This window comes from Enterobacter sp. SLBN-59, from assembly GCF_024807915.1.
GTDB classification, from domain to species: Bacteria; Pseudomonadota; Gammaproteobacteria; order Enterobacterales; family Enterobacteriaceae; genus Enterobacter; species Enterobacter asburiae_B.
This window is the reverse complement of sequence record NZ_JANUFI010000003.1, coordinates 55,721-100,711: the sequence shown is the minus strand read 5'-3', so window position 1 is coordinate 100,711 and position 44,991 is coordinate 55,721. Positions and strand designations below refer to the sequence as shown.

The following is a 44,991-nucleotide window of genomic DNA, read 5'->3' as shown; positions in this document are numbered from 1 at the left end:
GTACGTTTGAAAAAGTAGACTCTCTGCGCTACGCTGTGGCGGTATCCTTCACCCCGATTTTTCACGCAGCGCGCCGGACGCTTTCCGGCCGGACCGGAGCCCGACATGATCCTGATACCCGACGATGAACCGGAACGGAGTCTGTCTGCAGGCGTCATTCCGCCGGATGAGGATTTTCTGCCGGCCCTGGCCGGGAATCATGCGCAGGTCAGTCCCGCCCGGGCCTACCTGCTGTCCCTGAATTCCGTCCGCAGCCGGCAGACCATGGCCTCGTTCCTGAACATTGTCGCCGGTATGCTGGGTGCCGCCTCGCTGGATACCTGCAGCTGGGGCAGCCTGCGGCGCCATCACGTGATGGCCATTACCGAATTACTCCGGGATACCGGCCGGGCCACGGCAACCGTTAACACCTATCTTTCGGCGCTGAAGGGAGTGGCGAAGGAAGCCTGGATGCTGAAGCTGATGGACGTCGAGAGTTTTCAGCACATCAGGGCGGTGCGCAACCTGCGCGGCAGCCGTCTCCCGCGCGGTCGGGCCCTGCCGCCGGAAGAGATCCGGGCGCTGTTTGTAACCTGTGAAGCCGACAGAAGCAGCCTGGGTCCCCGCGATGCAGCGATGCTGGCGGTCATTCTCGGCTGCGGCCTGCGTCGTTCGGAGGCCGTGGGGCTGGATTTTAGTGACGTTGTCACGCAGTATCGGGCGCTACGGGTGCTGGGCAAGGGCAACAAGGAGCGGCTGGCTTATATGCCGGCCGGGACCTGGCAACGCCTGCAGATGTGGATTGATCAGGTACGGGGTGAAAATGACGGGCCGCTGTTTAGCCGAATCCGTCGTTTCGATACCCTGACGAATGACAGGCTGACCGACCAGGCGGTATACCATATCCTGCAGGTACGTCAGTGCCAGGCCGGGATTCCAAAATGCGCGCCACACGATTTAAGGAGAACCTTTGCCACGGCCATGCTGGATAATGGCGAGGATCTGATTACGGTCAGGGATGCCATGGGCCACGCCAGCGTCACCACCACCCAGCAGTACGATCGCCGCGGCGAAACACGCCTGCGCACGGCCCGCGACCGTCTGAACCTGACCTGAATTCAGCATCCTATTAAGTAATTAAGTTAACAAGATAATAACCATGTTGGTTCTGACCGCGCACATAGCAGGATATGGTTACTCAGTCAAAATTCCTCTAAAGTGAACCAGCTGGTTACCCCCTTCTGAATCAGGGGGGTGGTTTGGAGTTTAGCGGGGTACCGGCATTTTACATTGAGGTAATTTTTGTCCCACTCCGTCATTAAGATGAATAGATCTCATCCCCCTCTTCGATTATTCACGGGTGCCGCAGTTCCGTTAAGGCCCCTTCAGACAGATAAAGAACCCTGTCTGCAGATGCTATGGTTTCCGGACGATGGGCAATAAGAAGAACAGGCAGACCCAGCTTGCGTAGCGTCTGACTTATCTGTATTTCACACTCAACATCAAGATGACTCGTCGCTTCATCCAGTAACAAAAATCCCGGTTTCTTGTACAGTGCTCTTGCCAGCAGAATACGCTGTTTCTGGCCTCCGGAAAGTCCTCCGCCGGTTTCACCTATTAATGTCTGATATCCCATTGGCATTGCCATGACAGCACTGTCAATCTGGGCAAGGCGGGCACACTGAATCATTCGTTCAGTGTTTCGGTCATCACTGAAAAAGATGATGTTATCGGCAATGGAACCACGGAAAAGATGATCATCCTGCAAGACGGTACCAATGCGCCGGCGCATCCGGTAGTAATCCGGGTGTGAATGTGGAATGCCAAATGTTCTGATCGTTCCTTCATCTGGAATATAAATCCCCAGAATAAGCTTTACCAGCGTCGATTTACCGCATCCGGATTTGCCAGTGATGGCGACGACTTCGCCAGGATGAAGCGTCAGCGATATCCCGTGGAGCAATGGCTTATTACTGCCTTTATGGCTAAAAATGATATGCGTTAGTGACAGCGGGTGGGCTGAATTTTCGGTGGCACTGTCTCGAAAAGCCGATTGCATGGTTAATGGGCTGCCATATTCCTGAGCGGGTGGTGGCTGATGGCCTTCTGTCGGGGTGAGCACAATGTCAGCCAGACGCTCGTTATAAACAACGAGCATACGCCAGGCAAAAAACTTGTCTGTCAGGCTGCTGATACTGGAAGAAAAACGCATCTGGTAAGACAAATTAGATACCGGCCGTTAGTACCTCAGAGCTAACAGCCTGCGGAAAGACTGTAATACTGTCAGGTGTTAGTCGGTTTACTGATAACCAGGTCCAGCCTGGTCACAATGAGCTAAGCGGGCGAGGACATCACTTAGCCCCTGTTTAAGGAGCTCACGCGGACCGTCAGACCCATCTATAGGCAACAGTGTGCGTTTGGCCACTTTCCAGCGTCCATTTTGCCGTTCCAGCATCCATCGGTTGGCGACTACACGATGAATCCGGTACCCGTTAGAAGTACCATGGTTAGCCAGTTCCCGCGGTGCGCCTTCGTGATCCAGATGAATGATCATGAGATAAGTTGTCACAATCGCATGATCCCCCCGTAGGTCTATAAGAGGTAACCCCGTAAAATGAGCAAGCCCTCCTCGGATGGCTTCTTCATGTTGTGGCCTCTGGATAAATTCAGCAATTGCTTTCACTCCATGGGCGCCATCGAGAACGGGGCCACGATCAAAGACACCATTTTCGAGATAAACCGAAGCCGTATATTCGGCAAGGCCAGTATCAGCACTTGGTGGATGTGATGCAATCAACTCGTAGATGGCAAGCTTATCCTCAATAACACGGAGGCGTTTTTCGATACTGGTTTCTTGAATGGACTCAGTCATTTTAATCTCCAGTTAATTAAGTTCAGATCCCGGGACCGTCACTTTGTAAAATTCAGCATCAACTCCGCCTCAGTACAGACTAGGGGCAGTTAAAGCTGGTTTAGCACATTTATGGCCCTTCGCGTTCGTTTTTAAAAATACATCATGAAAGCGTACAGGGCGTCAGCCCTGTAGAAGACCTGAAGCGAGTTGGGATCCTCATTAACGTGTGTGATTTAGCCCCAGGTTCGAGAGCGCATCGAATAAGCTCATCGCTAAGCCAACGTGGCTTTCTGGATCGCAGCCTGCAGTTTTTCAGCGGTCACCGCCTCCGGGAACACTGTGATGGTTTCGGGTGTCGCTCCGTTAACGGGCATCACGATTATCCCAGGTGTTCCGGTGAGTCCCAGCGCCTCCGCCAGATTGCTGTTTTTCTCAAGGAACGCCGTATTATCGCCCTGCGCTGGAATAGTCAGTCCGGCTTTTGACGCTGCCACCCGGATGTCTCCAGCCGTGAGTTTGCCCTCATTGTGGCCGGTTGCGTAGACAGCATTGTGGTACGTGACATAGGCCTGCGGCCCTTTTTGTTTCCAGACGGCCAGCCCCTGCTGCGCCGCCTGGAGTGAGGCCTCCCAGCGGCCGCCAAAGATTGGCCACTCCTTGAATACGTAGCGGATGTCCGGCTGCGCTTTCATCACCTTTTCCAGCTCTGGCGCGAAGCGGCTGCAGAACACACACTGGTAATCAAAGAATTCAATCACCGCAACTTTCGCCTTTTCCGGCCCGAAGGCCGGAGTATCCGGATCATGCAGAAGCGCTGCCTGATTCTCCATTACACTGAGCGCAAATATCTTCTGCTTACGCAGTTGCTGCTGTTCCTGCAGTTTATTACTGACCGTCACCAGAATCTCCGGGTGGGACACCAGATAGTCGCCAGCGATTTCGCCGATACGAGCCTCCTGCTCCGGGCTGAATAATGGCTGAGGAGTTGAAGCGTGTGCAGTTGAAAAAAAGCCAATGTATGTTGTAACTATTAATGCTGCTAATTTGTTTGCTTTCATTGCCTGATTCTCGTTGTCAAATGGGGGATTAACGTTCTTTCTGAATGGTACGGGTGAGGGTCTGCTCTTCGCGCTCCGGCATGCGACCGCGCTCAGTATTTTCTGCAGCCCTGAGCATGTCGCGCTCAGCGTTTGCCAGGTCTGCAATAACACGCGAAGCGCGTGACAGTTCAGCGGCAGTCTTATCAGTGCCTGACATTTCCTTCATGACCTCTGCAGCGGCCTTCATTTCCTGTCCACCGGTGTTTTCTTCATTTCTCACTCTGGCGATCACTTCAGCATCCGGAATGAGTGGTTCCGGCTTACGCGGGTTAATGTCTTCCGGTTTCAGTCTGATCACCTCTTCCTGCGGAACGTCTGCCGGCAACGGTTCCGGGTCTCTGCTCCGCCCGGCTTCTTCATTGCGAACCAGGTCCGCCAGCTTCAGCTCGCGCAGTTGCTGAACGCTCAGCCCGTCCGTCAGCGTGGAGACAATACCCGGTGACACATCCTGTTTTGTCCCACTGCTAACCTTAAGCAGCCATGCTGAAGGGGGTTCATCACCGGTCTGCCAGACCACGCCATCCTTTGGGTTGCTGCGCACGGCATCGAGCGCTGCTGTCAGGTCACTGACCACAATCGTGTTACCGGACTGGCTTCGCTGCAGCACCGCGCCCCGGGCTCGCTCTGTCTTCACCATACGGATATCCCCCTGCGTCATTCGCCCTTCCGGACTGGCGACCAGGGAAACAAGCGCCAGCCCCGCGCTCCTGCCATTGTTGTCATACACCGGAAGCGCCAGCGCCGGTTCGGGAAAGCGCCGGGTGGCTGGGATGATTTTTGCCGTCAGTGACGCATCCTGCATGCCCTGATGGCGCACCCAGGCACGGCCAATGGCCGTTTTATTCACCGGCTGCCCCATTGCCCAGATGGCTTTCGCCTGTTTGCGCTGCGTTTCAGGTGCCAGCGCATCGTGTGCGGTTTTGATATCACGCTCCGGCGTTTTTATCGCCTTAACCCACTCCGCCTTCCCGTCGGTGTAAATCTGGACATGCTCCTTCACGCGCGAGGCGGAAATGTAGAAGGCACGACGTGTGGCCAGCGCCTTACGCCCGCCTTCCGTGCCCTCAAGCGCAATGACGTAATCGGTACTGGCTCCCTGTGCACCGTACCCGGTGACGGCCCAGCCGTAGTCAATATGCTGCTGCGACCGGACTTGCTGCGGATTGATGGTGACGCGACCGTTCTCACCCTTGAGCCGGATAGTACCCGCCTCGCTGACCGACTCCACCGTATATCGCTGGTTGGCCATCTGGCCCTGTTCCTTGTCAGTCGCCGTGAACTTGAGCAGATCGCCGCTGCGGACTTCCATTTCGCTGCGGCGAAACAGCTGCACGTCGCCGGTGATCAATTGTTTCGGGGAATAGAGGCCAATCTTCCCCTCTTCATCACGTACCGTCACCGTGCTGCCGTTGCGGTCTACGGCCAGCACATCCTGGTAGCGGTCACCACGTTTCACCACCATGCCCGGCTGCCAGGCCTCTGTTTTGTTAAACTCATGGCGGGTATGGGTGATTTTATCCAGCACAGGCACTGTAATGGCTTTCTCCCCCAGTTCTCCCCGCGCGGCCAGCGCAGCATGAATGCCGGCATTTATCGCCTTACGGTCGGCGTTCAGCTGCGCAATGATTAGCGTGCGGGACCGGGCCTCCGGTGTGCGGTCTGTCCAGTCGGCCACGATGTCGGTAACGGGCGTCTCCGTTTCCTGAATGGCACTCACGGGGAGCGTGGCTGACGCGCTACGCGCCACACGGTCCGCCGGCTGGGTTTCAAGACGCTGCAGGGCCGCATCGATCCGGTTATCGATGATGTCGTGAACCGCGCCGCGCAGCTGCACGTCCTTCTGGCGGACGATTTCCTTCATGATGGCCACATCCATCGGGCTGCGCTCCTGCATCAGCTTAAAGGGTGCGCCTACATCAACCGCTTCAAACTGGTCGATATCCCCCATCGAGACCGCGCGGCCGCCGCCGCTGGCAATGGCCTGGAAGAGGGCTGCCGTGTCCTGGTTGCCCGCCATCGAGGACTCATCGATAAGAAACACCTGCCCTTTATAATCGGGCTTCCCGCCGGCTGCCGTGGCCTGGTCATGCTCAACGATAAAGGACTTGATGGTCTGCGCCCGGATACCGACGTCGCTCATCTCCTTCACCGCCTGGTGCGTTGGTGCAAGCCCCGTCATCACCGGGCGAACGTCCGCCGGTAAGGTCTCCAGTGCAGCTGTCACCGCCTTCAGCTGCGTGGTTTTCCCCACGCCTGCATAGCCCTGAATCCCGATAAACTGGTCCGTGGTACCCAGCACCAGGGCGGTCGATTTTTTCTGACCATCGGTAAGGCCATTCAGCACGGCCTCCGGTACCTGTTCCAGCAACGGCTGCTGCGTCCCTTTTCCTTCCTCCACCACGCGCAGAATGGCTTTCTCCATCTCCCAGGTGGCACGGGAAACCAGCAACGGTTCACCGCCTGCCGATACCGTCATCAGCTCGCCGTTTTTCACCATTGCCCCGATTTCAGCCCCGATCGCTTCCAGGTCCGGATGATATTTCTCAGCTTCACTGGCCAGTTTCAGCTCGCTGAACACCACGGTGCGCTGATCGTTGATGGCACGCCAGACGGCCAGCCCGGCGTCCGTCCTGACGCGGTCATGCAGTGAATCAACCGCCTGACTGACATCGTCCTGGCCACTCAGTTTTCTGACCAGCTGCACGGGGGAGACATTGGTCTTCATACGCTGCAGTCTGGCTTCAGCCCGGTCCTGCACTTCGGCGGTAAACACTTCCGCCCGGTGGCCACTCTGTGCCAGCGAGTTCATGGTCTGGGTCGAAATGTCGCGGCTGTTCAGTGCGGCCAGCACCACGCCGGTGTCGTTATCCCGCCCGCCCGGCGCGGTCACGTAAGCATGTGACAGATAGAGCGGCTGGTCTTTTGGCAGCGTCAGGGTGTCTTCCCCCCGCTTCACCTCAATCCCTTTTTCACTTATCCCGGTCACCTCCAGACGATCTTTGGCCTTCAGGCTGTGTTCGCGGTCACCCGCCACGGCCAGCAGTTTTTCACCGGTGGCCACGCTGAGGGTTTCACGGCTGAAGAGACGCCAGTCGGCGCTGATATCCCCGATTTTCATCCTGGTCAGCACGCCGTCACCGTCGATGAGCGAGAGGACTCGTGTGTCCTCATGCACCCGGTCAATCACATATGACTTACGCTCTTTTGCATCCGTGCGATCTTCAAGCACCATACCGGGACGGTATGAACCGGGCATCCGGCGCGTTTTACTGTCGAGCCAGACCGGCTGGCGGGCTTCTATCGCCACGCCGTCGCGTCCCAGCTGCCCTGCGTTCTGCAGCGCCTCACGCACCAGGCCCGTCAGCTGTGCCTGCTCGCGCCTGCCGACCACGACGGCCGTGACGTTTTCACTGCCGCCGCTCAGCTCCGCAAACCGGTTGGCCAGCGCCTCGTAGCGGTCGCGTTTATTCGCGATGCTGACCACTTCGGCCTCAAGCCCGGGAGCCGGCTCCGTGCGCCGTGAGCGGGCAACGCCCGCGGATTCCAGCACGGACATGGCATTACCGTTTGCCTGACGGCCGGCGCTGTCGAGAAAGACCAGCTGTGCATCCTGCGCGCGCGCTTCGCCCAGCAGAACCAGCGTCTCCTTTAGTCCCAGGCGCTCTGCCCCTTCGATAATCAGGGTGCTCTGGGGTTTAAGGTGAAAATCACCGCTCAGAACGTGCTGCCGGCTGATGATCCGCTCCCGCAAATCGTCGGATTTCGCCAGCGAAATGGCGCGCTCGGCAGAGCTGGCCAGCACCTGCACGTCACGACCGTTCGCGCCGGAAATACCGGCCAGCTGCGCGGTCAGGTCACGGATGCCCGCCACGCCAGAAGGCGCATTCATCAGGACCAGGGCGTCTTTCTCCACGACTTCCAGCGCCGCCGGTGCGTACTGCGCCGGGCGGGTGAAACTGACGACTTTCGTGGATTTAAGGTGCTCCTGGCTCAGTGCCTGAATGGAGAGCTCATCCAGCAGGTGAATGCGGGAGGTGAACACGCCTTTTTCACTGTCCAGCGGCACAATCATGCCGTCCTTCAGCGCTGCATCGATGGCCACACGGATATCCTTGATCTCCGGCAGCCGGTCACTCAGTTCAGCCGTGGTCAGCATCAGCTCGCCAAAGGTGAAACGTGTCTTACTGTCACTTAACTGTGAGATGGCCAGCCGTACAGCTTCAGCCAGATCCGGCAGGGGAGTATCTGTATGCAACTGCGGTGCCCGGGAAAAGGTGCCGGCTGCCGGCATTTTTCCGGGGCCGGACAGTACCGGCTGACTCAGGCTGTCAGTCTGTTGTGGTACTGGCTGACGGGACAGGCTCTCCCGCTCTCCGGGTTGAGCTGGTGAGTCGGCACTCTTTTCTGCACTGGACGACGTCCGGGGATAATCCTGTTCAGGCCCGGTACGAACAGGCATCGCCTGATGATCTCGCTCCGGCTGAGGCGGTGCCTCACGAATAGCTGCATCACGCGGAACGACGCTCTCCTGATACGCTTTCAGATCAAATCCCTTTTCCTTCATCTGACCCAGCCAGCGCTCCATCAGGCGCATACGTGACGGGTCGACTTTCGCCCTTCGGGTGTCTTTCGCGGCCACATCCCGGCTGCGCAGCGTGGCTTCAGCCCCCACGGCCCCCTGAATTTCCCGGCCCCGGGAGGAATACTCCTCCCTGACCTCTTCAGGAACGCCCTTGATCTCCCACATGCCATGCTTACCAACTTCTTCCACTTCATGGCCGAGCGCTTCAACCCGCTCGCGCAGCGCGCTGCGATAGATTTTCCCGAGCGTGACCTGGTGCTTCATAACGGTCTCGATAAAGCCGGCGTTATGGATATAGTCCGTGGCCAGGGCTTTCCATTTGCCCGCATACTCCGTCATGTTGGCAATGAGCAGATGGGTGTGCAGCTGCGGGTCAAGATTGCGCGAGGTATCATGCGTATAGGCGGCGGCCACCATCTTGCCTGTGTGTACGATGGACGTGACGCCGTCTTTCGTGTCGCGGGCCGAGATAAGCTTCTCCACATAGCCGGCCGCCACGCGGACGGCATGGTTATGTGCTTCCACCATTTCTTTATCGTTACCGATGAGTGCAAGAATGGACACGCTCTTGGGCGCGGAAAAGGTCAGGTCGTGGCCGGGGCGATGGACGTGCTGTCCGTTAACCACCTTGCCAAGCCGTGATCCGTCCGGAAGACGCCCCTCGAGCACGGCCGTCAGATCATCGCCACGGACATTGCCCTCAAGACCCAGCTCTTTTGCACCTTCCCCCATCCACAGGCTCTGCAGGCTGCCCAGAAAATAGTAGTTATCGGAATTGCTGTAGTAGCCTGCAGCCTCGCCGGCTGACGCTACTGGGGCGACTGACATCATAGGTCATGCTCTCTGTCGTAATAGTGATGATCGTTTTCGTCGTAACCCGGGTCATCCGCGTCACGGTGAAGTAAAATGTTCTCTTCTTCCTGCGCCAGCTGCCGGTTCGTCCGGTGCGCATCTTCCGGTTTTTCCGGCGTGACGGCGTTACCGGCCGTCGTCAGACTCAGGCCGCCGTCAGGCAGTGCCGTCACCTTCATGTCCAGGCTCATTGATTCGCCTGCACTGTCGCTGGGCTGATCTTCCTCCCCCCCTGAGGTGGCTCCGTTATTGAGCCGCCGTTTCAGCATCCCCAGCGCGCCAGCTGGCGATGTTTCAGGTGCTTCATCCTGTTGGATTCTGGCCCTGATTTTTTGAAGCGCAGCAGGAATATCCGGATTAAGGGGAGCACTATCTGCAGGACGATTAACTGAAGGAGAAGATGGTCGCAGAGAGAAAACGTTATCTTTTTTCTCTGCAGTGACAGGAGGTGTCACCGGGCTGTGATTTTCAGTCGCCGTTTCCGGCACGACTGTCGCTAAACCGGATTTGACTGGCTCCATGGCCAGTACCTGTTTCCGTTCAGGCACCGCCACCCGGGCTGGTTTCTGATCTGCGGCAGGTGCAGCCATCGGTTTGTCCACGGGCGTTATTATGGTTTCAGGCGTTGCTGCTCTGGCGGCTGCGGATACCACGGCTGCGCCGACCGATGATGGGATGGTTTCATCTCCCTTCTCCAGCACTTCATCTCCGGTCGGGAACGTCAGTCCTGCTGCCGTTGCTGCCCGTTCGTTCTCCTGAATGACCTTCTCCAGTTCCGGGCTGAGGGCATCACGGATATTGCGCTCTATCAGGCCGGCATGGCGTTTCTTCAGGGCGCGGTATTTCAGCTTCAGACGGACCACCGGATACTCGCCCGGCAGACGCACGTAGAAGTTGAGGTTTGGCAGGCGCATGATCTGCTCATAGTCAACGACCGGGTTATTCACCTCGTCCTTACCGAGGGACACACCGTCACGCACCTGGTCCAGACCGTAGCTGTTCTGCTCACGGATTTTGCGCTTACGCTGGTTGCCCAGCTCCTCTTCCACCACTTTGGCCATCTCGGCACTCGGCGAACGGCCGTACATACGGGTGTTCATCAGGTCAAAGATACTTTTGGCCAGCTCGCGGCCGTAGACGTGAACCAGCTGCGCCATGTTCTGCATGCCCAGCACGAAACAGCCGCCAAACTTACGCGCCTCGGCCAGCGTTTCGGCCAGCTCCGGGATGCGCTGCAGGCTGGGGGCTTCATCGATAATGAACCACACGCGCCGGTCGCTGTTTTCTCCCATGCTCTGCAGCATCAGCGTGGCCAGCGACACCCAGAGTGAGATCAGCGGTCGCACGCTCTTGCGGTGACGGGCCTGGGTTGAGATAAACAACCAGCTGTTGTCATAGCGCTCCTGCGTCATCCACTCACGGATGGTGAACGGAGGCTTCGTCCCGTCATCCAGCCCCTGCAGATAGCGAAGGGCTTTGGCGTAGTTGGTCACCACCGAGCGAATGGAGATGGCCGTTTTCTCGATTTTCTCTTCCACCAGGTTGGCTGAGGGCGTGTTGGCCAGATAGCCACGCAGGCTTTTCATGCTGAGGGACAGCAGGGTTTTAAGGAACTTCTCGATACTCCTGTCCGGGTCGACCGACATGCGTATTGCGAGATCCGCAAAAATGGTGCGCGAGCTGGATACCCAGAACGGATCAGATTCCCCTTCAACCGGGATAAGGCTGGCGGCCAGGTTGTCGTAATCGACCGCGTCGACGCATTCCCCCCACATCTGCCAGTTGGCACAGCGTTCGTCATGGGCGCAGAGAATAAAATCAGTGTCAGGGTTATAGTGGGTTTCGGTGAAGGTACAGCCGGAGTCGTAAATAATGGCCCGGTCACCGCGTTTGCGGATGTAGTCCAGAAGCCAGCGGATGAGGGTCGATTTACCCACCCCGATGGTGCCGTGCATCAGGAAGTTGAGCACCTCCGCCATCCTGACCATGTGCAGGTCGCCCACGCGCAGGTCGGACAATTCATCGTTTTTACGCAGCAGCCTGTTCACTTCCGCGGGCTTGTCCGTCAGCTCCATACCGGAAATGTACTCGTCCTCGCTCTCCTTACGGCCGATATCCGCGATAAACCAGGTGACCGCCAGGAAGACCACCAGGCAGAAGATGCCGCTGGCACCGGCCGCCCACTGCAGCTCACTCAGACACAGATCGCCCATTGCCTGCATATACGGGTCGGCGTAAATCTGCGGCAGGGTCATTTTGAGCACCATTGCCGTCGCCGTCGGCGCATACCAGTAGTGAACGTCATAGATTTTTGGCGAACCCGTTGCCGGCATAAGTTCGATAAAACTGCTGTTAAGGCTGGCAAACCACCACAGGGAGCCGTTATCCAGGGCTTCCCGGGGGATACGCCAGAGAAAAATGGCGGTAGTCAGCACGGCAAACAGGATGAGGATCCAGAATCCTATCCAGTTGTTCACCTGTATGAACATGCGCCAGCGGTAGGCGGTCATCTGCCCGCCCTGGGTGAGATTTTTTCCTGCGAAGCTCATAGAGTGTTGTCCGGACGTTATCGCATCACCTGTGCGGTGATGTGTGTATCAGGGAAAGATGAAAAAGGTGTTGTGAAACGTGAGGGCCACGCGTGGTAAAACTTACAGGCTATTCAAGCAGGCTCAGCTCATATCTGGCCTGCTCGCATCCGTCCTCCCAGTCTTGTTGACTGATGTACGCAGCCAAAGCACGGACTGACGATGCCACATCAGCATAAGCAGCAGAATGCCACTCCCGGGGTTCCAGACCATAAAGGGTGAATTCATAGCCGGCCCAGCCGGCAATAACGGTCATGCCCTGACCTTCCGGAAGTGAGCCGAATACATTCAGCCAGGCGACTGCCGTCATCAGCTCACTTTCAAGATGAATAAGCGACCAGAATTCAGCTGAGTAATCTGCACGTTCATTTCTCTGAGGCATCATGATGTGTGAATTCCTTTGAAATTAAGGACGCAACGCTCGCCGCAGACAGGGCTGCGCCTGGCGCAGTCATGCGAGGAAGCGTCATTTCCGGGAACTGACAGACAGCACTGACGCACCCTGCCCGGAATGAGCACGGTGATAAATCAGTGTGGGAGGAGTAACGGCTGTGACGGTCGCCACAGCCGCAGGGTCTTACATGATACCGGCGATGGATTTGGCCAGCTGGGCTTCCAGAACAGGCTTCGCCTCTTCGAACTTGAGGTTCACCTTGTTGGCGTTGGAGACCACGCGGGTCTGGTATTTGGCACGGTTGCCCTGCTCGGTGCTGGTCTGCAGTTTAACGCCAGACGTCCCCTGCTTCAGCGCTGCGATGTTGTCTGTCGTGACGGTCGCTTTGCTGCGCTCGGAGATCTGCAGGTCCGTCACCATCGTATAGTTAACGTCCTCGACCATTGCATCTGCAGCCATACCAATCAGGCCAGTGGCCAGTCCTACCCCCAGGGTCGCGCCCGCTGAACTGGAGTTATAAGCCGTGATGCCGGCCCCCAGTGCTGCGCCCATTGCACCACCTTCATAACCGGTTTTCAGGAAGCCCTGCGCGTCACGCAGATCCATTTTTTCGGCTTTCAGTACGTTCGCCTGAATCCAGTAGTAGGCCGTATCCGGAGAACTGGAGACACGGTAACCTTTTGCGGCCAGTTCATTCGTAATTTGTGCCTGCAGGCCAGACATATCCTTGTCGGAAGTATTGCGGATCTGCAGATAGACAGTCTTCTCTGATGATGGCTCAAGCCAGATGGTTTCACTCATCTGGGTTTTGACATCGAGATTACGTTTCTTCACCGCTGTGGACATGGCACCACATCCAGAAAGCGCCAGAGCAGAAGCCACCAGACCAACAACGGCTAATTGTTTTAATTTCATGTATTCGTCCTGTGCATAGTAAAACATCCCCGTTAGCGAGACAGAGCTAACAGAGATGTTATCGGCAGATTTGATGGAGAATTTATATTAATGGTGATAATAAACCCCCCTAACCCATAGTGGGTGTGGGGGGTTATATTTTGGGAAGGATTGGATTTTACTTAAGGCAAATATTTAAATCACTATCGACTAAGAACCTTGTTAGCCGCAGACATTAATGAACCAAGACCGTAACGAGTGCATTGAAGTCCTAGATATCCATTAATTATAAAGACTGATATAAACAAAACAGCAGGAATACTGCCCACTAGTAGAATCATCCAATCAGAGAACACTCCCACGAGCGACAACAAAATGGCAGTAACCCATAGTATTAGTGCAGTCTTTTTAACAGCAGATTTCATAGAAGTGATAATTTTAGAGCGACACCGCATCTCTTCAGGTATGGAGAGATACATCAATGCCGTTGAATAATTTATGATTATAAAGAAAATTGCGATCCCGGTTGTTACACCGATAGATAGCCATCCTCCATAACCCATAATTAGTTCAGCTGCTTCAAAATAAAATTTTAATGCCTGACCTGAATTATCTCCCTTCAGAACAATAATTGCATAGAAAACAAACCACATCAGAATGACAGTTAGTAGCATCAGAGAAGGGTATATGGCTACAATTTTGAAAGCTTCTTTTGGCGATGACACTGGACGTGCATCACTGCTTATGCCTGCAATAATATCCGCGATTTCTTTTTTAGCATCACCATTTGTATATACCATATACCCTCCTAATCAGCCTGCCTTCCTTGATCTTAGCTCAGCTAATCTACGTTTCATTTCGTCATCATGCCCAGAGGGAGATGATTCCCCCTGCTTTATTTTCTCTGTATTTAAACCCTTAGAGAATGAACTTTGTGAGTTATGCTGTTCTCCTTTTAATATATCACTGGATGCCTGAACAGTGGATTCTTTTTTATTGATTTCCCCAGAAGATTCGTTGATTTTATGCTCATTTTCAGATCTTTGTTCCGCTACACGACGCTGTAAGTCATTTTGTGGACCAAAACCCTGACCTGACTGCTCTTGCAGTTTTGCCTGGTTTTGTTTGAAAGCATCCTGCATAACGTTATCAGGTACCCGTTGCCCTGCTACATTCACGGCTGAACGACCATGCGTCATTTCATTACCCTGGCTCGCCGCTACAGCCTGCTCTCGAATGGTTCCGTTCTGGTTTAATTCCTGATGAATTTCACCAGTAGAGCCAGCCCGTTGCCGTTCAGTGGAATGTCGACCGGTATCATGTTCGCTGGCTGACATTGAGATGCCACTTTGCTCGCTTCTCTGCCCTCCTGCTCTGACAGGATCGCCTGTGTGCATGTCAGTGCTTTGTTCATGCCTTCCATAGTCAGAAGGATTTACGTTATGTCCTCCAACCGAAAAGTGACTTTCAGTTTGTCTATGCGCTTGCAATGACGATCCATCATTACCCAACGCAGAACTGGCTGTTCTCACCGATACATTTTCACTTCCTGCTGAAACCTGATCACCGGGCTTGCTTCCGTACTCCGTGACCTGTGATATTCCAGCGGCATGATGAGTACCTGCTACAGTCGGGCTGGAAGAGCTGTTATCTGAAGAGCTGTAATTCACCCTGCTGTCATTACCTGATGCACCAGAAGTCTGTGTTTGTTGATTACTGCTGGCAGGCTGGACAATGTGCTCTCCGCTGAATGCTGCATGTTCACTACCGCTGGCCAGGTCCGAACGTCCTTGCTGGTAGTCGCCCATAATTTCAGGCTTGAGACGTTCATTCACGAACTCCATCGCGGCCTCACGCGCCGACGGGGCGCTTGTCAGCATGGACTGAGCCTTGTCACCATATTTATTCGCCGCCCAGTCCACAAACTCCTGCGTATAGTTCGTGTCGAGGCTTGCACTCTGGTTCTGTGCAACCGTTGCCATACGGCTGAATTCATTACTCTGCGTAGAACTGGTGGTGTATTGATGGTACTGGCTTTCAGCATCATTAAGTGTTGCGGCCAGCTGCTGTACATTGCTGCTTGCCGCATTCTCAGTATGATTCGCCCCATCAGTGACACGGCTGGTTTTGACCATGTCCATCCCCTGACGGAAATCATTAACCGCCTGGCTGTTCTGGTCATGTCGCATATCCTGATTGCTGGAATGCGTTTCCTGAGTGCCATGCGAACTTCCACTTGAACCTTTAACTTCTGCGCCCGCATGCGCTTCAAAACTAACGCCGGTTGCCCACTTGCCGACTTTGCCAAATGCCTGATCACCGGTGTTGAATTTCCCGCTTGCGCCGGCACTAACACTGCCTTCGACAGATTTTGACATCAACTCATTATAAGCTTCCTGCGTGGAGATATTGTTTGCTTTCGCATAGCTTTCTGCTGCCGACAACATCATGCTGGCACCGCGGGTCGCATTCGTCGCCTGGCTGTTTTCACTGCCCTGAGTCAGGCTGTCACTGGTACCGGTCTGCTTAGACAGCTGGGAAAGCTGCGACCAGCCACTGGTAACGCTGTGGTTGTAGCCATCGAGTGCCGTCTGGGCCTGAACCTGTGACTGACGGGCAGATTCCTGGAATCCACTGCTGGCCAGCTGGCTGAGCTTCATGTTCACCGGCAGGTTCGACATCGCACCTGAGCCGTCGATTACCGTATGTCCACCGGCAGTCTGGGTCTGCGTTGAACCGTTGTCAGCCTGCCAGGTCTGCTGACCCTGACGCTGCACCAGGTTCGTGTCCATCTTGTTCTGGCTGACGTTATCCATAGACATATTGTTAAACGACCAGTTGCCGTCTGCCGTGGTCGCTGCCACACCTGCAGATGTAAATGCCCCCGAACTGAGCACACTGCCTGCCACCTGAGAGCCAATTGCAGCCGCCCCTTTGGTCAGATAGAACGACAGCACCGGAATGGACAACGACAGATAACCCGCAAGGTTGGCCACGTCAGAGTGCTGCAGCGCAACAATATCCTTGTTGGCCAGCACCAGGGGGGTGCCCCCGGACTGGCTCTGCAGCCAGTAGTTGGCGGCGTAGTTCAGGATGGCGAACATCACCGGCCACATCTGGAAGTAAATGAAGCCGCAGATGTAAATCTTCAGCGTGTTCAGACCGAAAATGGAATGGTTGGATGCTGCCAGCGCAATCATCAGCGGGAACAGGCACACCAGGATGAGCATCAGCAATGACTGCGCGAATGGCAGTGTGCGGGTTGCCAGCTCGCTACCGGCCGCCCAACTGAGACGCTGTTTGGTCGCCGCGTTCGCGGTGGCCAGATTAAGCAGGTTGGCGGTATCGGAAGAACGCGCCGCAAAGCCCTTAATCCCCTGCCGGACTGCGCTGTTGGTAATGTTGTTCTTCATGATCTGCGCAGCCGTCATGCCGCCGGAATAGAAGTAACCGTAACTCTCACCCATCGCATTCGACAGAAGCGCTGCCCCATTCATCTTGTTGCCAAAGACCTTACGCGTCAGCCAGGTAAAAGTCGCACTGCCCGGATTCACGTCGGTATTGGCCAGCGCTTTAATTTCCGTGGCGGCCTGCTGGCATGTCAGAAACTGCCGTGTGGTAGAGGTCATTTTAAAGATGCCCCGCAGCGGGCTGGGATCGCTGGTTATCAACGTCAGTGGGTCAGTGGAGTTCAGCAGCTGGTTAATCGTGTATTTGCCGTTCAGCAGAATGTCACCGATGACACAGTTTTCCACGTAGTCTGGCAGCATCTGTGCCAGCTCCGGGTTTTGCGTGGAGAAGTCGCTGGTTTCCGCCACAATCTGGGAGCCGAACAACATCCCGGTCTTGCTGTAGGTGACTGAGTCGGGTCTGGCCATCAGCATGTCGTACACTGATGACATCTTGTATCCGATACTGGTCGTCAGTGATGCAATCGCCGCCAGTCCCACCGGCACGTTATCGGTTTTCCATACGGCAGCCGGATCTGAGAGGTCAATGATCTGCACAGTGCGTTTCGGAACCACCAGAATGGATGTCAGGATCATGAAGACCGCCAGCCACTGGACGAAGACCATCGGGTTACGTTGTTTGATGAAGGTGAACAACACGGCCAGCACCCCGAAGGTGCCGGTAATTCGCATCAGGGTGTGGAAGGTATTCTGTCCGAGGAGGGTGACAACGGCGTCCAGCGCCGTTTTCCACATCCCCCCGCCATAAATGGTGTATATCTCAAGCATCAGCGATCACCCCAGTGATAGTTGCTCTGATAGGAGCCTGAAACGATGGTGGACACCTGCTGCTGCAGGTACTGCATATTGCGGTCAATGCCGTCCAGCGCATTCTGGTCAGCGGCTGACTGCAGCTTCATGTCGGCCAGCAGTCCCTGCGCATGAATGACGTTGTCACGCAGCTTCGCGGCGGCCTCTTCCGGAAAGTTCTTGCCGGCAAGCGACAGACTTGCCTGTTTCACCAGTTCCTGGAGGTACTGAATCATCAGGTCCTGGGCGATAAAATCAGAGACCTGCAGTAGATAGGTTGCACTCATGCCCATGCTCTGGGCGTTGGTCAGGTATTTCAGCACCGGTACGGACGTGGTGTTCACGAACCCTTTTTCCTGATCGGTCAGCGCCTTGTCCTCAACCAGCTTGTTCTGCATCGAGAGCATCAGGTTTTTGACCAGCGTGACCAGGGCGTTTGATTCAGAAACGGTCAGGTTAGTGACGACAGGGCTAAGGCAGAGAGTTGCCTCATCACACCCGTAGACCTTCGCCGTACCCCCGCGCATCAGCACCTTAATCAGGTCGCGGTTATCGACCAGCGGCGTCAGAATGGTGACATCCCCGTTTTTATTGAAGATGATGGAGCCGACGGTACTCATGACCAGTTCTTTCAGCGCGCGATCGTTACCAAGCAGCCCGTTCTTACTGAGCGTGTCCCAGATAAGGTTTTTGTTTTTCAGGACCTGGTCTTTTTCGCCTTCACCCGCTTTGGCCGTGACCTTGTCGCCCTGCCCGCCGACGGTGCAGCCCTGGCGGGATGCCGCCCAGTCAGCAAACATGTTGGTTTCGCCGGCAATGTCCTGGCAGATTTTCTGCTGGGAGACCTGCGTCACGGGCCACAGCCCACCGATAATCCCCTGAGCGGCCTGGCACGAACTCATGTTCATGGAGTTAACATCGGTGGCCAGCTTCTGCAGGAAGTCTTTAGCCTGCTTCAGCTCAGGCACCATCGTCTGCAGGGCCAGGTCGAAGGCATAGCCCATAGCGTTACTCATGATTTGCTTCACGAACCGCTGAATTTCCTCCCCGCTGATCATACTGAACGACCCGAGATACGCGTCGATACCACCGCAGCCCGCGTTCAGCGACGGCAGCTGCATCGAGATAAGCTGGACGTTTTTGACGGGGTTGCGAAGGTAGACGGAGCCACCGGAGAAGTACCCGGCCGCCTGCCCCTGCCAGGCCTGTGCCTGGGAAACGTTGCCGCTGTAGCCGAGATTATTGAAGAAGCCGTTCAGGTCACCGTTCACGTCCGCCTGTGCCGACAGCGCAGCCAGGCCTGCGAAAAATACTGCGCCTGCTGTTATAAGTGCCTTGATCATGCAATCTCCTCCCGGGGTTGACGGATCAGGGTCTGACGCAAGACGTACAGCCCGGTGGTGGTTGAAAAAAAACCGACACTCAGTGAGATAAGCAGAAGTACCGGAAAGTCCTGCAGACAGGCGGTCAGTTCAGGGCGGTCCAGGACGCTGACCACCCGGTGGGCCAGTACGCCATAGAAGGCTGCGGACACAAGCAGCGTCACGCTGAATAACAGCCACACGCGCTCGGTACGCGATAACGCATACGAATTTGTCGTCATTTTGTAGTCCGTTTGTATTACTGAGGGGTGACCTGCGCACTTGCCGGCAGGGGCGGCAGCGTTCTCGGATCGATGTTATCCATGTCAGCCTGGATCAGGCTGGCCATCCTGCTTTCCAGCGCGGGAATGTCCATCACGCCCTGGGTCAGCGGGTATGCCTTCAGGGTGTTGACGTTGACCATAAAGGCCGTCGGTGTCGCAATCGGCAGGCCGTTTCCGAAGAAGGTGACAATCTCATCCGCAATCGGTGAGTTCGGGTTCGTCTTACGCGGGATCATCGGCGTGGGGTAGGACACGTCGCCACCGCCGTCCAGGGTGTACGGGTACACTCTGATGGTATGCTCATCAGCCCAGCCCTTCAGCAGCGGATCGAATTTTGCGCTGTACTGGCAGTGAGCCTGCATAAAGAGCACCACGGCATAGTCTTTCATATTCGCGCGACGTCCGTCCGGCAGCAGCATCAGACTGCCGGGAGCCGGGACCGCAGGAGGGGACGAGGTGATGGCCGAAGCGTCAGGCGGTGAGGTCACCTTTGCCGCTTCAAGCGCCAGCAGTTCTTCCCGCGCCCCGGCATGCGACAGCAGGGGCAGACACATCAACAGAGTCATGAGGCCAGTTTTAATGTTCATGGTCAGCCTCATTATGCTTCTGCGTTCTGTCCTGGCGCAGACAGCGGCATAAGGCAAAAATCACCATGCCCCCCGCGCCGGCCCACATGCCATTGCACAGCCACAGCAGCCCCTGCTGGGTATGCTCCACTGACAGGGTCATCAGCTCGCTCAGTACGCGCGCCATCGTGCCCCAGAAAATCAGCCCTGCGAGAAGAGATGCTCTCATTCGTGTTTTTCCTTATTTTGCAGCACTAAAACCGAATGTGTGTCTGGTGAAATACGCTTTTGGGCGGCAAACGCCCGACGACGGGAAACAAACCATACCCCGCAGCCAAACATCACCCCTATGCTCCAGAAGTTCCACAAACTGGCATCCGCTGAGCGCGCCCATATTTCGCTGTCCACGGGACCCTTTTGACACAATACTTCCGTCGGGCTTACCGGCAACTGGGGCTGAGTATTTACTCCAGGTTCCTGCGGTGTCTGCCGAATGACCGGCGCCATGTCATTAACGCAACTCAACACCTTGCCGGCAGGCACACCGTCAGTCAGGTCATGAAACGTCGTCAGGAACTGCCGCGAAAGTGAGCCGTCAGACGCAGCCAGCATGACAAAGACATACATCGCCAGTGCCGGGCCAAAGACAAGGGAGTACAGGGCGAACCGCCCTGCATCACGGATGAGGGTGAAAAGTGTATTTAGCATGAGAGACTCTCAGGAATTGGGTTTAAAACCGGTGGCCACGTTCAGGAATCGCTTCGACAGATCATCCTGCGTCATGAAGCCGTAAGAAAGGGCACGGTAGTTTTTACTGGCCGGATCAACCAGGTAGAGCGCCGGGAAGTGGTTAATATTCATTGACCGGGACTGCCCCGTATCCGGACGGCTCTGAGGTAGTGAAGCCGCAACCTGTCCGTCAACTGACACCGGAATGAGCGAAATACCGTTGGTTTTCGCAAAATCCGCCACTACACCCGCCATCTGCACATCAATCGGGTCGCTTCCCCGGTAGAAGTAGAACAGACCGTACTGCTGCGCCAGCTGTTCAACAGCGCTCTGCCGCGTCTGCTGGTCACGCGTCTGCATAAACGGGGCCATGCTGTTGTAGTGCGGGTATTCCAGGTTGTAGTCGAGGTCCGGATGGCTCAGCTGCGCCGCCGCAAAGGACTGGCTGAACATTGATGCCCGGTCTGTCCAGAACTTCTGCCAGCGCAGGAACGTCGCCGTGTTTTCCCGCGAGGGATACAGGATGGCGCGGTTAAGCGCCTCCTGTGTGTACCCTTTCAGCACCCTGGCCTGCTCCACAGGGGACATTTTGCTGAGATCCGGGATCGCCTTTTGCGCAGGCTGCGGCGGTTTCTCTGGCTGTTTAGGGGGCTTTTTCGGTTCGTTGTACCAGGACCATCCGGTGAACGGCTCTGCCGGCGTCACAATCTCCTCGGACAGCGCCGTATGGCTCGCCAGCGCCATCAGCAGACCACAGAGGACACGCTTCATTTGCCGCCTCCCTGCTGGTTCACCTGGGCGGCAATACGCTCCTTAATCTGCTGGACCTGCGCACTGGTATCGGGGATTTTCTGGTTCTTCATCAAGTCCTCGTAGAAGTCGGAGAAGTTGATTTTATCGAAGTCGATATTCTGCAGTTCAGGGACCGTGATCCCCCGGCAGTTCGGACTGTCACCGCTGCCGAACTTCACACCCAGCTGGTCACGACGTCCCTGCTCCTGAATGATGCGGGCCAGCTTGCCGTCAAACACACAGTACACCTGGCTTTTCTGGATACAGGCTCCCAGAACCTTGCGGTCACAACGCTCACCCACACTGACGGTAATCTTCTTGGCTTTGGCTTTACCGATGGCCATTTCCTCGTCATCGCAGGAGGCCAGTCCGGTATCCTGTCCCCATCCGGAGTCCTTACAGCAGTTGGAGAAACCCGCAAACGCCTTACGGCATCGCATGGCCTTACCCGTAAAGGCTTTCACTTCAATGGTACTGCTGGCATCTTTTGCATCTTCTGCAGCTGACGCCAGACCGGCCAGTTTCGCTACCGCCGTATCAAAACCGCTACTCCCTGCACCATTGGTGTCGTCACACTCTCCGGACTTACAGATATAATCGCCCCCGCAGACCAGGCCACCCGACTGGTGCGTGGTCTGACACTGGTACGTGTAGCTCATATGAGTACACTGTCCGTCAGTCGACTCGGTACAGGTTGTGCGTGAAACAGTACAGGATGGGTTCGTCATCAGCGTCCCGCAGGTTCCCTTTGAGTCTGACGGAACGACATAGTTATCGGTGTACTCCCAGCAGTCGCTGTAGACGTCATAGCTCTGACCATCATTGACAATGGTCTTGTTTCCCCCCGGAGAGGTGCAGGTTGACGTTGTTTTTTGCGCCTTCGCCATATCCAGACCACAGGATGAGGACCAGGTCACTTCGGGGGTAAAGGTGGTTTCGACCGCATTCATGACCAGAAGCAGCTTGAAGCCTGAAGCACCGGACTGAAAATCCGCGATCTGTTCCCGTATGTGCTTTTCACAACGGTCCTTATTTCCGCTGGTACACCCTGTACTGATGTAGGTACCCGCAGGTAAGGAGCCCCCTTTTGACAGCGGCGTACCTGGCGCGCCCGGCATTTCCCAGTCAAAATTCTTCCCGACCATTGTCTGACTGACGCCCCACCAGGAGATTTTCCCGGCATTCACTTCCCGGTCTGCCCAGTAAAAATGGGCGCTGATCACCGGGCCTGATGCAGGTGCATTAAAACTAAAGTTAAAGGATGTGCCGTTAATACTGAATACGACATCCGCAGCGGTCAGGGTGAAGGTTTTCTGAACCGTGGTGGTTGATGAACGTCCGCCAGGGGTTGCGGTCCGGGAGCAGGCTTCAACTGAGGCCACATCCTTGTCGCAGCTGTAGTTTTCAAAGGTGGTTTTCGATACCGTCACCTCCTTACACTGGTTCGCGGTTCCGTTAAGCACCCCGTCTGCGCCGGCTTCCGCATTTTTACCGATCGTGATGAAAGGTGCCTGCGGATCGATGGCGGGAACCGGATTCGTTTTGCCGGAGTTGATAACCGACTGCGCTGCGTCATTGCCCTGCAGCGCCGCCTGGCCTTTGCTGGCCAGCCCGCCGTCTCCGCCATCCACCCCACCGTAATACCCTTTCTCAGGCGGGTTTGCGGTATAGCCAGGAATAGCGCCTGTCACCGCGCCGGGGTTCTTCAGCGCTCCGGTACCGGCAGAGGCATTTCCTTTACCAAAACTCGCTCCCGCCTCAAAGGCAGGATCGGCTGCGCCCACCAAGAGAGGGAAAAGCATCAGTACCGCTGGAAATATTTTTTTCATTTGGCAGCCTCCAGAAGATGGCGTGCCGTTGCCGCACAATCACCGCTTTCAGCGACTTTCTCCAGCGCCTGCTGCAGCGGCAGACTTCCCCGGATAACATCATGATGTCCCGGGCAGGTCACCACCAGTGCCGGCACTGTCGTGATGTTGTACTGCGTGAACAGTGTCGGATCGATTTGCACGCCAGCATCTTTGTCCTCCTTACTTAGCTCAAACATCGCCGCCGCGGTCTGACGCATATCATTGTTCACCAGGCCCCGCAGCGTGGGCGGGATGTTGTAGCGACGCGCGTCTTTCAGCATGGGCAGCAGGCCTTCACGCGGTATGCCGAGGCTCACAAAGTAAATAGCCGGGAACGTGTCTTTGTCCCCCATCGTGGAGGTTTGTGCCGCAATATTACCCTGCAGGCGGTTAATCAGATCCTGCTGCGGCTGCGGCAACACGGATACACCGGCTGGCTGACTCTGCAGGTCTTCCTTCATGGCCGCCAGCGCGTCCTGCTGGCCTTTGATCCAGTTATGGTCGGAGACGGAGATATCTGTCTGGGTGCTCGCCAGGGCCAGTGGCGTGAAACCCACCATGACGCTGACCATCAGCGCCCGGAGATAAGCGTTTTTCATTGTCATGTCCTCAGAGGAAGACGCAGTTACGTTTGCGCCAGAAGAGATAGCCGAAATTCTTTTTGGATGAAGGTGAGTTGTGCCTTGTGCCCCACAGCTGCGTGCTGGCCCCGAAGGGGTGGCAGTTGCCCGGTTCGGGGTACATGTTCACCATCTGATACCGCCATCGCTCTTTCGGTATGATCGGGGATGGATACTGGTTACAAACGGCGACGTCCGCGCCCACAGAGTTCCAGACCAGCCCCTCGCGATGCATTTTGAAGGCCATTCGTTCTCCGACCAGCAGGGAAGCCTCCAGAGGGGAAAATTCACCACTGGTGTAGCCGGTCAGCGGATATATCGAACCCTGACTGCCCGCGCACCAGAACAGCGGTGAAAGCGGCAAACCCGCTGAGGATGCAGCCGCGTCGGCAGCACAGGCCCCCTGGGCAATTAAATTGCCGAACAGGGCCGCTTCGGGGTTAATCAGCATCGAGAGCGTACTGTCGTTCCACAGGGGGTCGACTTCAGACAGATAGGCGATATCCATATCACCGGTCTGCAGACAACCCAGGCTGGTGATGATGTTAAGCCAGAAAATCAGCGGGTATTTGTACCAGTGAACATGGTAGAACGTACCGGCAGCGGGTCTGTCGCTCTGTCCTGCGGTTCCCGTACCCGTTCGTCCGAGATCGATTTTAAACCCTCCCATGTTGACCATGACGCCCGGCTCCCGGGTTACGTCCACCATCGCCATTGGCTCCCAGAACCCGATGGCCAGCCCGATGCGATAAAACACACCGTATGGACAAATCTGGATCGGCATGGAGGGGTTATTGGTGTCCTTTTGCGGCCCGGCGGCCAGCTGAATATTGCCAAGCGTCATCGGGAACAGGCACTTCCAGCAGACATCACTTATGGGGTTAACCCAGCGGCCGTCACCGGCGTTACTTGCGGCGGCCGTTGCCTGTAAAGGCAACGATGACAGCAGAAGCAGAAACATGCCGGCAAACCATGACACATGCTTCATTTCACCTCCCGCAGCCAGACACAGACCGGACCATCTTCAGTGTCATGAATGGAGCCGATAAACCAGCCCTCTCCGGCTGGCGCTGACGGCTGCCAGTCACTGATGTCCGACGCCCCGTTTTCCCAGGCGGTAATCACCTGGGGAGGAGCATCGTTTTCCATCCAGCGGGTGGCACAGGTCAGTTTGTTCAGGCGCATCCAGTCGCCAAACTCAGTCTGCGTGGCTTCATCACTGGCAGGTGTAAAGTAGTGTGGGTGCGTCCAGAAGCCGTTGCGGTCACGGGTAACCGTCACCGGCCTGATTTTTTCAGGGTGAGTCATGGGGTATCTCCGGGCATGCCGCAGCCACCGGACGGCGGGAGGGCTTAAAGAAAGATCAGAGGTTTTTGGCTTTACCGGCCGCTTTCATGATGATGGCCAGACGTTCTTCCTGGCTCATTTCGTACAGGGCAAGAATGGCTCCGCGCAGAACATGCGAGGGTTTGTACAATGGATTATCGTTAAGGATTTCATCCAGCTGTCGGGCTGAACCCTCATCGTGGCGCACTGACGAGATGGTGACATTCCTGCCCTTTTCAGTATCAGGGTCTTTTTTCATGGCGTTACCTGGTCGGGTTTATCGGAAACCGGGATGACATTCAGGCTGAGGCGGAGCGCAACGCAGTGAGCACCGAACATCCTGAATGGCAGCGCGGTTGAATCAATGGCTGTTTTCGGGTCTGGTGATATACCAGCCAGCGCGCTCACTACCACGTATAAGCACACTGAGCCACGTGCCGGCATACCCATCGTTCACCGCCACATCCTCGCTGTCTTTTATCGCCTGTTCAGAGACTCTCGGTGTGACATAATGCATACGCGCCCGAATAATCCTGCGACTTACGGCCAGCAGGTCTGCTGTCGGCATCGTTACGCGCAGTGATTCATCACGCGTCAGTGCATACCCCGCTTCGGTCAGACCTAGTTCCAGCTCGGCGAGCATCACCTGGTAATACTCCCGGTTAGCAAAGGCGTGTACCGCCTCAGCATGTCTGGCGCTGCCAAATTGTACCGGCGGAACGGGTATTCCCGGTCTACTCTTCCACACCCGGCGTTCACGCCGTACATCTGCAAAATGCTGAACACCAATCCAGCCAGCGAGCAGTGCAACCACGACAAGAAGACCGGTCATACCCTCGGTGTCGCGCAAACAGGTGAGCATCCCCTGCAGCCCCTCCTGTCCGTTTAAACAGCTGATTAGCGCCATGCGTTCATCTCCTCCATTCTGTTACGGATAAGACTGACGAGGAACAGCGGAAACGCCTCGTCGCGTTTTTCCGGCACCGTCGGCAGAAGCTGGTTTTTCTCGCACCACTGTTGCCAGGCTCCAGCGATCAGCGCCGGTTGCCAGGATGCGATTTCTGGATAAAGACGGCAGAGTTGTTTTACGTCTTCCTCGCTGAGAGTCGGCATTGCATTCGACTCTGCGTCACGACACGCCATGAAGTGCGGCGTGTCCGGCAAAGGGGTGCTGAGTATCAGTGACATTCAACATTCTCCTGCTCATCTCCCGAAAACAGTCTGTCGAGACGCTCGGAAAGTGACAGCGTCTGGCCCTTTTTACGTTTCGCGTTGTCCTCGGCCCGCATGGTCTCCAGCAGGAGGTGAACGATGTAATCCGGGAAACGCTCATCGCGTTTTTCCGGCTCGCGGGTTTCCTGCCGGTTTTGGCCACACCAGTGAAGCCAGGCTTTGGTCACCAGTACCGGATGCCAGGAATCCAGCTCCGGATACAGCGTCTTTAGCCGCTCTGCCGTACCCATGCGGGATGTGACTGCTGATGCTTTGCGGGGTTGTTTAGCGTAGCGGCGATGCGTTGTGACGGCCTCGTGCATGTGCGGAAACAGATCACCTAACGTGGTTGCGCTCATTTTTTTGCTCCTGATACCGGAATTTCTTCCACCTTCATCACGCGGCCATCGCGTGAGATGCGCGCGGGGATATGTTCAAAACCAAACTTACGGGTCAGTACACCAGACTGATCGAAGAAGATGCGTTCGTTCAGTGCATCGCTGGTTTCCTTAATGTTGCCTTTCACCAGGATTACCTTCACGTTTGTCTGGCCGGCGATCTGCTGACGGATCCAGTTCATCTGCCCTTTATCATCACCGTCGATGAAATACAGCACCTGACTGAAGGGCACCTTATCCAGGGGATTCACCGTGTCGCCCTTACGGGCGATAATGTTTCCCTGCATGTCAGTGATCGTTTCCTTTACGGTGAAGGTTGGGTCCCACGCAAAGCTGCGGTATTCCTCTGCTTTCGTGAGTCCCGCCACCGGTGTCGGGCGTACCGCATGCTCTTTCACCCTGTCCGTCGCCTCCCTGCGCAGCCGGTCCAGTTCGCCCGACTGCTCCATCCCCTTCAGACGGTTCTGGATAAACGCCAGCATGTCCTGCTCGGCAGGCTCAAAGACGTTGCCCCAGGTACCCAGATCCTTCGCGCCGCTGCCGGCTGAGAGCATCAGCAGCATGGCCATCAGATGCAGTCGTCTTTTCACTGGCCCCCCTGGGTGCGTCGTGCTATATCAGCCCTGATCTCATTCGTGATATCCCGTTGCGGACTCATGACCGCCGGTTTCACCAGAATGATGGCGTTATGTGAGGCTTGCCACTCACCCAAGCTGTCGGTCAGCGCCGAGTTGAAGCGGGCCGTCATTGCCCGGGCTTTGTCTTCATCGAGCTGCAGTTGCGCGGATTGCTGAATGAAAAGGTCAACCGTCCCTTTCATGTCAAAGACCACCACTTCCGGTGCTGTGGATTTCAAGTAACCCCATCCTGCTGCGGTCATGATCAACTGCAAGAAAAACACCCAGGCGGCCAGCTTCACACTTCGGGAGGTCAACCATCCTGCCATCGTTGCGCCATCACGAACGGTGTCACCGTCATATGGCTTGTCGTTTTGTTCACTCATGCTGCGTTCACCCATTCTTCAAGTTCACGAAGTTCACTGCCGTATTTCTTCTCCGCCAGCAGATATGCCGCTTCTTCCGAAGTCGCCCCGGCTTTCTGCGCGTTCTGCATGAACGCAAAATCCTCACCACGGGAGCTGAACATGGCGCGCGTGACGGGGTCGACGAACAGGCGATGGAAGGAGCTGTATTCACCGGCGTTTATCAGCAGGGAGCTGTAGCCTGTCTGCAGGGCTGGCTGGAAGCCACGGATAACTTCTTTTTCCATGTCCGAGAACTGATCCGGGTTATCGGCAAGGTACTGTTTAAAGGCCTTCGCATCCTGCAACAGGGTGATTTTGGTGGAGCTGTTGTTCCAGGCGGCTTCGGCTTCCTTACTGGCGCTGAAGTCCTTGATGCCCTGGGTGATAGTGATAAACGCGCCACGGTGACGGCGCACGGTGCGGTATCCGGTTTCGATAAACCGTGCCGCGTGCGGGTTGGAACCACCCAGCAGACGCCAGGCTTCGTCGATAATGCAGACTTTTTTGAGGTCGCGGGGGCTGTGGTACATCTTTTCCTGAATCGCCAGGATAAGCGAGAACAGGATGGACGAGAGCAGCTTTGGTTTGTCTTCCAGGCTCAGCAGTTCCAGCACCGCGAAGCGGGTTTCGCCATCGAGCGTCGGGTTATCAGCATTGAAGTATTCGCCGTCCGGCCCCCATGTGCAGTAGGTATCGAGCAGCATGGCCAGTTCGGCAAGGCGCGCGATGATGGTCGGCTTGTCCGCAAACGCCTTATTGATGTCCTCGTTGGTCAGGTAATTATGAACGTCATCAATACGGGCTTTGTTTGCCTTCTTCTCCCATGCATCCATTACCGCTTTCTGCAGGATCGCTTCGCAGACGCCGTCCAGCGGCTGCGTCGGACTGGCGAGTACCGTCAGCAGGCGCACAATCCCTTCCGCAGAATGGTTAATGTCCTTAACGTTGGCGAACGGGTTAAAGCGCAGTTTAGAGCCATCGAGGTAGACCCCGCCGGCCTGGTGACAGTAGTTCTTGTAGCTGTCCCCCATGTCGATAACCCAGGCATACCCCCCGGCGTTTAACACATCTCGCAGAATACCCTGTGTCAGGAAGGATTTCCCTGCCCCGGATGTGCCGGTAACGGCGATATTAAAGTTGGTGCTGCCGTTCTCCTCACCAAACATGTCGTAGAACGCCACCTGATTGCGGTAGGTCGGTAACGGCATGCCCACGTTTGACAGCTGGCGCTCGGCCACAACCGGCATCAGGCTCACCGCATTCCATGACTTGGCGCGCAGCGTTGCCCCCGTCATTTTCAGATCTTCCCACATTCCTTCCTGCATAACGAACGGGAAGCTGGCCAGCCAGTTACGCATCTGCTGGTACTGTATCGTGACCATCTCCAACTCGTTCTTACGGAACACGTTGACGGCTGCCAGTTCACACTTCTGCGCCTCCGTATTGTTGTCCGGGGCGAACAGGGTCAGGTTGAAATAGGTTCGGCAGTGTGCGATTTCATTGCTGTTCAGTTGCTCACGTGCCCGTCGCCATTCTTCTGCCGCTTTTTTGGTACCCGGGAAAAGTGCCGCGTAGGCTGAGTTGGCCTTTTTAGACAGGTCCGTATCCTTACGGAACGCCTCGCTCTGGCTTTTGGTCTGTTCTTCCAGCTCGGTGGTCCAGGTCAGCATAAACGGACAGGGAATACCGAGATCGGGAAAGCGCAGGTTCTGCAGGTTGTCTGCGCCCTGCCAGAGCGCAAAGCGTCGCGGATTTTTGCTGAGTTGCATGTTGATGATGCGGCATGCTGATGCCGGCATGCGTGTCCCGCGAGTGTCGATGGTCTCCGGCAGTTCCATCCGGATATGTCCCGGATGTACCCGCACATCAATCCCGGGATCAACCACCTGGCGGTTGAGCTTCTCATCCTCGTTGTAGTCCCCGGAGGACGTCAGCACCTGCTCCTGACGGTAGTTCATTTGCTCACGCACTGCAGACAGGAAGCCGTGCACATCGATATTCATGCTTTCGATGCGCGCAGCGCCCAGGGAGACGCGGATGGTGTTACGTATCTGAATCAGGTCATCAATCACCCTCTGCGTCTGGGAGGCACGTTTGACTTCTTTCCCGTACACCAGAAAGATACGGTAGTTGCGAAGATAGAGAGGATATTCGCGCTCGTTGGCCAGACCGTGCAGCGCGGAGCGCTGCCAGAACGCGCGGGTGATTTTATTAAGGTGATCGGCCATCCCACCTTTCCACATGTCATTACTCACGCCGCGATCGATACGTTCCCCGACGCATTTACTGGCAAGCATAATGACGGTGACGGGCGTCTGGCGTGGCAGTTTTTTACGCAGCATGTCATCGAGGGCGGCCATCACCTGCTCGTTCGCGCCGGGAAGCGGGGCGGCTTCCATAATGAAGCCCGCAGAGCCGGAGTTGACGAAAATCTCATTAGTATCGTCGTAATACCGGTACGGGAGCGCCGCGACCAGGGACGGATAGTCCCAGGTCTGGGAAAGGTTGTTTCGGGCCGTCGCGGCACCGTCTTCCTGCTTCCCGTTCTTCAGCATGTCCATCAGGTTGTCGACAAAACTCATTTTCGACCCTCCGCTGCTGCCCGGATTAACTCCAGGCGACGCAGTTTCTCTTCGTTCATCTGACCGCTGCGCTGTCCGTCACCAGCAGTATCAGTCTGCCAGTCATGGCTCACTCTCAGGGCGGCGAGCGTCTCATCCTCCAGCTGCGGCGCTCCAGGTTCCACTACGGGCACCAGGCCCGGAGAGAACTTTCTCGATCTGCTGAACCAGTCAGCGGGGAGGGAAGAAAAGTCGTTTACATTTACCGGGTAAGTCACCACCTGGCGTGTCATCATTCACCCCCCTCTCCGATAACGCGGTAACTCTCATCCCAGTGGGATTTGTTTTTCACGAACTCGACCACGGCTGGTTGATGGAAGTTGTCGTCCGTGTCGACCCAGGGCGCAATCCACAGGCGCTGCGTGGCATCAGGAATACGCTGAACCGGAACGCGGCCTGCAGTGTTAACCGGCACAGGTGTCGCACGACTGGTCGTGGCCAGCGGCGTGACCAGTGAGCTTGTGCTCCCGGCAGGGGAAGTAGTCAGCGGGCGGGCTGAAACTGGCTTAGCGGCAGTCGTTCCGGTTGCTGCGACGGAGACAGGACGGAATGGGTTCACGACCGGTGCCGAATTGCGCAGTGCCGGCAGGGTTTCACCCGCAGGCTTTTTTGCGGTTTTATCGGCCGTCAGGTCATCCAGGCTTTTACCCTGAGCGGCCAGCTTGTTGGCCTCACCGGTGGTCAGACACTGGTCAGTCGCGGTCTTGTTGCAGTCGAAATCAGAATTGAGACCGGCGCAGCCGGTCAGTGCGCTGCACAGCAGTGCAGCACCCAATAGGTTTTTCATGGGATAACTCCGGTTGGTAATTCAGATTTATGTGTAAAGAGGTGACGCAGATTTATCCGTATCGGTAAAGACGGCTTGTAGATATGACAATGAATTGCATGGCAAAGCTGGTTAACACGCAGAAATAAAACCAGTCGATCGTCAGAAAATCCAGATTCATTTGTATGAAGCCAGCTACGATGATCACAACTGGCGAGATAATCCAAGGTGCCAGGGCTCCTACAAACATCATCCATGGCTCATCGGAACCATAATAAACTCTCGCGCTGCCCATGATGATAAACACACTGACGATCAGAAAGATTCGCCATGTGGAAAAGTCCTTGTCGCCGAGTCCCTTCAGATTCAAAACCGCCCATACCGTCATTTCAGTCGCATAAATAAGCACTAAAAAGACGACGTGGCGGTAGTCATACAGGATTTTGAGCAATGAAGAACGTGTCCTGATTGCAGACATAGACACTCCAGTGTAATGAATTACAGGGTTGACGGGACAATTAGGGGTACTGCCGAATTACACTTCACTCATCTCCTGTTTTCACGCTGCGGTCAGAAGTTTTATGGAGGAACTTCAGGTCAGGCTTCTTTTCTGGCCAGACGGACCTCGTTTCTTCCTGATACCAGCTGCTGACAATGCTGAGCGTCAGCCCCTCTTGTTCAGCCTGGTGCTTCAGGTGCTCCCAGGCGGGGAGGTTCAGGGGCTCATAAACAGAAAGCACCCTGTCGAATACCTCCGCCCAGCTTTCGTTGTGGCGTGGGACAATTCGCCTGCATATCATCTGACTCAGAAAAAACCAGACAACCAGGAGGCTCATCGTCAAAAGTGACGGGCGGAACTCCGAAACCGTGACGACTACGGTACCGGTGAAGGAGACAAACCAGATAAACATGAACAGGCTTCCTGCCGGGGTGGGCCGTCCGGCCTCCCATTCAGCAATATGCATCCGCATGTTCCTGAGCAGATTGTTATTACGCTTTTCATCACGCATTCCTGCTTGCTCTCTCTTCTGGCCAGACGGATATCGCTTCTTCCTGAAACCAGCTTCTGACTGCGGCCAACGTCAGTCCCTCTCTCTCAACCTGCAGTTTCAGTCTTTCCCAGGCTGCCTGATTAACCGGTTTGTAGGATGACAGCGTTTCATCAAACACGGCCTCCCACGATTCGGTCTTGCGTGGTATGAGTTTTCTTAGCAGCAGGTTACTCAGGGCAGACCAGGCTGCCAGAAATATCCATCCCCATGCTGGCCAGTAATGCAAGAAGAGACCGCCTCCTGTGAGAATCATGAATACCCATGCAGTTACGAAAAACCGCTGTACCGGCGTTGATCGGCCGGCGCTCCAGTCATCAAGGTCCTCCCGGATTCTTGTCAGAGCTTTGTCTTTACGCCTGGTCTCACGGATGAATGATTTCATCTTTTGTACCTCATTAGTTGATGGTGTCGCCGCGAACACCGCCTTTCCCCTGGTAGCTGACATGGCCGTCGAACTCCATATCGACGTGCTTGCCGTTTTTCAGTACGCAGCTGATTGATTTTGACCGGACAATGCCGCGTTCGCTGGAGATGTCACCCCAGATTTCACCCACATCCGGCACCTGTCCGTTGACTACGGCGCGGGACAGTGCGACCAAGGTTTTTTCGTAGGTCTGCCCTTCTTCCCATGCCTTCGCGTCGTCGTTCTTACGAAGTGGTGGTGACATTGGGGTGAAGCGCAATGTTTTGCCGTTACTACGCTTTTCTTCACGCATTCCAGCTACCTTATTTAGCGGTTCTGCAGGAGGAGACTAACGATGATCGAAGTACGCTAAACTCAATCACGTCGTTACGCTCGATGAGCCTGAGGGCTTCTGGCGTGCAGGCCATTGCAGCCTTAAGTGCCAGTGAAACCGCGAGGCTGCGATAACGGTGTTGCAGCTCTGTGGGTGCGTCATCAGGGACTGCGTCAGACACCTGCTGATATGCTTTCCATGCATTTGGCTGGGCTGTAGATTCTCGTTCCATACTCTCAAATTGAGCAGTGTCCTTAGCCTCTTTCTGAGTGTTTGAATCTTTAACGGCCCGTGACGGAATGTCATATTCAGGTGAAGTCATAAAATTCAGCAGCATCCCTGCTGGTAAACTCAGCGACAGTAAAAGAATAACAATTCCGATATCACGCTTCATGTTGGCCTCCGCCTTCCCCTTTTGAGCTGGATTTTGTTTTATCCGGGCTGTAAGAGTCTTGCATCAGTTGATAGTGTCGCCCAGACGCAGCTGGCTGGCCTGCCGGAGAACGTCATCAGGATTGATGTTGCCTACGGAGGTGGTGCTGGATGCAGTGGTCTGGCTTGCAGGTTGCGGCGTCACGGCATTCTGCGCGGCGTTGCCGGCTTTCTGCAGTTCTTCCTTTGCCTTTTCGTCTTCAGCGTCTTCCAGGGTTTCGAGGCGGAAGCCTTTCTGGAACACAACCGTAATACGGTTACCGGCACCAATATCAATCACCGGGTGATACTGCTCAGCGCGTTTAATCCAGTACTGGCTCATCGTTTCGGCCGCCTTGCTCGCTCCCCCACCTAAGCCCTGTTTAAACACGTCGCCGGCACCGACGTCAGCTGTGGCACCAAGTCCCACTGATGGTGTGGCGGCAGACTTGATCCCTTCACCAAAACCGGACAGAAGGCCTGCCGCGCCAGCGTAGCCCACAATCATGCCGTTTCGCATGACCGGCTTGCCGCGAACACCGCCTTTCCCCTGGTAGCTGACATGGCCGTCGAACTCCATATCGACGTGCTTGCCGTTTTTCAGTACGCAGCTGATTGATTTTGTCCGGACAATGCCGCGCTCGCTGGAGATATCGCCCCAGATTTCCCCCACTACGAAGCAGCCGTCTGCGCTGTACTCTTTGTTGTTGGGCATCTGGATATTACCCAACAGTCGGATGGTTACGGGCTGGGTGTTCTGCTGGCCGGTGACGCTGGCATTGGCATCGGCACCTTCAATCATGATGGCGTCAGAAAAGGAGCCAGACGGAATCCAGGGTAGTTTAGTTGGCTTTTTCTTCAGGCTTTCGTAACTGAACTTTGTGGTGTTCAGGCCGCCTGTCATGCGCTGGCCGGAGCCGCCCGGATAGAATGCTGCGCCCTGCCCCATATTCACACCGGTGGCGGCCGGTGTGCCTGCGGGGGTCACAGTGTATTCGGGAGGTCGGGCCTGGCCGGCAGCAACCGGACCGGGGAGTGGTGTTCCGTTCTGACCTGCAGGTGGTGTCTGCTGGCCAGTGGTCTGGTTGCTGCCGGGGGCTTTCGTAAGCTGGTCATTCAGGCGCTGAATCTCTTCATCCTTTTTGGCCAGCTGTTGTTCGGTCATGAGCTTGTTCTGTGCAAACTGCTGGGTAAGCGTGGTGAGCTTATCCTCAAGTGCGGAGGTTTTGGCCTGCTGCTGTGCCAGTGCGGCATCGTTAACCTGCTGGTTAAATGCTGCGGTGACGACGCCGGTCATGTTTGGCGTAGCGACCGGTGCGGGCTGCTTCTGCTCCTGCTGGTGTTGTCCGTACCAGATAACACCGCCCGTTGCGGCCGCGCCGCCCGTTATAACGGCAGCCAGGATGGCCAGTTGCTTGCGGCGGGTTTTCAGGTTTTCATTCAGGTTCATGGGCGGGTGACTCCGTCATCTGAAAACACAATCCAGGCATAACCTTCGCCACCGGCATAGAGCTGGTTCTGCGACAGCATCACGGCCCTGACACCCTTACGCCAGAAATCGCGCTCGCGCAGGCTGCGGGTGATGCTGCCCGGGTTGCTCATGCGGAAGCGTACAATGCGCAAATGGTTGCCGACGAACTGGCGTTCCGGTGTCAGACGAACATCACTGGCGGGTGTGTACGCTGGCATGCGACTTACCGGATATTCCTGGTAGTCATCCGGCACCTGTCCGTTGACTACGGCGCGGGACAGTGCGACCAGGGTTTTTTCGTAGGTCTGCCCTTCTTCCCATGCCTTCGCGTCGTCGTTCTTACGAAGTGGTGGTGACATTGGGGTGAAGCGCAATGTTTTGCCGTTACCCGGTTGCGGCCTGACGTTCAGGCTCAGGGATGAACCGCGGTCAGTCTGGATGAATAACGTGAAGTTCTGGCCAACGAGCGGAGACAGAATGAGCGCTCCGTCGTCGGTTGTGCTCTGGTCATAGGCACCGGTTGGTCCGCTGATGCTGGTAATGAGTTCTCCGTCGACAACAACCTTGCTCGGGTTGGTGTTGCTGAGTGTGACGTTAAAGGCGGCGTCGTTCTCAAACGGAATGGCTGCGGGTGCGGAAGCGGCCCGGAGGCCGCTTGTGAATAATCCCGCTGCCATAAACACAGCAGCAGCTGCCGGTGAAATGCGAAATTTCATGGGCAGTCCTGTCAGTTAGTGGGGGATACCGGCTTGAGTTCTTCAAAGCTGTGGAGGTTAATCACACCATTGTCATAACTCAGTTTCAGCTGGTAGGTTTTTTCCTGGTCTTTCAGTGGCGTGATGATTGCGCCGTTGGTGGTGGAGGATTTCAGAATCCCGCTGTACTGCACGGTATCATCGTCCGTAACACGTATCTCTTTCGTGATGAACTGCGTGGTAATGCCCGCGTTTTTGATTCGGTCAGTTTCAATGTCCAGGGCTTTCTTGAGTGCGTCCCGCTCGGCGGAAGGGACAAATCCAAGAATGATTTTCTGGTTAATGTCGATGTTTTCCGGGCTGACATTCAGCCGCCAGTAAATAAAGGAAGCGGCGAACTGTGTCAGGCCGGTGGCATCGACACTTTTAGAATCTGATGCGAAAGGGCGGTTAAACGTTAACGGGGTGGTGATGGTTTTCTGGGTGGTTGCAAAATACCAGGCCAGTGAACCGGTTAATACATTTCCAGCAGCCAAAAGTATGGTTAATGCTGAAAGACCAATAAAACCATAAGCAAGGTTTTTATCGCGCTCTCCTTTAATTTTCATTTTCATAAAATTTATGCCCTCCAGTGCCGGAAACTTGAATCAGGTATCTGGCGAAAAGTTACTTTGAACAAAAGTGAGGGCAGGTGCCAGTAACAGAAATTAAGTAACCAGTATGACCCCTGCCCTTTCTTCAGATACCTGACAAGGAACCAGAGCAGGCCCGCTATGATGGAGAGTTCAATAGACATATTATTGAGGATGCCCAGTATGGCGAGAGGGGCAACAATAATAATTTCATCTAATGGCAGTCCGAAATAGCGGTCCTGCTGGTTCAGAGTTTCCGGGAAGTAGTATTTATCCTCTTCCCCGCTCATGGTTAGCTCGCAATCGCAAAACCAATGCGTGTTGCGATGATTACCAGTGGCACACCCAGGAATGTGAGTGGGGAGCGTGTTTTCATATAAATGAAGACACCGAAAAGAATTTCCCCGAGGTAAAACCATTTAACGATTGATGAGCCAGAACCGAAAGTCGAATTAACTGTAGTGTTCTGGGAGGCGAGAAGGTCAGTACCGGATGCAAATGCCGGGTGAGTGACCAGAAGTGCAAAAACAAATGCGCCGACTGTCTTTAAGTAAAATTTAGTCTGGCGATATTCAATTGCTTTGCGGAATAAAGACGCTACCGCCCATCCCTTACCGACGTTAAGGGCACTGCCTTTGGTTAACATGCTTGTTTTCTCCGAAGTAAACAAAAGTGGTTCGCGTAAGTGCTTGTTTACGCGGGCGCAATTGTCCCATGACCCTAAAAAAAAAAAACTGTGACGCATGTCACATTTTTAGAAGGTATTCGGATTTATCTGAATATGTAAGTGAGTAGGCTTTGTAGGCCAGAAAGTTGAGAAATGGCCTACAGGATCTATAGCTATGAAAGTTAAAGAGAAAATGTGGGATGGTCGCGGCCGTCCAAGGAAGTTCCAGCCGGGGGAGGCTGTGGAGTGGAGGCTGCGTGCGCCCGATAATTTGCTTATGGAGCTGAGAATATGTGCGCGAGCTGGTAACAGGAGTATTAACGAGGAGATTATTGCGCGGTTATTATTGTCCCTTAATTATCAGCCGGGGAAGCCAGTCATTAAAACGGCGGAAGGTGAAAAGCTCATTGCACTGGCGGTCAGGTTTGATGAGTGGCTGGAAAATTTACTGGATGGCGGGTCAGGTAATCACGTTGAGGGAAATAAAATTCCACCCCATCAGGAGCAGTTGTGGGTCTGGCGTAAAGGTGAGCGAATATTACTGCCAGGAAAAACTACAGGCTATAGCATGCGAATTCCTGAGAATCTTGCTGATGAAATCAGGGCGATGGCAAAGGTGCATAACCGTAGCCTGAATGATGAAATGCTCACCCGTCTGATGGATACTCTGGGCTATTTTACGGAGCGCTTACTTGAACAGAACGAGGATGCGCAGGCGCTTAAAGCGCTTTGTATGGAGTTTGAAATCTATCTTAAAAAGAGAATAAAAGAGGTTGAGGGAAGCGACCTTCCCTGGGATGAAAGTTCTTCTCAGTGATCGATGTGGGCCGGAGATTCCGGCTCACTGATTTAATTCTTTTCATTGATAAAGTGTCTTGTTTCCGCTTCGTCTTCTGCGGTATTGATACCACTGATAATCATATCGAGAGTATCTTCCAGGCTTCCCTCTCCGTCTTTTCCTGTCATTTTTAAATACATCTCAGCAAGAAGTGTTGCTATGAGAACTGTGCCTTCTCGTGAGCCGGCTGCTTTTCGTATCAGGTCCCTTCGATATCCTTCAATATCAAATTGATTGCCGTCATCACCGTCTCGTTTATAAACAAGAAGCCCGAGGCGAATTAACTCGTTGCAGGTGGCTGACATGTTTGCTTCTCCTGCGGTTGCGCCGTTTTGCAGGTCTTGCTGTACAATATCGCGAACTTCGCGTTCAATTTTATCTTTAAGGTAGATGCCGACTCTTCCCATATTTCTTACCTGTTTTAAGTTAGTGTCGGAACCGACACTATGTATGGCCTGTAGGTGGATTTCCCGATTGCTGCGCGAGGATATAATGGTTTGATATTGCTGTAAATTTCTGTTCTGTACAGTAGTACAATCCAGCACTATGTTGTGCGATAGTGTGACACTGTGCGATATATAATTCAATGTATTTGCAGCGTATCTACAATTGTACGATACGTGTGTGACATAGCGACACTAACAGGTAGCAGGTTTATACGATAGTGTAGTGTCGGTATGTACGACAATTACCGGCTATACTCCATATTCGCGCAAAATTGCTTAAGGCATATCGCTGATATTAAACGAAAAATCTGCAAGACGAAGTCTTGCGTGGGGTGTGATGTTTTAAGGGGTTAGTAAAGAGCGGCATGTTAATACCTCCATCTGGTTTGTTTTTGTTATTTCACACCAGGGCTGATTGCATGCCTCAGAGCGCTCACGCGCGTTTGTAGTGAATTAACTTGATTACGACGATCGGGCGGGGTATTTTTTAAAGCGCCTCTCCTGGGGCCTCGTATTTCGTTAAAAGGTCAAAACATGAAAATAACGTTACTGCCTGCGGCAATGCTGACCCTTTCACTTTCTGCTGGCGCAGCTCCGCAGATGTGCTTTGATCAGGCCGGGAAAGATTATCAAATTGATCCGCTGCTGCTTATGTCAATTTCGATTAAAGAGAGCAGGCTGAAAGCGGGGGCGATAAATGGATCAAACAGGAATGGAACAGAAGATGTCTGCGGGATGCAGGTAAACAGTTCCCATTACGGTAAACTTAAAAACTTTAATATCACCCGTGAGCGCCTGTTAAATGATCCTTGTATCTGTGTCTATACGGGAGCATGGGTGCTGGCGCACAACTTCCGGTCATACGGAAAAAACTGGGACAGCGTGGGGATGTATAATACGGGGCCGAGCAAAAAACTCGTTGTACAGCGCAAGGCCTATGCACAGGATATCAAAAATATATACCGTGTATTGCTGGCCAGAAAAATGTTACTTTCTGAACGTCACGTGCCAGCTGTGAGAAAGGAGTATGAGGGTAAAATTGCAGAAACGGCCTCGCTAAACAGCGGGCACTAAAAAGCCGCTCTGTCGGGCGGCTTAATTTTCAGGACTTCAGTTTTGCGAACTCCTCCGCCATTTTCCAGAGCACCTGATTTAATTTGATGTCGCCATCTATTCCGGTGACTTCCCGCGTTCTGGTCATCTTTCCCTTTTCCGTTCTGCCACGAATCCCCCCACGGATCACATTTTCCTGCACGACATTAAACGTGGTCCATAAATCCTGACCTTTGTCGAGGACGCGGCGAGGGTTAATAATTTGCTCCGGCGTAATCGGCGCGGGTTTTCCGTCGTACTTAAGTTCCAGAGCGGTAGCACCAAAAAGGCGCTGCTCAGGCAGTGTGAGCTGAATGCTTTTCATCAGATCAATATTTTCATCAACCGCGTCAAAAGTTTTCAGCACCGTGTAAGCGCCTTCGATAACCTGCCCGACAATATCACCTTTGTGGGGCACGCGGATTTCGCCAAAATCCTTCCATGCAACCAGACCATTACTGCAAACCTGACGGAACATGCCAGGGATCATTTTATAGCTGCTTGAACCATCATGGCTATTCAGCAGAATAATTTCCGGTACTTCTTTTCCATTGATCTGGTCATGACGACGCAAGCGAAGCATATGCTTTGTAAAATCGCGTTTATCCAGGTCACGTGTACGTGACTGCGTTGCATAATAAGGCTGAAAACCTTCTTCGCGTAAACGATCAAGAATATTAATGGTCGGAATATAGGTATAACGTTCAGAGCGTGAATCGTGTTTATCCCCGGAGAACGCGCTCGGCACGATGCGCTGTAATTCGTCATTCGTCAGCGGGCGGTCTTTACGGATAGAGGTTGGCATACGATAGCGGCTTGCGAAACTGACCATTTTTGTTTACTCCTGATTATTTAATTACAGATGATGAAATAACGCGATGAAAATTATCCAGCGGCATTGCTGCTGCTACCGGGTGACCTTCTACAACCCAGACAGAGATATAATCCGGGCATTCGTCATTAATTAACGTCAGCTCAGTGGCATTCTCTGGCGGGGTAAAAATTGCCGGTTGTGGCTCCCCTTCCGACGCTGCCAGTACCCAGCAAAATAGATCCATGAACTGGGACGTTGTCAGGTCTGAATCACATCTTCCGGTAGATTCTTGAGCGGCGGTTTTGACGTTGACGTTTCGTGTGTGCATCCTGGTTTTCTCCTGTGGTGATGGTTTTCCATCTCCCTGGTGAGTTCTCTCGCGGCAAAGGGCAAAGGAGCAACGGCGGGGCGGCAGGAGAAGGGCGCAGACAAAAGTTTTTGCGGCACGCAAAAAGTTTTGGCGGAGTACATTTCACCCTTCGGATGACGGCACGACGGTGCTACGACCAGCCCTCCGCGTGAGGACACACGGGGGATGGCCTCACCGGGCGAACAGGATGCACGCACCCGACACGGCGGAACGGCGTGGCGGCCTTAAAGCGACGGCTCCGCCGGCGCGGTCAGGCCGGCCCGGCCCCCGGCCGGTGCAAGCCGGGGGTTGACCTCAGCCATCAGACCCTAGCGTCAGCCCGAAACCCGAAGGGGTTCGGCGGAGCCTGGCGGGTGCGTCAGCGGCCGCCCTGGCGGAGTGGGGCTCGACGACCGGACCGCCACGCGGGCCGGGAGCCGAAGGGGGCCATCGCCCTCCCCGTTCTTCTGGTTCTGGTCATCATTGATTTGCAGCTGAGAAAGTTAACCAGCAGGACGCCGGTTCTGATTACAGGGAAACAGAGAAGCACTGTAGCGGGGAAAGGCAGGAGCGCCGGAGGCGCTTTCGCCCTCCCCGCTTCCCCGAAGGGGGAAAGAGGTTTGTGCGGTTGCCCCGATGACATGCACCGGGGCACAGATTTCCGTTCAAATCGGTTCTTCGCTTTCACCTCCGTTTTCCTGCTCATAATGCATCATGGCCATACTCAGCAGGGCATTAAACCCCTCGATGCCCGCCCCGTCCGGATCGCACTGTTCGCACAGGTGCAACAGATTGGCCAGAAAATCCGTGATAACGGTTTGCACGCTTTCGCTTTCCCTGTTCAGCCCTGTTTTACGGGCAAATTTCCACAGCACATCTGCAGCCAGCGCGGCGTGATCATCGTTGTTGCGGATTTTTACCGGTTCAGGCTGTCCGTTCAGGCGTTCTGCCATTGTCTCCAGCACGGTCGCCGGAATGCCGTTCAGTGTGTTGCTTGTCATTTTCTCTCTCCCTGCAGCAGGTCTGCTCTGCCGCTCTGTCAGTCAGGCGGCCACGGTGGCCAGAAATTTTTTCATTGCATCCAGACGACTGCGAAATGCCAGACGTCCCTGCCAGTCATTGAAGTAATACACGGGGGTATAACGCACGCGGCTGGCTTTCAGGGTCAGCGTATTGCCGGTCACAACTTTCGCGGGAATACCCAGCAGTGCCAGCTGGATAAAGGCCATATCAGCCACCATTGGATCGATATCGGTACAGGTGGCGTACAGCTGTTCTGACGGGTTATATCCCGCTTCAGCCATCCAGAATGCAAAGGCGATGACCATTCCGGCGCTGCCGCAGGCTGGCTCATCGAGCGTCAACCATCCCTCACGCTTTATCGTCTCCTGAGCGCCGGGCATGAGTATTCCGGCCATCAGGCTGGAGATACAGGACGGTGAAAAATACTGCCCCATTTCATCCGCGCCCAGCTCCTGCTCCATATACAGGGCGCCGAGAAAATCATGAATGTCACCCGCCAGCCCCTCCACCAACAGGCAGAACAGCTGTTTCATGGCGTCTAAATCGGACGGCTCATAACGTTTACAGATCAGATAGCTGCTTTCCATGCCCTCTGGCGTTCGCACCCGAGCCAAATCCAGCTGGCTGGCAGCAAGCTGTATGAAGTCCCGGAACACTTCAGAGCGACGCATAGATGGCGCGGTACTACGGAACACGCTGGCGAACTGCTTACGCGCCTCAGCGGGTGACATCGTCCGGGCAGGCGTGGAAGCCCGCGGCTGCGGGTCAATCTGGTCTGCCTGGAACAGGGATTCAAAACTCAGTTGTGACATAGTTTCTCCTTACCGGCCGCCGGGGGCGGCCGTCTCCTGTTAAGCCAGTCCAAGCGCCGGATAGACGCTGACAGCCAGACCACAGTCAGCATCGACGGCGTAGCCCGTTTCGGCATTTACCACGGACAGGAACGGCTGCCACTGTGAGAAGCGCAGCGCGGGTACGCGCGCGCGTTTTCCGGCACGGAGGGCATTTACAAATGCCTTCGCCTGTGCGACAGTTTGCGGGTCAAGATTCACGATTAATCTCCTTACATTGGTTGTGATTGCCGGTTCACCGTTACAGCGGCTACCCGGCGTTGAGAAAGCAGGGGCAACCCTGCTTTTTTAATGCGCTGAATTCAGTGGCGCATCGAGACAGAAACGGGCGATCACGTCGCCAATCAGCTCCCGGTGATGACGGGTGTGCAGGTCATGGCACTCAAAGAAGCGCTCTCCGTACCGGACAAAAATTGCGGTCACATCCCCGCCCGTAAACTCCATCGATTTGAACGACTCCCCGCCGTACCCTCTGCACCAGTCCGTCAGCGGCAGCGTTTCCAGCTGGTTGATATACCGGGCTTCGGTAATTTCTGCCCACGGACGGCGATAGCCGTCATTCTGCTTTTCCTGTACCTGAGTCGCGGGGATCAGCTTCGCATCCGGATAGAGACGGCGCAGGGATTCCAGCGTTTTCGCGTCACGCTGCGTGACCCACTGGCCATCCAGCTGTGTTGCGCGGTCATAAACGGCGTTATGTGACGGAACGAAAAAGGCCATTGGTGCAGCGGTCAGGGTGTTAACGTTCATTTTCCTGGCTCCTGTCTGATTAGGTTCCGTGCGGCGGCTGCCGCACGGGTAAACCGGAATTAAATATCGATACCTGTGTGCGCGATCAGGCGCACAAACTGTCTGAAGTGGTCAGCTTCAGCCACGTGGATGTGGCGAAACTGTTTATCGACGCCGCTGCTGAGGGCGTAGAAATAGGTGCAGCGCATCGTTTCCGGGCAGCGTCTGCGCAGTTTCTTCAGCTCCGCAAGGCTGCTGAACTCCAGAACGTCGGGTTCCTCCGCTGAATTTTTTTTCTGCTCAGCGACGAGGATCGTGTACGACACGGTTTTTCCCCCTATCTTCCTGGAAGATTCTTGAGCGGCGGTTTTGACGTTGACGTTTCGTGTGTGCATCCTGGTTTTCTCCTGTGGTGATGGTTGTCCATCTCCCTGGTGAGTTCTCTCGCGGCAAAGGGCAAAGGAGCAACGGCGAAGGGAGGAAGGAAAGGGGCGATGACAAAAGTTTTTGCGGCCTTTCGCTAAAAGTTTTGGCAGCGTGCATTTCACCCCTTGGATGACGACCCGACGGTGCTACGACCAGCCCTCCGCGTGAGGACACACGGGGGATGGCCTCACCGGGCGAACAGGATGCACGCACCCGACACGGCGGAACGGCGTGGCGGCCTTAAAGCGACGGCTTCGCCGGCGCGGTCAGGGCGGCCCGGCCCCCGGCCGGTGCAAGCCGGGGGTTGACCTCAGCCATCAGACCCTAGCGTCAGCCCGAAACCCGGAGGGGTTCGGCGGAGCCTGGCGGGTGCGCAGCGGCCGCCCTGGCGGAGTGGGGCTCGACGACCGGACCGCCACGCGGGCCGGGAGCCGAAGGGGGCCATCGCCCTGCCCGTTCTTCTGGTTCTGGTCATCATTGATTTGCAGCTGAGAAAGTTAACCGGCAGGACACCGTTTCACACAGTCGGAATGAATAGCTTGGGGAAAGGCAGGCTGAAGCCCGGTATGCGCAGGTTGATCACGACGACATTCATTCAGCGACATCTGGCAGAAAAGGATATTGCGAAGAGTAGCGGGAGGGAGCAGAGGGGCAGCGCCGGAGGCGCGTCCCCCTTCCCCCGTTCCCCGGAGGGGAACAGCCCTTCCCGGAGGTTCAGGCGTGCGGTCGCGTCGGGAAGGAAAAAGGGGCTACCGGTGAACCGGTAACCCCTTCATAAAGGCGCTTCAGGCATGTCCAGACAGCCTCAGCCCCTTAATGGCGGGGGTTTCCCCCCGCCGGGGTTGGCTACTTAGCGGATTCGTAGGCCATGAAAGCCGCCACCTCCCTGTTCGTGTCCCTGTAACGAATTTCGCAGAGCGATTTCCGTGTCAGGTAAGTGAATATCAGCAGTGTGAGACACACAATTAATACACACCAGATCAGGGTACTTCGTGGCAGTTTCATAGCCGTCTTCTCCTTGCCTTGCGGCAGCTAAGAGGCTATTCTGTTGGTGTCTAGTCAAGCAGATGGCCTCGTGTGGTTGGTTAATGAAAATTAACTTCCTACGGGGCTTTCTTCTTTTTGCCACACAACCGGTAACAAACCACCTTCACGTCATGAGGCAAAAAGCCTCAAGCGCCATCGCCATTATATCCCGTTGTTGATCATCTGCCCAGGAATAACAGTCTGAAAACTGTATAAATCCTCATCATTTTTCCGTGTCATTCACTCCCTGAAATCCCCAGAGACTTACGGATATCAGCGGCTCGCTGTTCGCTTCCGGCGGCCACGCCAGCGTTATAGACAAGGCTGATCATCGCCTGCACCATTTCCCAGTCATCACGCTCCAGCCGGGCATCGAGACGGTACAGGATCTTCCCGCTTTCGGCATGCCGGAACACGGTTCCTGTCTCTTTTTTATCGAACCTGCGGCTGATTATGCTCAATATCCCTCCCGGTTATCCGTACCTTCTGACCACTCCCGGATCTGATCTTCGAGCGCCTCAAGGTGCCTGTCTATGCTCTCAGCCAGCTGCTCACTTTCGGTTTCCAGCCAGCCACTCAGCCCGTCCCACTCGCAGCACATCTCTTTCAGCTTTGCTGACATGGTACGGAGCTTATTACGCTGGCTGCGGGCAACCTTCAGCTCAGTCTTGCAGGGATTGT

The 44,991-nt window shown here is 55.1% G+C and carries 50 protein-coding genes and 3 pseudogenes (1 of these 53 running past the window's edge); 3 read left to right on the top strand and 50 right to left on the bottom strand.

Annotation, left to right across the window (positions count from 1 at the left end):
* Window positions 1-105: 105 nt before the first annotated feature.
* Window positions 106-1,095: a tyrosine-type recombinase/integrase gene (locus M2422_RS23355; protein WP_259143063.1), complete on the top strand. Its 990-nt coding sequence runs from the start codon at window positions 106-108 to the stop codon at window positions 1,093-1,095.
* Window positions 1,096-1,333: 238 nt separating this feature from the next.
* On the opposite strand, the pseudogene M2422_RS23350 reads toward M2422_RS23355, so the two are convergent.
* The 38 genes and pseudogenes from M2422_RS23350 to M2422_RS23160 all read right to left on the bottom strand — a co-directional run.
* Window positions 1,334-2,212: pseudogene (locus M2422_RS23350) on the bottom strand (ATP-binding cassette domain-containing protein); the annotation flags it as partial.
* Window positions 2,213-2,278: 66 nt separating this feature from the next.
* Window positions 2,279-2,851 (bottom strand): nuclear transport factor 2 family protein, encoded by a 573-nt coding sequence (locus M2422_RS23345; protein ID WP_259143061.1) that lies wholly within the window; start codon window positions 2,849-2,851, stop codon window positions 2,279-2,281.
* Window positions 2,852-3,105: 254 nt separating this feature from the next.
* Window positions 3,106-3,891 carry a DsbA family protein gene (locus tag M2422_RS23340; RefSeq protein ID WP_259143060.1) on the bottom strand — a complete coding sequence of 262 codons (786 nt, stop codon included), beginning with the start codon at window positions 3,889-3,891 and terminating at the stop codon, window positions 3,106-3,108.
* A 28-nt stretch (window positions 3,892-3,919) separates the two neighbouring features.
* Window positions 3,920-9,346 carry a conjugative transfer relaxase/helicase TraI gene (gene traI / locus M2422_RS23335; RefSeq protein WP_259143059.1) on the bottom strand — a complete coding sequence of 1,809 codons (5,427 nt, stop codon included), beginning with the start codon at window positions 9,344-9,346 and terminating at the stop codon, window positions 3,920-3,922.
* Entirely contained in the window at window positions 9,343-11,916 is a 2,574-nt protein-coding gene (gene traD, locus M2422_RS23330) for a type IV conjugative transfer system coupling protein TraD (protein ID WP_259143058.1), read from the bottom strand. Before traD ends, traI begins: the two co-directional genes overlap by 4 nt.
* 109 nt (window positions 11,917-12,025) lie before the next feature.
* Window positions 12,026-12,340 carry a hypothetical protein gene (locus tag M2422_RS23325; RefSeq protein ID WP_259143057.1) on the bottom strand — a complete coding sequence of 105 codons (315 nt, stop codon included), beginning with the start codon at window positions 12,338-12,340 and terminating at the stop codon, window positions 12,026-12,028.
* Between the two features lie 192 nt (window positions 12,341-12,532).
* Window positions 12,533-13,264: a conjugal transfer complement resistance protein TraT gene (traT, locus tag M2422_RS23320; RefSeq protein ID WP_259143056.1), complete on the bottom strand. Its 732-nt coding sequence runs from the start codon at window positions 13,262-13,264 to the stop codon at window positions 12,533-12,535.
* A 182-nt stretch (window positions 13,265-13,446) separates the two neighbouring features.
* Window positions 13,447-14,043 (bottom strand): hypothetical protein, encoded by a 597-nt coding sequence (locus M2422_RS23315; protein ID WP_259143055.1) that lies wholly within the window; start codon window positions 14,041-14,043, stop codon window positions 13,447-13,449.
* Window positions 14,044-14,055: 12 nt separating this feature from the next.
* The gene (gene traG, locus M2422_RS23310; protein WP_259143054.1) at window positions 14,056-17,481 is read right to left on the bottom strand and encodes a conjugal transfer mating-pair stabilization protein TraG; all 3,426 of its coding nucleotides are present in this window, start codon (window positions 17,479-17,481) and stop codon (window positions 14,056-14,058) included.
* Entirely contained in the window at window positions 17,481-18,845 is a 1,365-nt protein-coding gene (gene traH / locus M2422_RS23305) for a conjugal transfer pilus assembly protein TraH (RefSeq protein WP_259143052.1), read from the bottom strand. The genes traG and traH overlap by 1 nt, the downstream gene beginning before the upstream one ends.
* Window positions 18,842-19,105, bottom strand: a complete 264-nt coding sequence (locus M2422_RS23300; RefSeq protein ID WP_259143049.1) for a hypothetical protein — start codon at window positions 19,103-19,105, stop codon at window positions 18,842-18,844. Before M2422_RS23300 ends, traH begins: the two co-directional genes overlap by 4 nt.
* A 17-nt stretch (window positions 19,106-19,122) precedes the next feature.
* Window positions 19,123-19,734: a type-F conjugative transfer system pilin assembly thiol-disulfide isomerase TrbB gene (locus tag M2422_RS23295; protein WP_259143046.1), complete on the bottom strand. Its 612-nt coding sequence runs from the start codon at window positions 19,732-19,734 to the stop codon at window positions 19,123-19,125.
* A complete protein-coding gene (locus M2422_RS23290; RefSeq protein ID WP_259143044.1) occupies window positions 19,724-19,942 on the bottom strand; it encodes a hypothetical protein in 219 nt (72 codons plus the stop codon). Before M2422_RS23290 ends, M2422_RS23295 begins: the two co-directional genes overlap by 11 nt.
* A complete protein-coding gene (locus M2422_RS23285; RefSeq protein WP_259143042.1) occupies window positions 19,939-20,421 on the bottom strand; it encodes a hypothetical protein in 483 nt (160 codons plus the stop codon). The genes M2422_RS23290 and M2422_RS23285 overlap by 4 nt, the downstream gene beginning before the upstream one ends.
* Window positions 20,422-20,430: 9 nt before the next feature.
* Complete coding sequence (gene traF / locus M2422_RS23280; protein WP_259143040.1) at window positions 20,431-21,213, bottom strand: type-F conjugative transfer system pilin assembly protein TraF; 783 nt, start codon at window positions 21,211-21,213, stop codon at window positions 20,431-20,433.
* Complete coding sequence (gene traN, locus M2422_RS23275; RefSeq protein ID WP_259143039.1) at window positions 21,210-23,063, bottom strand: type-F conjugative transfer system mating-pair stabilization protein TraN; 1,854 nt, start codon at window positions 23,061-23,063, stop codon at window positions 21,210-21,212. The genes traF and traN overlap by 4 nt, the downstream gene beginning before the upstream one ends.
* Complete coding sequence (gene trbC / locus M2422_RS23270; RefSeq protein WP_259143038.1) at window positions 23,060-23,683, bottom strand: type-F conjugative transfer system pilin assembly protein TrbC; 624 nt, start codon at window positions 23,681-23,683, stop codon at window positions 23,060-23,062. Before trbC ends, traN begins: the two co-directional genes overlap by 4 nt.
* 10 nt (window positions 23,684-23,693) lie before the next feature.
* Complete coding sequence (gene traU, locus M2422_RS23265) at window positions 23,694-24,692, bottom strand: conjugal transfer pilus assembly protein TraU (protein WP_404997324.1); 999 nt, start codon at window positions 24,690-24,692, stop codon at window positions 23,694-23,696.
* Complete coding sequence (locus M2422_RS23260) at window positions 24,689-25,012, bottom strand: hypothetical protein (RefSeq protein ID WP_259143037.1); 324 nt, start codon at window positions 25,010-25,012, stop codon at window positions 24,689-24,691. The genes traU and M2422_RS23260 overlap by 4 nt, the downstream gene beginning before the upstream one ends.
* Before the next feature lie 55 nt (window positions 25,013-25,067).
* Window positions 25,068-25,289 carry a hypothetical protein gene (locus tag M2422_RS23255; protein WP_259143036.1) on the bottom strand — a complete coding sequence of 74 codons (222 nt, stop codon included), beginning with the start codon at window positions 25,287-25,289 and terminating at the stop codon, window positions 25,068-25,070.
* 102 nt (window positions 25,290-25,391) lie between these two features.
* The gene (locus M2422_RS23250; RefSeq protein ID WP_259143035.1) at window positions 25,392-25,937 is read right to left on the bottom strand and encodes a hypothetical protein; all 546 of its coding nucleotides are present in this window, start codon (window positions 25,935-25,937) and stop codon (window positions 25,392-25,394) included.
* The gene (locus tag M2422_RS23245) at window positions 25,928-26,218 is read right to left on the bottom strand and encodes a hypothetical protein (RefSeq protein WP_259143034.1); all 291 of its coding nucleotides are present in this window, start codon (window positions 26,216-26,218) and stop codon (window positions 25,928-25,930) included. The genes M2422_RS23250 and M2422_RS23245 overlap by 10 nt, the downstream gene beginning before the upstream one ends.
* Window positions 26,209-26,601 carry a hypothetical protein gene (locus M2422_RS23240; protein WP_259143033.1) on the bottom strand — a complete coding sequence of 131 codons (393 nt, stop codon included), beginning with the start codon at window positions 26,599-26,601 and terminating at the stop codon, window positions 26,209-26,211. The genes M2422_RS23245 and M2422_RS23240 overlap by 10 nt, the downstream gene beginning before the upstream one ends.
* Window positions 26,598-27,230: a type-F conjugative transfer system protein TraW gene (traW, locus tag M2422_RS23235; RefSeq protein WP_259143031.1), complete on the bottom strand. Its 633-nt coding sequence runs from the start codon at window positions 27,228-27,230 to the stop codon at window positions 26,598-26,600. The genes M2422_RS23240 and traW overlap by 4 nt, the downstream gene beginning before the upstream one ends.
* Window positions 27,227-27,643: a type-F conjugative transfer system protein TrbI gene (gene trbI / locus M2422_RS23230; RefSeq protein ID WP_259143029.1), complete on the bottom strand. Its 417-nt coding sequence runs from the start codon at window positions 27,641-27,643 to the stop codon at window positions 27,227-27,229. The genes traW and trbI overlap by 4 nt, the downstream gene beginning before the upstream one ends.
* Complete coding sequence (traC, locus tag M2422_RS23225; RefSeq protein WP_259143027.1) at window positions 27,640-30,246, bottom strand: type IV secretion system protein TraC; 2,607 nt, start codon at window positions 30,244-30,246, stop codon at window positions 27,640-27,642. Before traC ends, trbI begins: the two co-directional genes overlap by 4 nt.
* Entirely contained in the window at window positions 30,243-30,521 is a 279-nt protein-coding gene (locus M2422_RS23220) for a hypothetical protein (RefSeq protein ID WP_259143025.1), read from the bottom strand. The genes traC and M2422_RS23220 overlap by 4 nt, the downstream gene beginning before the upstream one ends.
* The gene (gene traV, locus M2422_RS23215) at window positions 30,518-31,072 is read right to left on the bottom strand and encodes a type IV conjugative transfer system lipoprotein TraV (RefSeq protein WP_259143024.1); all 555 of its coding nucleotides are present in this window, start codon (window positions 31,070-31,072) and stop codon (window positions 30,518-30,520) included. Before traV ends, M2422_RS23220 begins: the two co-directional genes overlap by 4 nt.
* A 52-nt stretch (window positions 31,073-31,124) precedes the next feature.
* Complete coding sequence (locus M2422_RS23210; protein WP_259143023.1) at window positions 31,125-31,529, bottom strand: hypothetical protein; 405 nt, start codon at window positions 31,527-31,529, stop codon at window positions 31,125-31,127.
* A 64-nt stretch (window positions 31,530-31,593) separates the two neighbouring features.
* Window positions 31,594-32,061 (bottom strand): hypothetical protein, encoded by a 468-nt coding sequence (locus M2422_RS23205; RefSeq protein WP_259143022.1) that lies wholly within the window; start codon window positions 32,059-32,061, stop codon window positions 31,594-31,596.
* The gene (locus tag M2422_RS23200) at window positions 32,054-32,485 is read right to left on the bottom strand and encodes a hypothetical protein (protein ID WP_259143021.1); all 432 of its coding nucleotides are present in this window, start codon (window positions 32,483-32,485) and stop codon (window positions 32,054-32,056) included. Before M2422_RS23200 ends, M2422_RS23205 begins: the two co-directional genes overlap by 8 nt.
* 19 nt (window positions 32,486-32,504) lie before the next feature.
* A pseudogene (locus M2422_RS23195) lies at window positions 32,505-32,654 on the bottom strand (conjugal transfer protein TraB); the annotation flags it as partial.
* A gap of 175 nt (window positions 32,655-32,829) precedes the next feature.
* A complete protein-coding gene (locus M2422_RS23185) occupies window positions 32,830-33,234 on the bottom strand; it encodes a hypothetical protein (protein WP_259143020.1) in 405 nt (134 codons plus the stop codon).
* 63 nt (window positions 33,235-33,297) lie between these two features.
* A complete protein-coding gene (gene traB / locus M2422_RS23180; protein ID WP_259143019.1) occupies window positions 33,298-34,701 on the bottom strand; it encodes an F-type conjugal transfer pilus assembly protein TraB in 1,404 nt (467 codons plus the stop codon).
* Complete coding sequence (gene traK, locus M2422_RS23175) at window positions 34,698-35,438, bottom strand: type-F conjugative transfer system secretin TraK (protein ID WP_259143016.1); 741 nt, start codon at window positions 35,436-35,438, stop codon at window positions 34,698-34,700. Before traK ends, traB begins: the two co-directional genes overlap by 4 nt.
* Window positions 35,439-35,449: 11 nt before the next feature.
* Window positions 35,450-36,031 (bottom strand): type IV conjugative transfer system protein TraE, encoded by a 582-nt coding sequence (locus tag M2422_RS23170; RefSeq protein WP_259143014.1) that lies wholly within the window; start codon window positions 36,029-36,031, stop codon window positions 35,450-35,452.
* A 5-nt stretch (window positions 36,032-36,036) separates the two neighbouring features.
* The gene (gene traL, locus M2422_RS23165; RefSeq protein ID WP_045343954.1) at window positions 36,037-36,339 is read right to left on the bottom strand and encodes a type IV conjugative transfer system protein TraL; all 303 of its coding nucleotides are present in this window, start codon (window positions 36,337-36,339) and stop codon (window positions 36,037-36,039) included.
* Between the two features lie 2 nt (window positions 36,340-36,341).
* Entirely contained in the window at window positions 36,342-36,695 is a 354-nt protein-coding gene (locus M2422_RS23160) for a type IV conjugative transfer system pilin TraA (RefSeq protein WP_259143012.1), read from the bottom strand.
* Window positions 36,696-36,891: 196 nt separating this feature from the next.
* On the opposite strand from M2422_RS23160, the gene M2422_RS23155 reads away from it, so the two are divergent.
* Window positions 36,892-37,533, top strand: coding sequence for an Arc family DNA-binding protein (locus M2422_RS23155; protein WP_259143010.1), 642 nt, complete (start codon window positions 36,892-36,894; stop codon window positions 37,531-37,533).
* A 32-nt stretch (window positions 37,534-37,565) separates the two neighbouring features.
* Here M2422_RS23155 and M2422_RS23150 read toward each other — a convergent pair whose 3' ends face one another.
* Complete coding sequence (locus tag M2422_RS23150) at window positions 37,566-37,961, bottom strand: conjugal transfer protein (protein ID WP_259143009.1); 396 nt, start codon at window positions 37,959-37,961, stop codon at window positions 37,566-37,568.
* Between the two features lie 573 nt (window positions 37,962-38,534).
* Between M2422_RS23150 and M2422_RS23145 the strand changes: the two genes are divergently transcribed.
* Window positions 38,535-39,074, top strand: coding sequence for a lytic transglycosylase domain-containing protein (locus M2422_RS23145; protein WP_259143007.1), 540 nt, complete (start codon window positions 38,535-38,537; stop codon window positions 39,072-39,074).
* Between the two features lie 28 nt (window positions 39,075-39,102).
* Here M2422_RS23145 and M2422_RS23140 read toward each other — a convergent pair whose 3' ends face one another.
* The 11 genes and pseudogenes from M2422_RS23140 to M2422_RS23090 form a co-directional block, all read right to left on the bottom strand.
* Window positions 39,103-39,924: a DUF932 domain-containing protein gene (locus M2422_RS23140; protein ID WP_259143005.1), complete on the bottom strand. Its 822-nt coding sequence runs from the start codon at window positions 39,922-39,924 to the stop codon at window positions 39,103-39,105.
* A gap of 16 nt (window positions 39,925-39,940) precedes the next feature.
* Window positions 39,941-40,234 carry a hypothetical protein gene (locus tag M2422_RS23135; protein ID WP_259143004.1) on the bottom strand — a complete coding sequence of 98 codons (294 nt, stop codon included), beginning with the start codon at window positions 40,232-40,234 and terminating at the stop codon, window positions 39,941-39,943.
* A gap of 686 nt (window positions 40,235-40,920) precedes the next feature.
* The gene (locus M2422_RS23130) at window positions 40,921-41,256 is read right to left on the bottom strand and encodes a hypothetical protein (RefSeq protein WP_259143003.1); all 336 of its coding nucleotides are present in this window, start codon (window positions 41,254-41,256) and stop codon (window positions 40,921-40,923) included.
* 42 nt (window positions 41,257-41,298) lie between these two features.
* Window positions 41,299-42,090, bottom strand: a complete 792-nt coding sequence (locus M2422_RS23125) for an SAM-dependent methyltransferase (protein WP_259143002.1) — start codon at window positions 42,088-42,090, stop codon at window positions 41,299-41,301.
* Between the two features lie 39 nt (window positions 42,091-42,129).
* Window positions 42,130-42,330 (bottom strand): hypothetical protein, encoded by a 201-nt coding sequence (locus M2422_RS23120; RefSeq protein ID WP_259143076.1) that lies wholly within the window; start codon window positions 42,328-42,330, stop codon window positions 42,130-42,132.
* An 87-nt stretch (window positions 42,331-42,417) separates the two neighbouring features.
* Window positions 42,418-42,879, bottom strand: coding sequence for a hypothetical protein (locus M2422_RS23115; RefSeq protein WP_259143001.1), 462 nt, complete (start codon window positions 42,877-42,879; stop codon window positions 42,418-42,420).
* A 59-nt stretch (window positions 42,880-42,938) separates the two neighbouring features.
* Entirely contained in the window at window positions 42,939-43,253 is a 315-nt protein-coding gene (locus tag M2422_RS23110; RefSeq protein WP_259142999.1) for a hypothetical protein, read from the bottom strand.
* An 877-nt stretch (window positions 43,254-44,130) separates the two neighbouring features.
* Window positions 44,131-44,250, bottom strand: coding sequence for a type I toxin-antitoxin system Hok family toxin (locus M2422_RS23105; RefSeq protein ID WP_223156217.1), 120 nt, complete (start codon window positions 44,248-44,250; stop codon window positions 44,131-44,133).
* A pseudogene (locus M2422_RS23100) lies at window positions 44,198-44,413 on the bottom strand (DUF5431 family protein); the annotation flags it as partial. The gene M2422_RS23105 and the pseudogene M2422_RS23100, both read right to left, overlap by 53 nt.
* Window positions 44,414-44,546: 133 nt before the next feature.
* Window positions 44,547-44,771 carry a hypothetical protein gene (locus M2422_RS23095; RefSeq protein WP_259142996.1) on the bottom strand — a complete coding sequence of 75 codons (225 nt, stop codon included), beginning with the start codon at window positions 44,769-44,771 and terminating at the stop codon, window positions 44,547-44,549.
* On the bottom strand, window positions 44,768-44,991 hold the 3' portion of the coding sequence (locus M2422_RS23090; RefSeq protein ID WP_032641239.1) for a hypothetical protein. 7 nt of this gene lie beyond the right edge of the window; the window shows 224 of its 231 coding nt (coding positions 8-231); the start codon falls outside the window, past its right edge; the stop codon is at window positions 44,768-44,770. The genes M2422_RS23095 and M2422_RS23090 overlap by 4 nt, the downstream gene beginning before the upstream one ends.

What these genes read in the sequence shown, in the direction of transcription:
- traL (WP_045343954.1), bottom strand. Translation starts at nt 36,339, where the DNA reads ATGAGCGGGGAAGAGGATAAATACTACTTCCCGGAAACTCTGAACCAG.
- M2422_RS23130 (WP_259143003.1), bottom strand. Translation starts at nt 41,256, where the DNA reads ATGACAAGCAACACACTGAACGGCATTCCGGCGACCGTGCTGGAGACA.
- traI (WP_259143059.1), bottom strand. Translation starts at nt 9,346, where the DNA reads ATGATGTCAGTCGCCCCAGTAGCGTCAGCCGGCGAGGCTGCAGGCTAC.
- M2422_RS23110 (WP_259142999.1), bottom strand. Translation starts at nt 43,253, where the DNA reads ATGCACACACGAAACGTCAACGTCAAAACCGCCGCTCAAGAATCTTCC.
- M2422_RS23170 (WP_259143014.1), bottom strand. Translation starts at nt 36,031, where the DNA reads ATGAAAATGAAAATTAAAGGAGAGCGCGATAAAAACCTTGCTTATGGT.
- M2422_RS23220 (WP_259143025.1), bottom strand. Translation starts at nt 30,521, where the DNA reads ATGATGACACGCCAGGTGGTGACTTACCCGGTAAATGTAAACGACTTT.
- trbI (WP_259143029.1), bottom strand. Translation starts at nt 27,643, where the DNA reads ATGAGTGAACAAAACGACAAGCCATATGACGGTGACACCGTTCGTGAT.
- M2422_RS23240 (WP_259143033.1), bottom strand. Translation starts at nt 26,601, where the DNA reads ATGAGCGCAACCACGTTAGGTGATCTGTTTCCGCACATGCACGAGGCC.
- M2422_RS23125 (WP_259143002.1), bottom strand. Translation starts at nt 42,090, where the DNA reads ATGTCACAACTGAGTTTTGAATCCCTGTTCCAGGCAGACCAGATTGAC.
- M2422_RS23285 (WP_259143042.1), bottom strand. Translation starts at nt 20,421, where the DNA reads ATGCTAAATACACTTTTCACCCTCATCCGTGATGCAGGGCGGTTCGCC.
- M2422_RS23160 (WP_259143012.1), bottom strand. Translation starts at nt 36,695, where the DNA reads ATGTTAACCAAAGGCAGTGCCCTTAACGTCGGTAAGGGATGGGCGGTA.
- trbC (WP_259143038.1), bottom strand. Translation starts at nt 23,683, where the DNA reads ATGAAAAACGCTTATCTCCGGGCGCTGATGGTCAGCGTCATGGTGGGT.
- M2422_RS23300 (WP_259143049.1), bottom strand. Translation starts at nt 19,105, where the DNA reads ATGACGACAAATTCGTATGCGTTATCGCGTACCGAGCGCGTGTGGCTG.
- M2422_RS23255 (WP_259143036.1), bottom strand. Translation starts at nt 25,289, where the DNA reads ATGAAAAAAGACCCTGATACTGAAAAGGGCAGGAATGTCACCATCTCG.
- M2422_RS23210 (WP_259143023.1), bottom strand. Translation starts at nt 31,529, where the DNA reads ATGTCTGCAATCAGGACACGTTCTTCATTGCTCAAAATCCTGTATGAC.
- traH (WP_259143052.1), bottom strand. Translation starts at nt 18,845, where the DNA reads ATGATCAAGGCACTTATAACAGCAGGCGCAGTATTTTTCGCAGGCCTG.
- traD (WP_259143058.1), bottom strand. Translation starts at nt 11,916, where the DNA reads ATGAGCTTCGCAGGAAAAAATCTCACCCAGGGCGGGCAGATGACCGCC.
- traU (WP_404997324.1), bottom strand. Translation starts at nt 24,692, where the DNA reads ATGAAGCATGTGTCATGGTTTGCCGGCATGTTTCTGCTTCTGCTGTCA.
- M2422_RS23295 (WP_259143046.1), bottom strand. Translation starts at nt 19,734, where the DNA reads ATGAACATTAAAACTGGCCTCATGACTCTGTTGATGTGTCTGCCCCTG.
- traB (WP_259143019.1), bottom strand. Translation starts at nt 34,701, where the DNA reads ATGAACCTGAATGAAAACCTGAAAACCCGCCGCAAGCAACTGGCCATC.
- M2422_RS23145 (WP_259143007.1), top strand. Translation starts at nt 38,535, where the DNA reads ATGAAAATAACGTTACTGCCTGCGGCAATGCTGACCCTTTCACTTTCT.
- traK (WP_259143016.1), bottom strand. Translation starts at nt 35,438, where the DNA reads ATGAAATTTCGCATTTCACCGGCAGCTGCTGCTGTGTTTATGGCAGCG.
- M2422_RS23140 (WP_259143005.1), bottom strand. Translation starts at nt 39,924, where the DNA reads ATGGTCAGTTTCGCAAGCCGCTATCGTATGCCAACCTCTATCCGTAAA.
- traN (WP_259143039.1), bottom strand. Translation starts at nt 23,063, where the DNA reads ATGAAAAAAATATTTCCAGCGGTACTGATGCTTTTCCCTCTCTTGGTG.
- M2422_RS23355 (WP_259143063.1), top strand. Translation starts at nt 106, where the DNA reads ATGATCCTGATACCCGACGATGAACCGGAACGGAGTCTGTCTGCAGGC.
- M2422_RS23155 (WP_259143010.1), top strand. Translation starts at nt 36,892, where the DNA reads ATGAAAGTTAAAGAGAAAATGTGGGATGGTCGCGGCCGTCCAAGGAAG.
- M2422_RS23115 (WP_259143001.1), bottom strand. Translation starts at nt 42,879, where the DNA reads ATGAACGTTAACACCCTGACCGCTGCACCAATGGCCTTTTTCGTTCCG.
- M2422_RS23205 (WP_259143022.1), bottom strand. Translation starts at nt 32,061, where the DNA reads ATGCGTGATGAAAAGCGTAATAACAATCTGCTCAGGAACATGCGGATG.
- M2422_RS23200 (WP_259143021.1), bottom strand. Translation starts at nt 32,485, where the DNA reads ATGAAATCATTCATCCGTGAGACCAGGCGTAAAGACAAAGCTCTGACA.
- M2422_RS23260 (WP_259143037.1), bottom strand. Translation starts at nt 25,012, where the DNA reads ATGACTCACCCTGAAAAAATCAGGCCGGTGACGGTTACCCGTGACCGC.
- M2422_RS23325 (WP_259143057.1), bottom strand. Translation starts at nt 12,340, where the DNA reads ATGATGCCTCAGAGAAATGAACGTGCAGATTACTCAGCTGAATTCTGG.
- M2422_RS23345 (WP_259143061.1), bottom strand. Translation starts at nt 2,851, where the DNA reads ATGACTGAGTCCATTCAAGAAACCAGTATCGAAAAACGCCTCCGTGTT.
- traT (WP_259143056.1), bottom strand. Translation starts at nt 13,264, where the DNA reads ATGAAATTAAAACAATTAGCCGTTGTTGGTCTGGTGGCTTCTGCTCTG.
- M2422_RS23290 (WP_259143044.1), bottom strand. Translation starts at nt 19,942, where the DNA reads ATGAGAGCATCTCTTCTCGCAGGGCTGATTTTCTGGGGCACGATGGCG.
- traG (WP_259143054.1), bottom strand. Translation starts at nt 17,481, where the DNA reads ATGCTTGAGATATACACCATTTATGGCGGGGGGATGTGGAAAACGGCG.
- M2422_RS23250 (WP_259143035.1), bottom strand. Translation starts at nt 25,937, where the DNA reads ATGGCGCTAATCAGCTGTTTAAACGGACAGGAGGGGCTGCAGGGGATG.
- traC (WP_259143027.1), bottom strand. Translation starts at nt 30,246, where the DNA reads ATGAGTTTTGTCGACAACCTGATGGACATGCTGAAGAACGGGAAGCAG.
- M2422_RS23245 (WP_259143034.1), bottom strand. Translation starts at nt 26,218, where the DNA reads ATGTCACTGATACTCAGCACCCCTTTGCCGGACACGCCGCACTTCATG.
- M2422_RS23150 (WP_259143009.1), bottom strand. Translation starts at nt 37,961, where the DNA reads ATGGGAAGAGTCGGCATCTACCTTAAAGATAAAATTGAACGCGAAGTT.
- traV (WP_259143024.1), bottom strand. Translation starts at nt 31,072, where the DNA reads ATGAAAAACCTATTGGGTGCTGCACTGCTGTGCAGCGCACTGACCGGC.
- traF (WP_259143040.1), bottom strand. Translation starts at nt 21,213, where the DNA reads ATGAAGCGTGTCCTCTGTGGTCTGCTGATGGCGCTGGCGAGCCATACG.
- M2422_RS23340 (WP_259143060.1), bottom strand. Translation starts at nt 3,891, where the DNA reads ATGAAAGCAAACAAATTAGCAGCATTAATAGTTACAACATACATTGGC.
- M2422_RS23135 (WP_259143004.1), bottom strand. Translation starts at nt 40,234, where the DNA reads ATGCACACACGAAACGTCAACGTCAAAACCGCCGCTCAAGAATCTACC.
- M2422_RS23315 (WP_259143055.1), bottom strand. Translation starts at nt 14,043, where the DNA reads ATGGTATATACAAATGGTGATGCTAAAAAAGAAATCGCGGATATTATT.
- M2422_RS23185 (WP_259143020.1), bottom strand. Translation starts at nt 33,234, where the DNA reads ATGAAGCGTGATATCGGAATTGTTATTCTTTTACTGTCGCTGAGTTTA.